Source organism: bacterium (genome assembly GCA_035703895.1).
Classification (GTDB): Bacteria; Sysuimicrobiota; Sysuimicrobiia; order Sysuimicrobiales; family Segetimicrobiaceae; genus Segetimicrobium.
This window is the reverse complement of the sequence record DASSXJ010000104.1, coordinates 1-52,476: the sequence shown is the minus strand read 5'-3', so window position 1 is coordinate 52,476 and position 52,476 is coordinate 1. Positions and strand designations below refer to the sequence as shown.

43 protein-coding genes and 1 tRNA gene are annotated in these 52,476 nt (G+C 64.3%); 23 read left to right on the top strand and 21 right to left on the bottom strand.

The genetic code is table 11. The features are described from left to right. The coding region (locus tag VFP86_07165) for a hypothetical protein (GenBank protein ID HET8999408.1) at positions 1–321 on the top strand (321 nt) is incomplete at its 5' end. Positions 322–363: 42 nt separating this feature from the next. Here the strand turns inward: VFP86_07165 and VFP86_07160 are convergent. Genes VFP86_07160 through VFP86_07145 form a run of 4 tightly spaced genes read right to left on the bottom strand, consistent with a single transcriptional unit; the run spans position 364 to position 6,175 of the window. Continuing rightward, the gene (locus VFP86_07160) at positions 364–1,059 is read right to left on the bottom strand and encodes a 5'-methylthioadenosine/S-adenosylhomocysteine nucleosidase (protein ID HET8999407.1); all 696 of its coding nucleotides are present in this window, start codon (positions 1,057–1,059) and stop codon (positions 364–366) included. Next, complete coding sequence (locus VFP86_07155; protein HET8999406.1) at positions 1,056–1,901, bottom strand: methyltransferase domain-containing protein; 846 nt, start codon at positions 1,899–1,901, stop codon at positions 1,056–1,058. The genes VFP86_07160 and VFP86_07155 overlap by 4 nt, the downstream gene beginning before the upstream one ends. A 21-nt stretch (positions 1,902–1,922) precedes the next feature. Then, positions 1,923–4,262 (bottom strand): penicillin acylase family protein, encoded by a 2,340-nt coding sequence (locus VFP86_07150; GenBank protein ID HET8999405.1) that lies wholly within the window; start codon positions 4,260–4,262, stop codon positions 1,923–1,925. Positions 4,263–4,300: 38 nt separating this feature from the next. Next, positions 4,301–6,175, bottom strand: coding sequence for a S9 family peptidase (locus VFP86_07145; GenBank protein ID HET8999404.1), 1,875 nt, complete (start codon positions 6,173–6,175; stop codon positions 4,301–4,303). A 130-nt stretch (positions 6,176–6,305) separates the two neighbouring features. On the opposite strand from VFP86_07145, the gene VFP86_07140 reads away from it, so the two are divergent. Continuing rightward, positions 6,306–7,352, top strand: a complete 1,047-nt coding sequence (locus VFP86_07140; GenBank protein HET8999403.1) for a 2-dehydropantoate 2-reductase — start codon at positions 6,306–6,308, stop codon at positions 7,350–7,352. 21 nt (positions 7,353–7,373) lie between these two features. Further along, positions 7,374–8,507 carry a M20 family metallopeptidase gene (locus VFP86_07135; protein ID HET8999402.1) on the top strand — a complete coding sequence of 378 codons (1,134 nt, stop codon included), beginning with the start codon at positions 7,374–7,376 and terminating at the stop codon, positions 8,505–8,507. 14 nt (positions 8,508–8,521) lie between these two features. Here VFP86_07135 and VFP86_07130 read toward each other — a convergent pair whose 3' ends face one another. Then, positions 8,522–10,960, bottom strand: a complete 2,439-nt coding sequence (locus tag VFP86_07130; protein ID HET8999401.1) for a molybdopterin-dependent oxidoreductase — start codon at positions 10,958–10,960, stop codon at positions 8,522–8,524. A gap of 80 nt (positions 10,961–11,040) precedes the next feature. Then, positions 11,041–11,928, bottom strand: coding sequence for a hypothetical protein (locus VFP86_07125; protein HET8999400.1), 888 nt, complete (start codon positions 11,926–11,928; stop codon positions 11,041–11,043). Between the two features lie 142 nt (positions 11,929–12,070). Here VFP86_07125 and VFP86_07120 point away from each other — a divergent pair, with 142 nt between their 5' ends. Together VFP86_07120 and VFP86_07115 are read left to right on the top strand one after the other, a co-directional pair. Further along, a complete protein-coding gene (locus VFP86_07120) occupies positions 12,071–12,379 on the top strand; it encodes a cupin domain-containing protein (protein HET8999399.1) in 309 nt (102 codons plus the stop codon). 9 nt (positions 12,380–12,388) lie between these two features. Beyond that, positions 12,389–12,961, top strand: a complete 573-nt coding sequence (locus VFP86_07115; protein HET8999398.1) for a peroxiredoxin — start codon at positions 12,389–12,391, stop codon at positions 12,959–12,961. 30 nt (positions 12,962–12,991) lie between these two features. Here the strand turns inward: VFP86_07115 and VFP86_07110 are convergent, their stop codons facing one another. From VFP86_07110 to VFP86_07095, 4 genes are read right to left on the bottom strand one after another with little or no spacing between them, the layout of a single operon-like run. Continuing rightward, positions 12,992–13,396 carry a PPOX class F420-dependent oxidoreductase gene (locus VFP86_07110; GenBank protein ID HET8999397.1) on the bottom strand — a complete coding sequence of 135 codons (405 nt, stop codon included), beginning with the start codon at positions 13,394–13,396 and terminating at the stop codon, positions 12,992–12,994. Between the two features lie 23 nt (positions 13,397–13,419). Continuing rightward, on the bottom strand, positions 13,420–13,629 hold the full coding sequence (locus tag VFP86_07105) for a heavy-metal-associated domain-containing protein (protein ID HET8999396.1): 210 nt from the start codon (positions 13,627–13,629) through the stop codon (positions 13,420–13,422). Continuing rightward, a complete protein-coding gene (locus tag VFP86_07100; GenBank protein ID HET8999395.1) occupies positions 13,626–15,914 on the bottom strand; it encodes a heavy metal translocating P-type ATPase in 2,289 nt (762 codons plus the stop codon). The genes VFP86_07105 and VFP86_07100 overlap by 4 nt, the downstream gene beginning before the upstream one ends. A gap of 6 nt (positions 15,915–15,920) precedes the next feature. Beyond that, positions 15,921–16,217, bottom strand: a complete 297-nt coding sequence (locus VFP86_07095; GenBank protein ID HET8999394.1) for a metal-sensitive transcriptional regulator — start codon at positions 16,215–16,217, stop codon at positions 15,921–15,923. Between the two features lie 219 nt (positions 16,218–16,436). On the opposite strand from VFP86_07095, the gene VFP86_07090 reads away from it, so the two are divergent. The 10 genes from VFP86_07090 to VFP86_07045 all read left to right on the top strand — a co-directional run bounded on the left by VFP86_07090 (position 16,437) and on the right by VFP86_07045 (position 29,373). Continuing rightward, positions 16,437–18,182, top strand: coding sequence for a Rieske (2Fe-2S) protein (locus tag VFP86_07090; protein ID HET8999393.1), 1,746 nt, complete (start codon positions 16,437–16,439; stop codon positions 18,180–18,182). A 132-nt stretch (positions 18,183–18,314) separates the two neighbouring features. Next, the gene (locus VFP86_07085) at positions 18,315–20,114 is read left to right on the top strand and encodes a peptide ABC transporter substrate-binding protein (GenBank protein HET8999392.1); all 1,800 of its coding nucleotides are present in this window, start codon (positions 18,315–18,317) and stop codon (positions 20,112–20,114) included. 33 nt (positions 20,115–20,147) lie between these two features. Then, on the top strand, positions 20,148–21,950 hold the full coding sequence (locus tag VFP86_07080) for a peptide ABC transporter substrate-binding protein (GenBank protein HET8999391.1): 1,803 nt from the start codon (positions 20,148–20,150) through the stop codon (positions 21,948–21,950). 34 nt (positions 21,951–21,984) lie between these two features. Beyond that, complete coding sequence (locus VFP86_07075; GenBank protein ID HET8999390.1) at positions 21,985–22,929, top strand: ABC transporter permease; 945 nt, start codon at positions 21,985–21,987, stop codon at positions 22,927–22,929. Then, on the top strand, positions 22,922–23,878 hold the full coding sequence (locus VFP86_07070; GenBank protein HET8999389.1) for an ABC transporter permease: 957 nt from the start codon (positions 22,922–22,924) through the stop codon (positions 23,876–23,878). The genes VFP86_07075 and VFP86_07070 overlap by 8 nt, the downstream gene beginning before the upstream one ends. Positions 23,879–24,068: 190 nt before the next feature. Continuing rightward, positions 24,069–25,244, top strand: a complete 1,176-nt coding sequence (locus VFP86_07065; protein HET8999388.1) for a fructose 1,6-bisphosphatase — start codon at positions 24,069–24,071, stop codon at positions 25,242–25,244. A gap of 98 nt (positions 25,245–25,342) precedes the next feature. Further along, positions 25,343–27,145 (top strand): N-acetylmuramoyl-L-alanine amidase, encoded by a 1,803-nt coding sequence (locus tag VFP86_07060; GenBank protein ID HET8999387.1) that lies wholly within the window; start codon positions 25,343–25,345, stop codon positions 27,143–27,145. A gap of 105 nt (positions 27,146–27,250) precedes the next feature. Further along, positions 27,251–27,985 carry a ribonuclease PH gene (gene rph / locus VFP86_07055; GenBank protein HET8999386.1) on the top strand — a complete coding sequence of 245 codons (735 nt, stop codon included), beginning with the start codon at positions 27,251–27,253 and terminating at the stop codon, positions 27,983–27,985. Beyond that, positions 27,982–28,632, top strand: coding sequence for an RdgB/HAM1 family non-canonical purine NTP pyrophosphatase (rdgB, locus tag VFP86_07050; protein ID HET8999385.1), 651 nt, complete (start codon positions 27,982–27,984; stop codon positions 28,630–28,632). Before rph ends, rdgB begins: the two co-directional genes overlap by 4 nt. A 42-nt stretch (positions 28,633–28,674) precedes the next feature. Next, the gene (locus VFP86_07045; protein HET8999384.1) at positions 28,675–29,373 is read left to right on the top strand and encodes a hypothetical protein; all 699 of its coding nucleotides are present in this window, start codon (positions 28,675–28,677) and stop codon (positions 29,371–29,373) included. 7 nt (positions 29,374–29,380) lie between these two features. Here VFP86_07045 and VFP86_07040 read toward each other — a convergent pair whose 3' ends face one another. Beyond that, positions 29,381–31,045: a DUF885 domain-containing protein gene (locus VFP86_07040; GenBank protein HET8999383.1), complete on the bottom strand. Its 1,665-nt coding sequence runs from the start codon at positions 31,043–31,045 to the stop codon at positions 29,381–29,383. Positions 31,046–31,163: 118 nt separating this feature from the next. On the opposite strand from VFP86_07040, the gene VFP86_07035 reads away from it, so the two are divergent. Then, positions 31,164–31,240, top strand: a tRNA-Pro gene (locus VFP86_07035). Positions 31,241–31,696: 456 nt separating this feature from the next. On the opposite strand, the gene VFP86_07030 is transcribed toward VFP86_07035, so the two are convergent. Together VFP86_07030 and VFP86_07025 are read right to left on the bottom strand one after the other, a co-directional pair. Continuing rightward, positions 31,697–33,058: a hypothetical protein gene (locus tag VFP86_07030; GenBank protein ID HET8999382.1), complete on the bottom strand. Its 1,362-nt coding sequence runs from the start codon at positions 33,056–33,058 to the stop codon at positions 31,697–31,699. A gap of 746 nt (positions 33,059–33,804) precedes the next feature. After that, positions 33,805–34,122, bottom strand: coding sequence for a hypothetical protein (locus VFP86_07025; protein HET8999381.1), 318 nt, complete (start codon positions 34,120–34,122; stop codon positions 33,805–33,807). 201 nt (positions 34,123–34,323) lie between these two features. Here VFP86_07025 and VFP86_07020 point away from each other — a divergent pair, with 201 nt between their 5' ends. The 6 genes from VFP86_07020 to VFP86_06995 all read left to right on the top strand — a co-directional run bounded on the left by VFP86_07020 (position 34,324) and on the right by VFP86_06995 (position 41,674). Continuing rightward, positions 34,324–35,997 carry a stalk domain-containing protein gene (locus VFP86_07020; protein ID HET8999380.1) on the top strand — a complete coding sequence of 558 codons (1,674 nt, stop codon included), beginning with the start codon at positions 34,324–34,326 and terminating at the stop codon, positions 35,995–35,997. A gap of 118 nt (positions 35,998–36,115) precedes the next feature. Then, positions 36,116–37,672: a PIG-L family deacetylase gene (locus VFP86_07015; GenBank protein ID HET8999379.1), complete on the top strand. Its 1,557-nt coding sequence runs from the start codon at positions 36,116–36,118 to the stop codon at positions 37,670–37,672. 82 nt (positions 37,673–37,754) lie between these two features. After that, a complete protein-coding gene (locus tag VFP86_07010; protein HET8999378.1) occupies positions 37,755–38,798 on the top strand; it encodes an AAA family ATPase in 1,044 nt (347 codons plus the stop codon). Beyond that, on the top strand, positions 38,758–39,657 hold the full coding sequence (locus VFP86_07005; GenBank protein ID HET8999377.1) for a DUF58 domain-containing protein: 900 nt from the start codon (positions 38,758–38,760) through the stop codon (positions 39,655–39,657). The genes VFP86_07010 and VFP86_07005 overlap by 41 nt, the downstream gene beginning before the upstream one ends. Then, on the top strand, positions 39,636–40,682 hold the full coding sequence (locus tag VFP86_07000) for a VWA domain-containing protein (protein ID HET8999376.1): 1,047 nt from the start codon (positions 39,636–39,638) through the stop codon (positions 40,680–40,682). The genes VFP86_07005 and VFP86_07000 overlap by 22 nt, the downstream gene beginning before the upstream one ends. Continuing rightward, positions 40,661–41,674: a VWA domain-containing protein gene (locus VFP86_06995; protein HET8999375.1), complete on the top strand. Its 1,014-nt coding sequence runs from the start codon at positions 40,661–40,663 to the stop codon at positions 41,672–41,674. Before VFP86_07000 ends, VFP86_06995 begins: the two co-directional genes overlap by 22 nt. A gap of 27 nt (positions 41,675–41,701) precedes the next feature. Here the strand turns inward: VFP86_06995 and VFP86_06990 are convergent, their stop codons facing one another. From VFP86_06990 to VFP86_06970, 5 genes are all read right to left on the bottom strand, one after another. Then, complete coding sequence (locus VFP86_06990) at positions 41,702–43,060, bottom strand: UDP-glucose/GDP-mannose dehydrogenase family protein (GenBank protein ID HET8999374.1); 1,359 nt, start codon at positions 43,058–43,060, stop codon at positions 41,702–41,704. Between the two features lie 195 nt (positions 43,061–43,255). Continuing rightward, positions 43,256–44,110, bottom strand: coding sequence for a hypothetical protein (locus tag VFP86_06985; protein ID HET8999373.1), 855 nt, complete (start codon positions 44,108–44,110; stop codon positions 43,256–43,258). 189 nt (positions 44,111–44,299) lie between these two features. Beyond that, positions 44,300–45,814: a glycosyltransferase family 39 protein gene (locus VFP86_06980; GenBank protein ID HET8999372.1), complete on the bottom strand. Its 1,515-nt coding sequence runs from the start codon at positions 45,812–45,814 to the stop codon at positions 44,300–44,302. 202 nt (positions 45,815–46,016) lie between these two features. Further along, on the bottom strand, positions 46,017–47,231 hold the full coding sequence (locus VFP86_06975; GenBank protein ID HET8999371.1) for a phospholipid carrier-dependent glycosyltransferase: 1,215 nt from the start codon (positions 47,229–47,231) through the stop codon (positions 46,017–46,019). A gap of 158 nt (positions 47,232–47,389) precedes the next feature. After that, complete coding sequence (locus tag VFP86_06970; protein ID HET8999370.1) at positions 47,390–47,881, bottom strand: hypothetical protein; 492 nt, start codon at positions 47,879–47,881, stop codon at positions 47,390–47,392. 583 nt (positions 47,882–48,464) lie between these two features. Here VFP86_06970 and VFP86_06965 point away from each other — a divergent pair. After that, a complete protein-coding gene (locus VFP86_06965) occupies positions 48,465–49,028 on the top strand; it encodes a methyltransferase domain-containing protein (protein ID HET8999369.1) in 564 nt (187 codons plus the stop codon). A 39-nt stretch (positions 49,029–49,067) separates the two neighbouring features. On the opposite strand, the gene VFP86_06960 is transcribed toward VFP86_06965, so the two are convergent. The 3 genes from VFP86_06960 to VFP86_06950 form a co-directional block, all read right to left on the bottom strand. Beyond that, a complete protein-coding gene (locus VFP86_06960) occupies positions 49,068–50,378 on the bottom strand; it encodes a glycosyltransferase family 2 protein (GenBank protein HET8999368.1) in 1,311 nt (436 codons plus the stop codon). A 110-nt stretch (positions 50,379–50,488) separates the two neighbouring features. Then, positions 50,489–51,532 (bottom strand): Gfo/Idh/MocA family oxidoreductase, encoded by a 1,044-nt coding sequence (locus VFP86_06955; protein HET8999367.1) that lies wholly within the window; start codon positions 51,530–51,532, stop codon positions 50,489–50,491. Then, on the bottom strand, positions 51,532–52,476 hold a 945-nt coding region (locus VFP86_06950), incomplete at its 5' end, for a DegT/DnrJ/EryC1/StrS family aminotransferase (GenBank protein HET8999366.1). The genes VFP86_06955 and VFP86_06950, both read right to left, overlap by 1 nt.

Here is a 52,476-nt window from a genome sequence, read left to right as displayed (position 1 = left end):
GCGCTCCTCTTCTGGAGCGGCCGTCCCGACCCCGATTTCAACATCTATCCCTTTGTGACCCAGTCGGGCATGGGCGGGCTGAACTTCACGGGGTACGCCGACTCGAAGGTCCAGTCGCTGCTGGACGCGGCGCGGCTCCTCAACGACATGACCCAGCGTCGGCGCGCGTACGCCGATGTGACGAAGATCCTCGCCGATGATGTGCCGTACGCCTTGCTGTTCTATCCCAGAGAGTACAAATTGCTCTCCACCCGCGTCCACGGGTTCACGCTCGTCCCCGACGGGATGCTGCGGCTCCGGACGGTGTGGCTCTCGCCGTAGATGGGGACCCGCCCGAGACGTATTATGTCACCAGAATCCAAGTTATCCCGTCGTTGGGCGATTGCTACTCCATCGCGCCAGAGCGATAACCACCTGTGCGACACCTTTCAGCGCCCGTTTGACATTTAGCCGAAAATCGCGTGCCGCCGTATCATCAGCGCCATCTGTCACACCGCGAATTTCGATGAACGGCACTCCGCTGAACTGGCTGGCCCGTGCCCCGCCAGCTCCTTCCCACGCGACCGCCAAGGCCTCGGTGAGTTTGTGAATGGCTGCCCGTCTTTCAACATCCATCACATCTTCATCTCCGCTTGCAATGGGGCCATAATGTACGTTCAGTGAAGGGACCGCTTGTACGGCCTGGCGGCAACATTCTAATGCTCGTTCCGAACTGCTGAAGCGTGGGAGAAGAGGCTTGCCAAATTTATTCCGAATATCATGCTCCACGGTCTCGGTGGCGATGACAACATCTCCGACAGAAAGACCACTCGCAAGTGCGCCGGCCGCACCAGCACAAATGACCACATCCCAATTGCCTGCATCGATCAGATGCTGAGTCTGAACAGCGAACTGCGCCTTGCCAAGGCCGCCGTGAGCGGCTGCCATCTCCAACACTGGAAAGTATGCGATCGAAAGCTTTCCCATGGCGAGGGGCTTGGCTTGGTAGCCTTGCTCGAAGCACGCGTGCACAAAGGAATCGAGTTCTTCCTGTGTTGGAATAACCGTCAGTATCTTCATTCGGGAGGCACACGGCCGGTGGCGAAGATCACCGCGACATCGAACCAGATGCCACGGTCCGTGGCCAATGCCGAGACTTCGCTCAGGTGCTCGGCCTTGAACCGCTCCAGGTCCGCGGCAGACAGCTGAGACAGCGGTCCCCGAAATCCGCTTCCCCAGGCGAACTCCCACCATTCGCCGGCCGAAGCGAAATGGTAGCCGAGTTGCTCCGTGGTGACTTGGATGTCGCGCAGCCCGGCGCCCTCCAATAACATCCGGCACTGTCCCGGGTCGGTCAATCGTTGCCAGCCGAACGGCCGTTTCTGCGGCGGAAGCGAAATCCCGTAGCCGCGGATGCGGGCTTCGAAGAGATCGGACTGAGGCTGGAACGCGGTCGCTCCGAACGCCGAGAACCCGACGCGCCCGCCCGGCTTGACGACTCGGGTCCATTCCCGAGGACCGGCCTGCATCTCGGGGAGAAAGAAGATGGACGAGGCGCAGATCACCGCATCGAAGGTACGGGCTTGGAAAGGTAGCGCTTCCGCATCGGCCTCTTGCAGGTCGACGTTCGAAAGGTCGGTAGCGGCGACGTTGCGTCGGGCCTGCGCCAGCATCTCCGTCGCGATGTCGACACCTGTCACGCGGCCGGTGGGCCCCACCCGGCGTGCCGCGGCCAAGGCGGCGGCTCCCGTACCCGTCGCCACATCTAAAATCTGCTGGCCGCGCTGCATGTCTACCAGCTCTACCAGACGCGAGGCGACCAGCCGGAAAAACCGCAGGGGCGACCGGTCGTAGCCGGAGGACGCCAGGTTGTAGACGCCGGCGACCCTGCGCTTGTGGTCGCTGAGTTCCTGGTCCGTCATTGGTGTCACCTCCCACGTGCACTAGGGCGTGATCGTCAACGTGCCTTCGGCTTCCTCTTCGATGCGAGGACGGGAGAAGAGCATCGGATGGTAGCCCCCCGTCGCCCACAGCGACGCGAAGTCTTTGTAGTGGCGATGAAACGGCAGACCGCTCTGTCCGGTCGTGTGGATCGCGACCGATCGGTCCCAGTCGCCCACGTCGATGACCTGCCTATAGGATGCCACGATGATCTGCGAAAACGTGTCCTCGGCGAAGCCGCCGTTATTGACCGTGAAGAGGTCGCCGCCCGTCGGTGGGGCGCCCGCGTTGAAGATCCACGACAGCGCCCACACGCGCCCGAGCGGGTGGACGAAGCGCATCGTGTGGAGCCGTCCCCACGTCCACCTCGATCGGTCGGATCCGAGCCGGCGGGTCAGGACCTCGTGGGCCTCCTTGAGGGCGTCTGCGATGACGGCGTCGTGGCCCTCCGACCCCCACCACCGCGAGGAAGGATCGCGGAGCAGGCGATCCAGGGCCACCTGCCACGCTTCCGGCCGCTCGATGTACTGCTTGTACAGGTCGTCTCCAAGGATGTCCTTGAACACCCGAGGGACGAGCGCGATGCGGAACGCCTCGTAGATGGCGGCCGGCCGGCTGTCCGAGCGTAGGACGCCGTCCCAGGACAGGAGCTCTGCGAGCATTCCGGCGGCAGGTTCCTGGGTGGTGCGGAGGCCGGCCAGCGCACGCACGATCTCCCGCCCCGGAAGCGACATTGCGTCCAGTTGGATGGCCTGCATGTCGGCGATCGTGGCCCGCCGGAGTGGGGCCAGCAGCGACTCGATGCGGGCGGCGCGAAACCCCGGGCCCCACTCCTGTGTCAGGAAGAACGGATAGGAGTCCGACACGATCCGGTTATTGGCGGTGACGATGTATCCGCGGGGTGGACGCGGCACCGACGGGAGGCGGTCGAACGGGATCTCGCCCACCCACTCGTAGTCGCCCGTCCATCCGGGGACGGGTACCAGCGCGTCGCCCTTCGCGCGGATCGGGATCCGCCCGGGGAGTTGATAGCCGATGTTGTCCTTGCGGTCCGCGTACACGAAGTTCTGGGCCGGGACCGTCCACAAGCGCAGCGCGGCTCTGAACTCGTCCCAAGTCCGCGCGCGGTCGAGCCCCAGGAGGGACGCGGTGACGGTCCCGGGTTCGAGCGCGGTCCACCGGAGCGCGAGGAACGCGCCGAGGCCCCCCACGACGTCGTTGATGATCGGGCCGTGCCGCGTGATCCGCACGGTCTCGACGACAGGATCACGCCGCCCCCTCACGCCGATCGCCTCACGGATCACCCTGGCGGGTTCCCACCGGCCGCGGTAGAGGTAGCGGGCCGGATCGGTGGGATGGAACTGCTCGATATACAGATCCTGCACGTCCGGAAAGGCGTTTGTCACCCCCCACGCGATGTCCGCGTTGTGGCCGATGACCACCCCGGGGACCCCCGGCAACGTCGCGCCCGTCACGTTATAGGGACCGCCGACGAGGTGCATCTCGTACCAGATCGCCGGCATCTGTGCTTCGAGATGGGGGTCGTTGGCGAGCAACGGGTGGCCGGTCGCCGTCCGGGAGGCTCCCAAGACCCAGTTGTTGCTGCCAATCCCCGAGGGAAGTCCGCCCGCATCCAGGAGCTGGAGGAGCGCGGTCGTGCGCCATGAGCCGTATCGCGATCCTCGGGGAATGATCACCGGGGCATCCGGGGAGTAGGGCGGGATGAGAAAGCGCATCCCCTCAACACCGAACCGGGCGATCAGTTGCGCCCGCAGCAACTGGTACCGCCAGTTACCGCCGAGCGTCCACGCCAAGAGTTTCCCGAAGGCCAGGGTGTCCGTGGGCGTCCAGAGGTCGGGCCGGTACCGCAGCAACGCAAACTCGATCGGGAGCCCCGAGCGATGTTGCGAAATCCACGCGTTGACGCCCGCGGCGTAGGCGGCGAGTACGGCGGCCGATGCCGGATCCAGGCGTGCTCGTTCCTCTTCGGCTGCGCGCCGCATCCCGATCGTGCGTAAGAAACGATCCGAGGGCAGCGTGACCTCGCCGAAGAGTTCGGACAGGCGCCCGCTCGGGACGCGCCGGTTGAAATCCATCTGCCAGAGGCGATCCTGGGCGTGGACGTATCCTTGGGCGAAAAAGAGATCGTGGACGTTCTGGGCGTAGAGATGCGGAATGCCCCACCGATCGCGGATGATCCCAACAGGAGCATCGAGGCCCGGAACCGCCAAGTGCCCGTTGATCCTGGGAAAGGTGCGCCACACCACCACGGCGCCGGTCCCGACCCCGGCCAGCACGACCAGGATCAGCAGGATCACGAAGATCGCAAGGAAGCGCCTCATAGACGGTATCTCCGGCGTGCGCTGTCGCGGGAGGTGGCCTACCCGCGCGGGCGTCGCGACTGCATGTGCGTGTCAAGAAACGCCGCAACCCGCCGGAAGGCGTCGATCTCGTTCTCCCGGCGCGCAAACCCGTGACCCTCGTGCTCGTAGATCTTCGCCTCAGCGGCGCCCCCGGCCACCCGGACCGCCTCGACGATCTGCTGGGTCTCCTCCGCCGGGCACCGGATGTCGTTCGCCCCGGCGAGGAGGAGGAGCGGGGCGCGGATCCGGTCCACAAAGAAGATCGGGGACCGGTCGCGCCAAAGATCGCCATTCTCCACGGGATCGCCCATCATCGAGCGGTCGTAGGCCTGGAGCACGGGGTCTTCGTGTTCGTACTCGGTAAACCAGTTTGCAAACGGGACGATTGCGACGCCGGCCGCCCAGAGCGCCGGAAACTTCGCGAGCGCCATGAGGGTGAGATAGCCGCCGTACGATGCTCCCATCACCGCGATGCGCTCCGGGTCCACATAGCCCGAGCCGGTGAGCCATTCGGCTGCCGCCACGACGTCGCGCAGGTCGCCGCCGCCAAGGTCCCGTTTGTTGGCCTGCCGGAATGCGCGGCCGAAGCCCGTGGATCCCCGGAAGTTCGGGGCCATCACCACAAACCCTCGGGAGGTCAGGAACTGCACCTGGGGGACCCAGCCGTTCGTGAACTGCGCGGTGGGACCGCCGTGAGGATAGACGATGGCGGGGTGAGACCGGCTGCGCTCGGCGTTGGCCGGCAGGTAGACGAACCCCGCGACCGGCGTCCCATCGAAGGAGGGATACACGACCAGGTGGGGCCGCGCGAAGTCCTCCGCGTCCATGCCCGCGACGAGGGAGTGACTGAGCCGCCGGAGCGCGCCCGTCTTGATCTCGTACGTCCAGATCTCGTTGGGGCTGCTCGAAGAGGCGTGGAGGAGGGCCAACCACATGCCATCGGGTGAGAAGCGTGCCGCCGACAGCACGCCGGCGGGCAGCGGGATCTCGGCCTCCGGACCATCCACAAGGCGGAGGAACACTCTGTGCGTCCCGCCTTCGTTTCGGACGTACACGAAGCGATCCTCAGCGGGGGAGATACCGACTGGGAGGGTCTCCCACTCTCCCGACGTGAGCCATGTTATCGCGCCGTTATCGATCTCCACCACCCCGGTGGCGGAGAGGTCCGATGGATTGGCGTTCGATCCCATGATCACCCGGCGACCGTCGCGAGTCCACCCGACCCCGCGTGAGGTCGTCGAATCGTCAATCGGGATGAGCACGCGTTCTGTACCGGTGTCGAGGTCGAGCACGCTCACGCCGTGGTTCAGATAGTTCCGCGTTCTGGTCAGCAGCAGGCGTCGGCCGTCAGGGCTCCAGCGGAGCCTGGCGCATTCTCCACGCTCGTTGCCGGCGATCCGGGTGACTTCGGTCGTTTCAGGATCCAGCACGTACACCTCATATGCGCCGGGTGACGCACGCTCCGCGGCGAACGCCAGGCGCCTGCCGTCAGGAGACCACCCAAAGCTCTCGTAGCCCACACCGTTCGTGTTCGTGATGTTTCGCGGGAAGCCGCCCGCCGGCGTCATGAGGAAGAGGTTCGGTTTCTCATCTCCGCCCCGGTCCTGGGTGTAGAGGAGCCACCGGCCGTCCGGGGACGGTTCCTCAAGCGCCGTACGTTCGTCCGATACCGTGATTTGGACCGGCCACCCCCCATCGGCCGGGACGCGCCAGATGTTGAACCGGCCGCTGGCGTTGGTCTCGAAGTAGAGATGCCGCCCGTCCGCCGACCACTCGACCGCGGCGATGCGCTTCGTATGATACAGACTCTCCAGGTCGAGTGGATGCGCGCCGGGGCGGCGAACGCTGTGGAGCGGCGCACTCGTCAAGTGCGATGCCGGGGTCGGAATCACGGCCAGGATCCTCGATGGATCAGATTGGCCACCGGCGGGAGGGCTCCTTCACGGAGGCGATGCCGACGCGCGCGCCGTATTACACTGCCGGATGATCGGTGACAAGCCACTGCCTAGGGGAGGATGCGCGATGCACTTCACGGTCATTGGCGCGGGCGCCATCGGGGGAACGATAGGGGCGCACCTCGCCCGTGCCGGGCACGGCGTCCTGATGGTGGACACCGTCGAAGAGCACGTGAACGCGATCGAACGGTCGGGGCTGACGATCGAGGGGAACCGCACGTTCCAAGTCCGTGTCCCGGCCGTCACGGTCGCGGGGCTGGCAGATGCGCTCGGCGGCCGTCCGCCCGAGGCGGTATTGCTGGCGGTCAAAGCGATGCACACCATAGGCGCCCTCGAGCCCATCGTCCCCCTCCTCGGGACCGACAGCTTCGTTGTGTCGATGCAGAATGGGCTCAACGAGACGGTGATCGCCAAGCGGATCGGTGCGGAGAAGACGGTAGGGGCGTTCGTGAATTTCGGGGCGGACTACCTCGGGCCGGGCCGCATCATGTACGGCGGGGCGGGAGCGCTCTACCTGGGTGAACTGGATGGGCGCCTGAGCCCGCGGCTCCAGCAGTTGGGGGTGATCCTCAAGGACGCGTTTCTCGAGCACACCACGCTGACACAAAACATCTGGGGCTACCTCTGGGGAAAGCTGGGATACGCATCGATGCTGTTCGCGACGGCCGTCGTGGACGAGACGATGGCGGAGGTGCTCGCCGATCCTCGCTGCCGGTCCCTGCTGGCCAACCTGGCCGCTGAGGTGGTCGAGGTCGCCGACGGGGAAGGGGTCCAGAGCGAAGGATTCGATGGATACGATCCTAATGCCATGCGGTTCGCCACGCCTCGGGACTGGGATGGGATCCAGCGCAGCCTCGATCGCCTCGTAGCATTCAACCGTCACTCGCTCAAGCAGAAGAGCGGCATCTGGCGCGATCTGGCCGTCCGGCGCCGGCGGACGGAGGTCGACGTGCAGCTCGGCGCCGTGGTCGATGTGGGCCGCCGGGCCGGAGTCCGCGCGCCGCTGAACGAGCAGCTGGTGGCGGTGATCCACGACCTCGAGGACGGGCGCCGTGAGATGCGCCGCGGGAACCTCGACGAACTGCGCCGGCTCGACGAGGAATTGTACCACTGAATTCGCACGGGAGGGAGTACCTTGCCCAGCTTTCGCTCCTCGGTTGACCGGCATCTGGAGGCGTTCCTGTCCGACCTGCGGACTTTTGTCGAGCTCGAATCGCCCACCGTGGACAAGGCCGCGTGCGACCGCGCGGGCCGGCATCTCGCGGAATGGTACCGTGAGTACGCGCGAGCGGAGATCACGTGGCACCGCCAGGAGCGATGGGGGGATCACTTTGAGGCCAGGATCGGGGAGGGCGCCCGCAAGATCCTGCTGCTGGGTCACTTCGACACGGTCTGGCCGGTCGGGACGGTCCAGCGGCTGCCGTGCCGGATCGATGGCGACCGGTTGACCGGCCCCGGATCGTTCGACATGAAGTACGGGGACCTCCAGGCGCTCTGGGGACTGCGGCTCGCCCTCGAGGCGGGCGTCGCCAAGGATAAGACGTTCACGTTTTTCGGCAACTCCGAAGAGGAGGTGGGAAGCCCCACGTCCCGTCCAATCATCGAGCGGCTGGCGCGCGCGTCGGAGTGCGTCTTCGTGCTCGAGCCATCCGTGGGCGCCGAAGGCGCGATCAAACTCTGGCGGAAAGGGGTGGGGATGTATCACCTCGATGTGGAGGGGGTCGCGAGCCACGCCGGAGCCGATCCGGAGAAAGGGCGAAGCGCCGTCCTCGAGCTGGCCCGCCAGGTCGTCGACCTGCACACGCTGAACGATCCGGCCCGCGGAACGACGGTGAACGTCGGCGTGGTCCGCGGGGGCACGCGCTCGAACGTCGTCGCGGCCCACGCTGAGGCGGAGATCGATCTCCGGGTCCGCACCGCGGAGGAGGCACGCCGGGCCGACGAGGGGATCCGCAACCGCCCCACCTTCATCCGCGGGACCTCGACCCGGATTACCGGGGGCCTGAACCGGCCGCCCATGGAGGAGACCGAGGCGTCACGCCGACTCTACATTCTGGCCAAGCGTATCGCGGCGGACGAGGGGTTCGATCTCCCTGCGAGCGGAACCGGCGGCGGCAGCGATGGCAACTTTACCGCGGCGCTCGGGGTACCCACGCTCGACGGGCTCGGCGCGGTCGGGGACGGCGGCCACGCCGAGCACGAACACGTCGTGGTCTCCACGATCGCCCCCCGCCTGGCCTGGTTTACGCGGTTGCTGGCGGAGGTGTGACGTCGCGGTGGGGATTACGGGCTTGGGGGTCCCGGCACCGTTCCTTGCGCGACGGGTCGAATCTGGCACAGGTAGGAGCGATGCGGCGCGGTGCCGCTGACTGGGTCGAGCGCGTCTGTGCCGATGAGCAGGTTGAAGTTGGCGCCCATCGGGCTGAAGGGATCGTAGCCGGGCGCGCCGAGTTCGGCACAGCCCTGCCACCAGCCATGCTCGCCGACCACCACACGGGGATCGAGGTCCGCGTTGAGCCGGGCGCGGGCGCGTACGCTGCCCTCCGGCGTCTCGATCGACACCCAGTCCCCGTTGGCGATCCCGCGTACCTGCGCCGCCGCGGGATGCAGCTCCACCTCGGGATGCCGGGCGCGCCTCCGCAGACTCGACAGCGCGCGGTGCTGGGTCTGGCAGAATAGCGACGGTTTCGCGCTCGTCAGGATCAGCGGAAAACGCGCAGCCAGATCGGGCCGCGCCACGGGGCCGACAGGCGGCTCAGAAAAATCCGGCAGCGGCGTGTAGCCGTGATCGAGAAAAGTTTGCGAGTAGAGTTCGATCTTGCGCGAAGGTGTTGCGAAGCCGCGGGGCACGCCGTTCGCGTCCGGCTCGGCATATTTGGCGTGGCGGGGTTGTAGCGGCACCCGCACGCCGCGGGGGGCGGCGCGCAGCTGCTCCAACGTCACGCCGGTCGGGGCCAGCTGATGGCGGTACGCGGCATCGATGTCGCCATTCCAGAACTGCGCCGCAAGTCCAAGCCGGCCCGCGAGATCGAAGATGATGTCGGTATCCGCGCGCGCTTCGCCGGGCGGCGGCACGACCGCCGGACGGAGCTGAATCAGTGACTGCGCCTCCTGGCTGACATCGAAGCCGATCTTCAACGCCTCGCGCTCAAAAGCCGAGGCGACCGGCAGCACCACATCGGCCAGCTCGGCAGTCGGGTTCATGAACAGATCGGCATGCGCGTAGAATGGCAACGCCTTGAGGGCCTCGCGCCCTTGCCTGCCGCCGGCATGGGCCAGCACCATGTTGGCGCCGAAGCCGATCACGACGCGGACCGGGTAGGGGTTCCCCTCCAGAATGGCCCGGTAGAGATCGCGGGTGGTCACGTAGCCCCACCGCGCCGGCCCGAGCGGGCGCTCGGCGAGGCCCACTGTCGGGGCCATATGGCGCGCCGACGGCAGCTCCTGGCCGTCGATCGGCGCGGCCGGCGGCGCCGCGAACAGCACATTGCCGCCGGGCCGGTCGAAAGAGCCGGTGAGGGCATACAGCAGCGACATGGCGCGCGCCGTCTGCGTGACGTTGGCGTGCTGCTCGTGGCCGCTCCACGCGTAATAGGACACCGGGCGCGCGTGCCAGATCAGCCGTGCGGCTTCCTCGACCTGGGCGCGCGGAATCCAGCAGATCGCTTCGACGGTCTCCGGCGTGTAGCGCCTGCAGAGCCGTCTATACAGCTCGAAGGCGGGGTGGCAGAGGACCTCGCCCCGCGGCGTGACGACACCGTATTCGCCGTCCAGCGCGAGATTGGTGCCGTCGCCCTCGTACCGCCCCGCGGTGGTGTCATACGGCACCGGCCGCGCCGCCACGCTGTCCCAGGAGAGGACGCGGCCCCCATCACCGCTCGGATTGAGGTCGCGCTCGGTCAGCACGCGGCCTGTGTCGGCGCGTACCAGGTGCGACCCGTTGCTCCAACTGCGGATGAAGTCGCGGTCGTACCAGCCGCGCTCGAGCATCACATTGGCGAGGCCGAGCGCCAGCGCGCCGTCGGTGCCGGGCCGCACCCTGAGCCAAAGATCGGCTTTGCCGGCAAGGCCGACATGGCGCGGGTCGATGACGATCAGCCGCATGCCGCGCCGGAGCGCTGCGACAACGGCGGTCGCGTGGGTGAGGCGGGTGAAGCTGGGGTTGTAGCCCCACAGGATCAGCACGCCGCTGTTCTCGATATCCGGCATGGCGCCCCCGGAGGAGGCGCCGACGCTGGCGACGCCATATGTGTAGCGCGTGGCGAAGGCGCGCCCCCACCCGCAGATGTCGAGGGTGATGTTCGCGTTTGGGGTGCCGAAGGCGTTCGCCAGCCGCCGGATGTAGCCGCTGGAATCCGCGATCGCGGTCGTGGAGGGGGAAGAGACGGTAAAGGCGACCGCGTGCGGTCCATGCCGTTCGGCGACCTCGCGCATCGCGGCGGCGGTCAGGTTCAGCGCCTGGTCCCAGCCGATCCGTTCCCAGCCGGGGTCGGGGTCGCCCTTCGGGCGGGTCCGGCGGAGCGGGTAGGTGAGTCTCTCCCGGTGGTACACGATTTCCGGAGCCGCCCGCCCCTTGGCGCAGATCGCCTGGCCGGTCGGGTGCGATGGGTCGGGGTCCAGCCGCGTGAAGCGACCATCTTCCACCGTCGCCACGGTGCCGCAGCGGGCGATGCAGAAGCCGCAATAGCCGTGGATGCGCTCAATAGCGGCGTGATCCGCCATGACCGGAATTTCCAGTTTGGTCCCCGAACTCCTTCGCAGCCCCGAAGTCCACCGTGCATAGTCAGATCGGAAATCGGGGCTCACACCACGTACCAGCGATCAACTTCGTCCTGTAGGCCGCTCAAGTCGGGGTACTGCTGCTCGATTTTTTCGATGAAGCGATCGGTCTCGTCTGCGGAAGGCACGACGTCGTGTGCGGGGATGTGGAACTCATAGACCGAGCGGCCTTCGTTGGAGAGGACCCTATCCACGATGAGGCTTGCCACATGACGATGTCGAAGCACGAGCCGGTAGACGCGTTCGTAAAGGCCGGGGTCATACGGCGGGGCCGCGGCGGGCTCGCCGTTGCGGTCGACTCCCAAAGCGCGCCCCGCATCGACCAGTTCGCCCCACAGAGCGCGAAGGACGTGCGGGGGCGCGTCTTCCCGCTCGCGGTCATGTACCGGCCGGTGGATGCGCCGGTCCCGTTCGGCTTCGAGGAACCGGCGAACCTCGAGCGAGGGGACTGGAATCACGAAGCGACACGAGCCTGCCGCGAGAAGTGGCTCGGCGGCGTCGTCCTCGCGGCGGGCCAGTTCGATGAAGCGATGGCCCACGAGCGGCGTCTCGCCGATCAGCAGGTGCCTGGATTCGGGGTGGTGGTGGTGCCATGCGACCATCGCGTGGCGCACCCAGACGCCGACCGCCTTTCGGATGACGCTGTGGGTTACCCCCTGCTCGGTTGGGTGCCGCACGCCCGCACGGCCGGCCTCGAACCGGGGACGAACCACGTCCCACTGCAAGAGGTGGATTTCGCGGCCGGCGGCGTGCGCGAGATGCGCCATTTGATGAATGAGCAGGCTCTTGCCCGTGCCCGGCAGTCCGGCGAAGAACACCAGGCGGCTGCCGGCGGCCAGCTGGTCGAGTTGGGCAGCCAGCCGTGGATCCTCGTGAACGACCAGGTGTCCCTTCGCATCGGGAGACGCCATTTGGGGCGGAGTATTCAGGGTATCTGAGCGCGAATTCCTCCGTGGCCCAAGCAGCCGGCAGGCTCCCCGGCTGGGTGACACGAAAGAGGAGAGGGATCGCCGCCGGCTGGAACCGTTCAGTCCGCGCGAGCGTAGACGAATCATGAAACGCGTTCAGACCGGCGGGATGCGGTCGTTCTTCCGGATCGTGGCCGGGACCGAGCGATCGCAGGCGGCGGTGATGGTGCTAGAGGCGGGCCAGTCGACCGGCGGAGATGACAACGTCCATCCCGATTCGGACCAATGGCTGTATGTCGTGTCCGGCTCGGGGGCCGCGGTGGTCGAGGGTCGTCGCGTCGAGCTGGACGCCGGTGCGCTGCTCTTGATCGAGGCCGGCGAGGCCCACGAAATCGTAAACAGCGGGGCGGAGTCGCTCGTGACGGTGAACGTCTACGCCCCGTCGGTCTACTGAGGGACGCAGATGGCGAGAACAGACAACCTGTACGAACTTCCACCGGACCTGCCTATGCCGATCGACGATGGAGCCTGCGATCATCTGCCGGGCGCACGCCTGCCCGCGGTGTCCTTGGCGTCCACGTCCGGCCGAGCGGTGAACCTCGGGGCGCTCCCCGAGCTGACGGTCATCTACTGCTACCCGCGCACCGGCCGGCCCGACGTCGAGATCCCAACAGGCTGGAATGAGATCCCCGGGGCGCGAGGCTGCACCCCCCAGGCGTGTGCCTTCCGAGATCATTATCAGGAACTGCGGCACCTGGGCGCGCAGGTGTTTGGCCTCAGCACGCAGACCACCGATGACCAGCGCGAGGCGGTCGAACGCCTTCACCTGCCCATGGAGCTGCTCAGCGACACTGAGTTGCGGTTTGCGCGTGCGCTCCGGTTGCCCACCTTTGAAGTGGAGTCGATGGTCCTCATCAAGCGGCTCACGTTGGTGGCTCTGCACGGGCGGATCATCAAACTCTTCTATCCGGTGTTCCCCCCTGATAAGAACGCCGAGGACGTGATTGCCTGGATCCAGCAGCAGCCACCGCGTTAGGCGACCACGCCGGCCGGTCGCCTCAGGTCGCTAGAGGTTGTGTGCGTCGACCCGTTCGGGGGCGATGTGGATGCTGACCCGATTCTTCGGGTTATCGCCGCCCGAATACGCATAGGGCTTCCCCATGTATCGCTGCGAGAGCCGGTCGATGCCTTTCGCGCCGTTATCCTTATCGAACTTCACAACCCGACCCTGGATCTGAACGTACTGGTACGGGTTCTCGCGATCGACAATCGCCAGGGTGACCTGGGGGTTGGCTTCCATGTTCCGCAGCTTTGTCCGGCCGGCGCTGGTGTTGATCAGGATCTCGCCGCCGGCACGCACGAACCACACGGGCGTCGCCTGCACGCGACCCGAACGAGATTGGGTGGCGAGGACAGCGAAATTTGGCTTCTCGAGAAACGTCTTGACGGGCTCCGGGATCGTCGCAGCCATCGATCTCTCCTCCCCCGTTTTGGTCAAGATGCGACCGGGTACCCTTCCTGCCGGAGAATCTCCTTCATCTTCTCGGTCGCGACCTGGGTTTCGTCGTAGGTGACGCGCACCTGCTTCGCCGTGATGTTCACGTCGAGGCGCTGGATCCCCTTGACCGGGGTCAGGGCCTCGCGGATGGTCCGCTCGCAGTGCTCGCATGAGATGCCGGGCACCGTCAGAACAACGGTGGTCATGGTCTCCCCTCCGTTCCAGAGTCGGGCCTCAATGATAGCGGTGGGCGGAAGCCCCGGAGCCGAAGGGCATTGGTCACCACGCTCACGCTGCTCATCGCCATCGCCGCCGCGGCGAGCACCGGGCTGAGCAGCACGTGGATCCAGGGATACAGCACGCCCATGGCGACAGGGATGAGCAGCACGTTGTACGCGAATGCCCAGATCAGCCCCTGGATGATGACCCCGACCGTCCTGCGCGAGAGGGCGATCGCCGTGGCGATCGTGCGGAGATCCCCGCCGATCAGCGTAATGTCAGAGGCGGCGATCGCGACGTCGGTCCCGGTCCCGATGGCGATCCCGAGATTGGCCTGCGCCAGCGCCGGCGCATCGTTGATGCCGTCGCCCACCATCGCCACGATCTTCCCCTCCGCCTGTAGCCGCTTTACCACGTCCGCTTTCTGATCCGGACGCACCTCGACGAGCACATGTGCCTGGTCGATCCCGGCCTCGCGCGCAATGGCGAGCGCGGTGCCGCGATGATCGCCCGTCACCATCCAGACCTCCAGTCCCAGGGCCCGCAGCAGTGTCATGGCGTCGCGCGACTCCGGTTTCAGCGTGTCGGCGACAGCGATCACGCCGGCCCCGCGGCCATCCACCGCGATGTAGAGCGGCGAGGCGCCGTCTTGGGCGCACGCCTCCGCTCGCTCCACGAGTCCATCGAGCGCCACGCGGTGCTGCTGCATCAACGACCGGTTGCCCAGCAACACTTCGCGACCGCCCACCCGGGCCCGGACGCCTTGACCCGCCAGCGCGTGAAAGTCTTCCGCTGCGGGGAGCGTCAGATCCAGGTGGCGGGCGCGGTCGACGATGGCCGTCCCAAGCGGGTGCTCAGAGCCGACCTCCGCCGCGGCACCCAGCTGGAGCAGCTCGCCTTCCGTCACACCGTCCACGGGGAGCACCTGTGTGACCCGAAGCGTGCCCCGCGTGAGGGTCCCGGTCTTGTCGAACACGATGGCCGTGATCCTCCGCGCCTGCTCCAGCGCCTCCCCGCCACGGATAAGGACGCCGAACTCTGCAGCCTTCCCGGTCCCGACCATAATTGCCGTGGGGGTGGCCAGCCCAAGCGCGCAGGGACAAGCGATGATGAGGACCGCGATCGCGGCGGTCAGGGCGAGCGTCAGGCGCGGTTCAGGTCCAAACGCGAGCCAGCCGGCAAATGTGAGGACGGCAATGATCAGGACGGCGGGGACGAAGTATGCGGAGACGGTGTCGGCGAGGCGCTGGATGGGGGCTTTCGATCCTTGTGCCGCCTCCACCAGCCGCACGATCTGGGCTAGCGTCGTGTCCCGCCCTATCTTCGTGGCGCGAAACAGAAACGATCCCGTCGCGTTGAGGGTGGCCCCGATGACGGTATCGCCCGGCCCCTTCACGACCGGGAGGCTCTCGCCGGTCAGCATGCTCTCGTCGACCGCCGACGTCCCCTCAACGAGGATCCCATCGACAGGGACCTTCTCGCCGGGCCGGACGCGGATGAGATCGCCGACCTGAACGGTCCCCACCGGGATTTCCTGTTCCGCGCCGCCGCGGATCACACGCGCCGTCTTCGGCCTGAGCTTCACGAGCGCTCCGATCGCCGCACCCGCCCGCGTCCGGGCCCGCGCCTCCATCCAGCGTCCGAGCAGGACGAGGGCGATGATGATCACGGCCGACTCGTAGTAGAGGTGGAACGGGAAACCCCAGCGCTGCGCCAGCGTTGGCCAGAGCGTCACGAACGCACTGTAGCCGTACGCCACGCTGGTGCCCATCGCGACCAATGTGTCCATGGTCGCGCCACCGTGGCGGCCCGCGGCCCATGCCGCTGCATAGAACACGCCGCCCGCCCAGAACTGCACGACCGTGGCGGCGATCAGGAACAATGGGTTCACGAGGTCCATCTCGAACCGCAGGGGCAGGTACATCGACGCCATCATCGCGAGCCCGACCGCCAGGCTCGTGATCCACTTTCGCCGAAGCTCGGTGAGCCCCCGTTCCGCCTCCGGCGCGCGCCCGTCCTCAGCGTTCCATGAGAAGGCGTCCTCCGGGGCGGGGGTGCGCGATCCGACCCGGTACCCGGCCTTCTCAACCGCGGCATCGAGTTGATCGCGGGTCGTCACCGATGTATCGACCGCGACGCGGGCCCTCCCGGTGGCCAGGTTCACGCTGGCCTCGCCGACCCCGTCGAGGCGCCCCAGCGCCCGCTCGATGCGGCGGACGCACGAGGCGCACGTCATGCCTTCGACCGGGAGGTCGATCACCGTATGCGCCATCGCCCCCTATCCTTGGCCGTTCTCGAAGACGTCCAGCAACTCCGAGACGACCCGTTCCCGCTCGCGCGCATCATCCGACTTGATCGCCGCGCTGACGCAGTGATTGAGGTGACGCTCCAGCAACAAGGCGTTGACCCGGTCGATGGCGCTCTGGACGGCCTTGGTCTGCTTGATCACGTCGACGCAGTACTGATCTTCCTCCACCATGCGCGTGATTCCGCGGAGGTGGCCCTCTACGCTCCGCAGGCGCGCGAGGATTTTCTCTTTTGCCCGAGGGTCGAACCCCACGACCGTTCTCGCCATCGCGTTGCCTCCCTTCCCCCCTGGGGGGGGTACATTCAGTGTACCCGCGGCCGCACAGGGAGTCAATCGTCCCCCTGTACGAAGGACCAGCCTGTGATCCGTCCCTGAGCCGGTGGCGGGGGGGTGAGCGGCGCGCTATCGTACTATAAAAGAGAGGGGCGCGAAGTCAGAGGAGCGCGACGTTCCATCCACCCACCGTCGATCTGAAAGGAGCACGAGATGAGTCGAGTTCGCACGGGGCTCGTGCACGCGGCCGGTCTGGCGGATGTTTACTCCCGGGGGTGCCTCGCCGTCCATCTCGACGGCCACGCGCTTGCACTGTTTGCACACGGGGACCGCATCTATGCCGTCGACAATCGCTGTCCGCACATGGGGTTTCCGCTCGACCGGGGGACGGTCAAGGACGGGATCCTGACCTGCCACTGGCACCATGCGAGATTCGACCTGGCGAGCGGCGGGACGTTCGACCAGTTTGCCGGTGACGTGCGGGCGTTCCCGGTCGAGATCCGAGGCGGCGAAGTCTGGGTGGATCTAGGGGCGGACCCCGATCCTCGCCCGTACCAGCAGGCGCGTCTGCGGATCGGGCTGGAACGGAACATCCCGCTCGTCCTCGCCAAGGGCGTCATCGCGCTGCTCGACGCGGGGGACGATCCCGTCGTGCCCTTCCGGGCCGGGGTAGAGTTCGGGACCCAGTACCGACGGGCCGGGTGGGGGCAGGGGTTGACGATCCTCGCGTGCATGATGAACCTCGTGCCGATCCTCTCGGCGAGCGACCGCCCCCGGGCCCTGTACCACGGGCTGTCGGCGGTATCGCGGGACAGCGACGGCCAGGCGCCACGGTTTGGCATCCGTCCGCTTCCAACACTCCACGCGGAGCCCCCTGCGCTCAAGCGTTGGTTCAGGCAATTCGTCGAGGTGCGGGACGCCGAGGGCGCGGAGCGCTGCGTCGTCTCCGCCGTGCGCGCCGGATGGGATCACCGCCAGATGGCCGATATGCTCTTCGCTGCGGCGACCGACCACCGGTACATCCAGATCGGCCACGTCCTCGACTTTACCAACAAGGCATTCGAGACCTTGGACGTTGCGGGATGGGAATACGCCGAGCCCGTACTGGCCAGCCTCGTCGGAGGGTACGCCGCCGCCGATCGCATGGAGGAGGACAACTCCTGGCGGCACCCCGTCGACCTGGTGCGCATTCTCGAAGGGGCGTTCGAGGAGCTCCCGGCCGCGCACCGCGGGGGGCGAGGGGATCACCCCCGGGAATGGGCGGGCCGGAACGCGCTGATCCCGGTCCTCCTGGGGACCGATCCGCAGGCGATCGCGAACGCCCTGCTGGATGGGCTTCGCGAGGGAGCCACAGAAGAAGAGCTGGCCGCGTCGGTTTCGTACGCGGCGGCCCTCCGGATCGCGCAGTTCCACACCGCCAACGAGTTTGGCGACTGGGATACCGCGCTCCACACCTTTACGTTCGCCAATGCGGTCCACCAGGGGCTGCATCGGGTCCGGTCGGACGAATTGCTGCGAGGCGTGTTCGACGCCGCGATGAGCGTCTATCTCGACCGGTTTCTCAATATCCCCCCGGCGCATCTGCCCGAGCCTCGGGCCGTGGAGGACCCCGAGGCGATCCTTCACGACCTCCCGGGACTGCTGGACCGCCAGCAACAGGTGAACGAGGCCGGCGGGCTCGCCGCACAGTATCTCCACAGCGGGGGTGCCCCCGAGAAGCTGCAGGCGGTGCTGGGCTTCGTGCTCCTGCGAGAGGACCGCGACTTCCACACGATCCAAACGGTGGAGGGGGCGTTCCGCCTCTTCGCCCGGCTTCGGGAAACCCCCGAGGCCCCAACGGCCCTGATCGCCGCGGCCCGCTACCTGGCCGCGCACGCGCCGACGGTGCGCGCGCAGGGGCAAACCTACCAGATCGCCTACCGTCTCCACCGGGGAGAACATCTCTTCGAGGAAGCCTAACCCACCGCGAACACCCCCAGTTCTTCGCGCGTATGATAAAGAAATCGTGAAGCCGGCGGCAGGCAGCGCAGCCGGAGGAGTTCTTAGGTACATCACGAATCCTGCCGAAGCCAATCACGGGGGGGGTAGCACATGCGAAAGGATGACGTGCATCAAATTGTCACACTGGGAAAGACCGGACGCCTCTCCCGGCGTGAGGTCATCGCCCACCTGGCGATGCTGGGGCTTTCCACAAGTGCGATCCTGTCGGCGCTCGCCGGGGCTGGGCTCCAACCCGCCCGCGCCGCCATGGGGAGGCGAGGAGAGAGCGGAGTGCTGAAACTGCTCTACTGGCAAGCGCCAACGATCGTGAACCCGCACCTCGCCATCGGGAGCAAAGATTTCCACGCCTCGCGGTTGTGCCTCGAGCCGCTGCTGACGGTGAACGCGGCCGGCGTATTCACGCCTGTGCTGGCCGCCGAGGTCCCCTCTCGGGCCAACGGGGGGCTGTCGCCTGATGGGAAGTCGGTGACCTACAAACTAAAGCCGGGGGTCAAATGGGCCGACGGCCAGCCGTTTACCTCCGTCGACGTGGCCTTCACACATCAGTTCGTCATCAACAAGGAGACAGGATCGACCACCTACGCGAGCTATGACAACATCGAAAAGGTGGAAGCGGTCAACCCCACCACCGTCAAGATCACGTTCAAAGCGCCAACCCCGGCTTGGTTCCTTCCGTTTGTCGGCGAGAACGGGATGGTGCTGCCCAAGCACGCGCTGGAAACCTTCGTCGGCGCCAACGCGCGGAACGCCCCCTTCAACCTGAAGTCGTTCGGCACGGGCCCCTATAAGGTTGACACGTTCCGGCCCGGCGATCTTGTCGTCTACTCGATCAACGAGAACTACCGAGAGCCCAGCAAACCGGCGTTCCAGCAGGTGCAGCTGAAAGGCGGCGGGGATGCGGTCTCCGCCGCGCGCGCCGTGCTGGAGACGGGGGAGTACGACTACGCGTGGAACCTGCAGGTGGAATGGCCGGTGCTGGAGGCGATGGCCCGGGCCGGCAAGGGCGTGGTCATCACCGAGGGCGGCGGCGGTGTCGAACAAGTCTTCTGCAACATGACCGATCCCAACAAGGAGATCGACGGCCAGCGCTCCTCCGTGAAGGCACCGCATCCCTTCCTCAGCGACCTCAAGGTCCGGCAGGCGTTTGGCCTGGGGCTCGACCGCGAGACCGTGGCGAAGCAGCTCTACGGCTTGGAGGGGGATCCTACGGTAAACGTGCTGACCACTCCGACCCGGTTCCGTTCCAAGAATCTCAAGCTGGTCTTCGACGTGGCCAAGGCCAACCAGCTGCTCGACGAAGCCGGCTGGCAGCGGGGTCCGGATGGCATCAGGCAAAAGGGCGGCGTGAAGCTGCAGGTCACCTATCAGACCAGCGTGAACACGCTCCGGCAAAAAGAGCAGGAGATCGTCAAGGCGGGGTGGGCGAAGATCGGCGTCGCGACCACGCTGAAGTCCGTGGACGCCGGGGTGTTCTTCAGCAGTTCGCCCGGGAACAACGATACCCTCGCCCACTTCTATACCGACGTGCAGATGTATACCGGGACGTTTGGCTCGCCGTTCCCCAGTTCGTACATGAACCGGTTCTACAGCGGTGATCCGGCAAAGGATCTGGCGCAGAAAGAAAATAACTGGTCCGGCCGGAATGTCAATCGCTGGGTGAACAAGGAGTTCAATCAGATGTTCGACCAGGCCCAGGTGGAGCTGGACCAGCAGAAGAACGACGCGCTCTGGGTCAAGATGAATGATCTGGTCGTCACCCAAGGGGCGTCGCTGCCGCTGATCGATCGACGCATCGTTTCAGCGCGGGCGAAGAGCTTGGACGTCGGCGAGAACATGAGCCCGTTCGACGACGAACCACGGAATATCGCGGACTGGCGGCGCAAGACCTAGACTGACCCAGAATCGTCTCAGGGGAGGCGACCCGTGAGCAACGACGAGGTGCGCGAGATCGTGACGCTCGGGACCACCGGGCGGCTTTCCCGGCGCGAGGTGATCGCCCGCCTGGCGATGCTCGGACTCTCCACGAGCGCGATGGCGTCGGCGCTCGCCGGGGCGGGGCTCCAGCCGGTCCGGGCCGCCATGAGTGGGAGGCGGGGAGACAACGGGGTCCTCAAACTGCTCTACTGGCAGGCGCCCACCATCGTGAACCCCCATCTCTCGCAGGGCGTCAAGGACTACCACGCCTCGCGCGTGTGCCTCGAGCCCCTCCTGACCGTGAATGCGGCGGGTGTCTTCACACCGGTGCTGGCGTCCGAGGTCCCGTCGCGGTCCAACGGCGGGCTCTCGGCCGATGGGAAGTCCGTGACCTACAAACTGAAGCCGGGGATCAAGTGGGGCGATGGGCGTCCGTTCACGGCCGCCGACGTGGTCTTCACGTACCAGTTCGTGATCAACAAGGAGTCTGGGGCGACGACCTACGCGGCGTTCGCCACCATCGATAAAGTCGAGGCCCCGGACCCCTCCACCGTCAAGATCACCTTCAAGGCCCCCACACCCGCGTGGTATCTGCCGTTTGTCGGCTCGAACGGGATGATTCTGCCGAAGCATGCCCTGGAATCCTACGTGGGCAGCAACGCCCGCAACGCTCCGTTCAACCTCAAGTCGTTCGGGACCGGACCGTACAAGGTGGAGTCGTTCCGCCCCGGCGACCTCGTCGTCTACTCGATCAACGAGTTCTACCGGGATCCCAACAAGCCCGCCTTCCAGCAGGTGCAGATCAAGGGAGGCGGTGACGCGACGTCGGCCGCGCGCGCGGTGCTCGAGACCGGCGAGTACGATTACGCCTGGAACCTTCAGGTGGAGTGGCCGGTGCTCGAGGCCATGACGAAGGCGGGCAAGGGTGTGGTCATCACGGAAGGGGGCGGCGGGGTCGAGCAGATCTACATAAACCAGACCGACCCCAACAAGGAGGTCGACGGGCAGCGCGCATCGATCAAGACGCCCCACTCGTTCCTGACGGACCTGAAAGTACGGCAGGCGTTCGGCCTGGCGGTCGACCGGGAGACGATAGCAAAGCAGCTGTACGGCCTGGAGGGGGACGCCACGCCGAACGTCCTCACGACGCCCTCGAAGCTCAACTCGAAGAATACGAAGAGCGTCTTCGACATCGCGAAAGCCAATCAGCTGCTCGACGAGGCCGGGTGGCAGAAGGGCCCCGACGGGATCCGCCAGAAGGGCGGCGTCAAGCTGCAGGTGACCTACGTCACCAGCGTCAACACGCTGCGGCAAAAAGAGCAGCAGATCGTCAAAGACGGCTGGGGGAAAGTCGGCATTGCCGTGACCCTGCAGTCCGTGGACGCGGGGGTGTTCTTCAGCAGCTCCCCAGGCAACAACGACACCGCCGCGCACTTCTACCGCGATGTGCAGATGTTCACCAACACGTTCACCTCCCCGTTCCCAGCGAACTACATGCGCCAGTACTATAGCGGCGATCCGGCCAAGGACATCGCGCAGAAAGAGAATAACTGGTCCGGCGACAACTACATTCGGTGGGTCAACAAGGAGTACAACCAGATGTATGACCAAGCGCTCGTCGAGCTGGATCCTACGAAGAACGATGCGCTCTGGATCAAGATGAACGATCTTGTGGTGTCGCAGGCGGTCTCGCTCCCGCTGATCTCTCGCAGGATCGTCTCGACGCGCGCCAAGAGCCTCAACGTCGCAGAGAACCTAAGCCCGTTCGACAGCGAGACGCGCAACATCGCCGACTGGAGGCGCACCGGGTAGGCCCGAAGCCGGGGTCCTCTCGGAGGCCGCGCCGATGACCGCGTATATCGCCCGCCGGCTGCTGGCTTCCGTTCCCACGCTGGTCCTGATCAGCATGGTCGTGTTTGGGATCCTGGCCCTGGCGCCGGGCGATCCCCTGGGACAGCTTGCCGCCAACCCCGACGTGCCGCCGGAGGTCCGGCTGAACATCCGCCATCAGCTGGGGCTGGACGAGCCGATCCCGATCCGGTACATGAAATGGGCGTCGGCGTTCGCGCGGGGGAACTGGGGGTATTCGTTCGGAAGCCACATGGAAGCGAGCCGGCTGATCCTGCAGCGGCTCCCTACCGACCTCTGGGTGGTGGGCGCCGCCTACCTCGTGGCGGTGTTCCTCGCGATTCCGATCGGCGTGCTCTCAGCCGTGAAGCAGTACTCGGTGTTCGATCAGATCTCGACGACGCTGGCGTTCATCGGCTTCTCGCTCCCCACGTTCTTCACCGGAGTGCTCTTGATCATCATTTTCAGCGTGCGATTGCACTGGCTTCCCTTCATCTTCAACGTCCAGGTCACCGATCCGGTGGGAATGCTCAAGCAGGCGGTCATGCCCGTGGCGGTGCTCGCGCTGTTCCAGTCCGCGGGGCTGATGCGGTTCGTGCGCTCGTCCATGCTGGACAACGTCAGCCAGGATTACGTCCGGACCGCCCGGGCCAAGGGGCTACGCGAGGGGGTGGTAATCATCCGCCACGTCCTGCGCAACGGGCTCATTCCGGTGGTGACGCTGCTGGCCCTGGGGCTTCCCGCGGTCTTCACGGGCGCCGTGGTCACAGAGCAGATCTTCCGGGTGCCGGGGATCGGCTCGCTCTTGATTGCCGGCATCCAGAACAACGACACGCCCGTGGTGATGGCGATCACGTTCCTCTACGCCATCCTCGTGGTATTCTTCAACCTCATCGCCGACGTCATCTACGGCGTGCTCGACCCCAGGATCAAGTATGGTTAGCGCGCAGCCGGACCGCGTCACCGAGCTGCCGGGCCGCACTCGCCTGGAGGTCGCCGCCGCGCGGCAGCGGTACACCCGCTCGCTGTGGGGCGACGCGTGGCGCCGGTTCCGGCGTCACCGCCTGGCGATGTTGGGGGCCCTGGCGTTCCTCTTCTTCGTCGCGGCCACGCTCGTCGGGCCGCTCATCTACCGCGCGGCTATCAACGCGATCGACTTCGGGGCGTCCATGGCAGCGCCGTCTCGGGCGCATCCGTTCGGGACGAACGATCTGGGCCAGGACATGCTGGCCCGCGTCCTGAACGGCGGCCGCATCTCGATCGCCGTGGGGATCGCGGCGATGCTGATGTCGGTGACCCTGGGCACGGTGGTAGGCGCGATCTCGGGATACTTCGGCCGGACAGCCGATCTCGTGCTGATGCGGATCACCGATGTGTTCATCTCGCTGCCGCAGCTACCGCTCCTCTTGCTCGTCATCTACCTCTTCCGCGACAGCCTGGCCCGGACATTCGGCCCGCAGCTGGGGATCTTCTGGCTGATCGTCGGCGTGATCGGGGGCCTCAACTGGATGCACACGGCCCGGCTGATCCGGGCGGGGTTCCTCGCGGTCAAGGAGCGGGAATTCATCGAAGCGGCACGGTGCATTGGGGTCGGCACGAGCCGGCAGATCTTCCGGCACATCCTGCCCAACGTGCTCAGCCCGGTGATCGTCTCGGCGACCTTATCCGTCGGGACGGCGATCATCGCCGAATCCACCCTCTCGTTTCTCGGGCTCGGGTTCCCCCCCGATGAGCCGACCTGGGGCCGGCTCCTCTACGACTCGCAGAATTACCTCTCACTTGCCCCCCACATGGCGCTCTTTCCGGGATTGATGATCTGCCTCACCGTGCTGTCGGTCAACTACGTCGGCGACGGGCTCCGGGACGCGCTCGACCCCACGCGCACCCTCTGATCCTCCCCCCGCAGTCATCTCTTTGATCTAACCCATGCGGATAGTTCTGCGGGTCCGCCCGCAGGAGCCGCCCCGCCCAACGAGAAGTGGGCCAACAAAACGCCCAAAGGATATAATAGAGCCTAGACGATTTCCTCAACACTCAGATTGCGCTCGCGAGGCTTTTGAGGCATCCCTTGGAGGTGCGGGAATGGCAGGGTCCACGGGTCGATCCCCAATCACGATCACGGCGATCAAAGCGGACGTAGGGAGTATCGGCGGGCACACCCAGCCCAGCGCCGAGATGCTCAGCGTGGCCTCCGAGATGGTGGGGGCCCAGCGCGGGAAGCTGCTGATCGATTTCCGCGTGACCCACACGGGGGACGACATCTGCCTGACGATGACCCACCGCCACGGCGTCGAAGCCGAGGCCGTGCACCGGCTCGCCTATGACGTCTTCCTCGCGGCCGGGTCCGTGGCGGAGCGCCAGGGGCTGTATGGGGCGAAGCAGGATATCCTCAAGAGCGAGTTCTCGGGCAACATCCAGGGGATGGGGCCCGGGGTGGCGGAGATGGAGATCGTGGAGCGAGCGGCCGAGCCCTTCATGGTGCTCACCGCCGACAAGACCGAGCCCGGCGCGTTCAACCTCCTGCTCTACCTGACGTTCTGCGACCCCATGTACTGCGGGGGGCTCCTGCTGAGCCCCGACGTCGGGAAGGGCTTTACGTTCACCGTCGTCGATGTCAACCATACCGAGGCGGAGCGGGAGATCACACTGAATGCTCCCGAAGATCTGTACGATCTCGCGGCGCTGCTGCGGGACACTGGGCGATTTGTCGTGAAGAGCATCACCTCTCGCGCGTACCCGGACGAGCAGGCGGCATCGCTGAGCACCACCCGGCTCAAGCACATCGCCGGCCGGTACGTGGGGAAGGACGACCCGGTGGCGATCGTGCGCACGCAGAAGATCTTCCCCGCGACCGAGGAGTTTGGGTTGGCGTTCAGCAAGATCCCCTTCGTCGCCGGGGACTGTCGCGGAAGCCACAACATGCCGCTCGCCCCGGTGCCCCTCAACACCGATTCCAGCATTTTTTACTGCCTGCCCATGGTGTCGGCGGCCGGGTACTCCATGAAGGACGGCGTCCTCGCCGGCCCGATGGATCTCTTCAGGAATAAGGTGTGGGAAGTGTTCTTGGAGCAGGCGGTGCGGAAGGGCGCGGAGATCCGCTCGCAAGGCTTCTTCAACCCGGCGATGCTCGGGATGGAGGAGCTGGAGTACGGCGGCATCATGGAGCGGCTCAAGGCGCTCGACCGGCGGTTTGTGCTCAATGGCAGCGGCGACGGTCACGCCGCCCGCAAGTCGCAGACGCACAGCCGAGGGCGATAGCCCCAGGATAACAAGGGTTCGCAGCGTGACCACGGCGGCCGGAGGACTCCGGCCGCCGTGGAATCGGTCGCCCGCGCGGCGCAGCTTCGGAGGACTGGATGAAGCAGGCGTGGACCGCGCTGGCGGTCGCCTCGATCCTCGCCCTATCTGTTTCGTCGTCCGTCTTCGCGGTCCCGGCTCAGAGCGGACGGCCTCGGGTGATTGTCAACGAGACCCCGGTTTCGTTTTCCACGCCTCCGGCTCTCGATCGCGGCGTGCTGGTGGCGCCGCTCGCCCCGCTCGCCAGAGCATTTGGCGCGACCGTGGCGTGGGAGCACGATGCCCGCGCAGGGACGGTGACCTCCCGCGCCGGCACCGTGGTCCGCCTCACCGTCGGCGATCCCACAGCGCTCGTGGCCGGGAGCCAGGTGACCCTACCGGTCTCCCCCGCCCGTCGGTCTGGAGCCGTGTGGGTCCCCGTCGCAGCGTTCCTCCGGACTCTTGGAGCCTACGTGAGGGTCAGCGGGGATGCGGACATCATCGAAGCGGTTTCTCAGGTGACGGGGATGACCTGGCATCGGGGCACCGATGGGCTCGTGGTCCGCGTGCACGCCACCGGTCCGGTGCAGACCCAGGTGTCTGTGCTGACAGACCCGGATCGTCTCGTGGTCGATATCCTCAGCGCCGTCGATAGCCTGAAGGACGCACGGATGGAAGTCGGCGATCCAGACGTGGTGGCCGTCCGGGCCGCCCAGTTCAGCGTTCGGCCGGATGTCACGAGGGTCGTCCTCGATCTGATTCGTCCTGTTCCCTACGCCGTCGCCGTCGATGGCGAGGGCGTGGCCGTCACCGTGTCCGGGACAGCCACGGCAGGGAACGCGCTTCCGAGGGACACGAACCCCGCGCCGACCGGTCCTCCGGAGGCACCCAATCAGGGTCCGGCAGTACGCGAGCCGGAGCACTCCAGCGGCGCCGCCGCCCCCGAGCCCCGCGCGGCCCCATCTCTTCCCGAGTTCGTCGACACTCCGGGGGCGTTCCATATCCGGGCGGTCGACTATCGGATCGCGGAAGGGACGGGACGGCTGACCATTCTGGCCTCTCAACCGGTGGCGCCCGTCGTCCGGCAGTTCACCTACCCGGATCGATTGGCCGTCGATCTCCCGGGCGGCCTGTTTCTTCCCCGGCGTGAGGACCTTGAGATCGGGAGCGACGCGGTCCGCAACATCGTGGTCGCGCAGTTGCAGGTCCAGCCGAACCTCACTCGAGTGCTGGTCTACTTCCATCGGAGGACGAGCGTGACGACGACATCGACCGATGGAGGCCGGACGCTGACGATCGCGCTCAGCGACATCGCGCGGGCCGCAAAGCGGCCCCCCGCGGTCGTCATTGATCCGGGCCACGGCGGCCCGGACAGCGGAGCGATCGGCCCCACGGGGGTCCGGGAGGCGGATGTCACGCTCGAGATCGGACACATGGTGCGGCAGGCCCTCGAGCATCAGCATGTGCGGGTGGTCCTGACACGGACCACCAACGCCCTGGTCGGGCTCGAGGACCGGCCGGACATCGCCCGTCGAGAAGGCGGCGTCGTCTTCGTCAGCATTCACGCGAATGCCAGTCAATACTCGTCGAAGAAGGGCACCGAGACGTACTACGCGACCCCCGAGAGCGCGTCACTCGCGGCCGTGATCCAGAGCGAGGTCGTGCAGGCGCTGGGTGAGCCCGACCGGGGAGTCCGGGCCGCCGACTTCTACGTCATCGTGAACTCCCCGATGCCCGCGGTGCTCCTCGAGACGGCCTTCATAAGCAATCCGGCAGAGGAGCGGCTCCTCCGGAGTCCTGCTACCCAGCGGCGGATTGCGGAGGCGATCGCCCGCGCGATCGTCCGGTACCTCGGCGCGCGCACCGCGGCGCCGGCCCCCTGAGCGTTCGAAGGAGCGGTTTGCCGCTGCCGCGAAGATACTGCGCGCTCGCGCCGAGGACCAATGCGCGGGACCACGTGAGCGATGCCCGGGAAGGAGCCCTCACGAGTGCAACGCAGCGACGGACGACGGCCGGATGAACTCCGCTCCTTGGTATTGCGGCGCCGGTACACGAAGTACGCCGAAGGCTCGGTGCTGGTCGAGTTAGGAGATACTCGCGTCGTCTGCACCGCGACCATCGAGGACCGCGTCCCTCCGTGGCTGCGCGGCGCCGGTCATGGCTGGTTGACGGCCGAGTACGGCATGCTGCCACGCGCGACGCAGGATCGGAGTCCCCGCGATGCCTCGACCGGCAAGGTCGGCGGCCGGGTCCACGAGATCCAGCGCCTGATCGGCCGGTCCCTCAGGGCCGTCATTGATCTCGAGCGGTTGGGAGAGCGGACGATCTGGGTGGATTGCGACGTCCTCCAGGCGGATGGGGGGACTCGAACGGCCTCCATCACCGGCGCGTTTGTCGCCGTCATGGACGCCCTGGCTCTGCTCAAGCGGACGGGGACGGTCTCCAAGTTGCCCGTGCGCGAGTTCCTGGCCGCGACCAGCGTCGGCATTATCGATGGCGTCCCCTCCCTCGACCTCACCTATTCAGAGGACTCCCGAGCCCGAGTGGATATGAACATCGTCATGACGGAGTCAGGGAAGTTCGTGGAGATCCAAGGAACCGGGGAGGGTGCGGCGTTCACCAAAGCAGAAGCCAACACCCTCATCGCCCTCGCGGAACGGGGGATCGTCACCCTGATCGCAAAGCAACGAGAGGCGCTGTCCGACATCCTCACCACTTCGTGAGCGTCGGCGCGGCGCGGGTCCGCTTCGCCCTGGCGACCCGAAACCTCGGGAAGATCCGCGAAGTGACGGCCATTTACGGTCACCTCGAGATCGGCTGGGTCTCCTTGATGGATCTCCCCCAGATCGGCGAAGTGGCGGAGGAGGGGGCGACCTACGCCGAGAATGCGGCGGCAAAGGCGCGTACGGTGTCGAGTGCCTCCGGCCTCACCGCCCTCGCCGACGATTCGGGACTCGAGATCGACGCGCTGGGGGGGTCCCCCGGCGTCCATTCCGCCAGATTCCTCGGTCCGGCGGCGACCGATGCCGAACGCAACATCCGGATCCTCCAATTGCTCCAGGAGCTTCCGGATCCGAAGCGCACGGCTCGGTACGTCGCCGCCGTAGCCCTGGCGCACCCCGACGGGACGGTCCATGTTTTCGAGGGCATCTGCGAGGGATGGATCGCGACGCGCCCTAGCGGCGCCGGGGGGTTTGGATACGATCCGATCTTTGTGCCGCGGGGGGAGACCAGAACGATGGCGGAGGTCCCTGCGGAGGTCAAGAATCGGATCAGCCATCGGGCCCGGGCGCTCCGGGCGGCAGAGCCCCACCTGGTCGAAATCCTGAATATGCCGGGGAAGGATCGACCGGCCGGAAGCGCCAAGTAATCGCGGAGGGCCACGTCTCCCCGACACCCGGAAAGGAGCGGAATGACCCTGAGTAAGTTTCTGACCTACTGGTCATTGACTTTCGCGATTCTCTTTATCTGGGCGTTTTCGGTCGCGGTGGCGTTAGCGGACGTCAAAGACGATCTCCTCGCCAAAGCCCGGAAACAGTTTGCGCGGGCGCGGCTCCGGCCCGTGAATCCGCTCGCCGGCCGGTCGGTCGCGGAGACGCTCGCACCGACCGCGATGGACGAGAAAGAACGGTGGGTCTTCCACCTCGTGAGCGCAATCGCCATCTCGCTTCGGCTCCAGGTGGGGATCCTCGTCCTGCAGGACTCGATGGGGCACTATCTGGTCCACTTTACGCAGGGCAAGCGTATGACCACGTATCGGGTTGACAAGGCGTGGGTGGCGGACGCCATGGCCGGCAAAGCCGACCAGCGGGAGCGCATCAATGCGGCCGTCGAGCAGTACCTCCGCCAAGAGTTCCTCGGCCAACCGATCGCCCCGAAGGCCGTCCCGGCACCGGCTAAGCCTGCGACCCCAGCGGCGCCGGGGGCCACCGCCCCGAAGCCCGCGGGCGCTGCGACACCCGCCCCCTCCACCGGACCGGCGCAGCCCGGGGAGGAGATGAGCCGAGAGGAACGGATCGCCGCCGCCAAAGCCAAGGCGGAGGCGATCAAAGCGCAGCGGGCCGCCGGCGGACCGCCGCCATCGCCACCGCCCCAAGAGCCCAAGCCGTAGGTCCCGCTTAGAGCGGGCGGGATGTGTCCGAGAGGAACCGCCGGCGAGCGAGCGGGACCGGAGGGGCGCCTAACTCCAGCAAGCGATCGTGGAACCGCCGTAGCGAAAACTGGCCGTGTTCTTCCTGCTTGAGATCGTCGCGTAGCTTCCTCAGCATCAACTTTCCCAAAGTGTAGTTGAGATACCCGGGATCGAAGGTCCCGCGCACCGCCTCGCGGTCGGCGGGGAGGGGGTCCATGTACGCGTCGGCCACGAACATTTCGGCTGCGGCGTCCTTGGTGAGCCCGCGCGTGTGCATCTCGATGGACACGAGGAACCGCACGTTCCGGAGGAGCGCCTCGGACAACTGCGCCAGTTGGAGGTGTGGGTCTCCCCCACGATAGCCGGCCTCGAGCATCATCTCCTCACAGTAGTGCGCCCATCCTTCCACGAACGAATAACTGGTGAGGACACGCCGGAGAGGCCGCGGCACCTGCTTCATATGGAGGAAATGGACATAGTGTCCCGGATAGACTTCGTGGATGCCGACGTCGCGCAGCGTCGCGTAGTCGAACTTGCGCAGCCACTCTTCGGCTTGCTCGGCCGTCCATCCGGGGTCGGGAGGCGTGACATAATAAAATGATTCCCCTGCGGTCTCGAACGGCCCCGAGGTATCCATCATCGCAAACGCCCACCGGGCGAACGGCGGCGTCTCCTCCACGCGGCAGCGGACCTGGGACGGGATCGCGACGAGCCCCTCAGCTTCGACAAATGCCCGTAGTTCTTCGAGCAGGTCTGCGGCCTCGGGAATGAGCCGTTCGGTCGACGGGTGATCCTGCGCCTGCCGCATCAGGATGTCGCGGACCGAAGCCCCGGCATCGATTCGTTTGACTGCGTCCCGGAGCCGGGCCGAGTTGCGGGCCAGATCCTCGCGGCCGATCTCGAGCAGGCGCTCGATGGGAAGATCGACCATCTCACCCAATTGCAACATCGAGCGGAAGTGGTCCTCCCCGATCGCAAACTCCTCGACGGCGTGCGGACGAACCTCATCCTCCAGATACTGCACGAACCGGCGGAGCGCAGCCACGGCGGCGTCGTTGGCGTGTTCGAACGCCTCCAGGAGCACGTCGGGATCGGCGGATCGCACCGCGCGTCTGAGGTCCTCTTCCTGAAACTGGATGGTCCCTGCGTAGACTTCGAGCGCGGTATCGAGAAACGGCCGGGGAACCCGCTCGCGGAGCGCCGCACGGGCCCCATCCAGATACTCGGGCACCTGTTGAAGATGCTCCGTCAGCGCCTTGACGCGTTCTTGAAACGGGGCATACTCTCGTTTAATGTAGCCGCTGACATCGATGGGCCCCGAGAATGCCAGGGGATTCCGCGTAAATTCGCGCAACTGCTCGAGTTCGAACAACTCTTCATCGATGGCCAGCCCGAGAAGGGTGTGGTCGTGCGCGTCATCGGGCCCGAACTCCGTCGCGCGGATCGCGTCCAATCGAGCGCGAAGGCCCCGAAGGCCTGTGACCCGCCGGGCACGCGCCGGTTCGCGGACGTCCGGCATCCGGCCATCGTACTCGTGCAGGCCCAGCCCGGCCGCCATGGTCGGGTAAGTCTCGAATAACGCCAGCAGGTAGGCTTCGGCGAGGGAGGCGAGCGAGGCCGAAGGAGAAGCACGTTCATCAGAATCAATCACGCCGACGTCCCCTTGGGTCAGGCTGGGAAGCGCCAGCGTATTCATCGCTTGTCGCGAGAATTCCTCGCTCGGGAATCGTTTGACGCGCTGCGCGGGGGCGTGATAGCATCGAAACACTCGGGGCGTGGCGCAGCTTGGTAGCGCGTCTGCTTTGGGAGCAGAAGGTCCCCGGTTCAAGTCCGGGCGCCCCGACCACTGTTAGAAAGATCATCTTACTTCGATTTGGGCAATATGAGAGCTCTTGACGCCAGATCTCAGCAACTGCGTGACCGATCTCACATGTTGTCTCATTTTCAGGATGGAGATCACGAGGAGATTCAGCCGCCAGCACACGACTTCCGAGATCAGTTGTCCCCGCATGATGTCGATGCAATTATCTACGATATAATTGAAATAGACACGATCGGAAAAAATAATCTTCGAAGTTCCTTCTCGCCAAGTCCCCCATCACTTTGTACATATTTCTTGTCGGATAATTCATGAGCGTATCTCAGTTTTTCCTCATTCGTCGTCCAAGCGCCTTGGCCAACCTCACACGACGTAATGAAGACTTTGAGTGGGCTTGTCGAAGGCGCGGTCCACCGCAACATCATTCCCGCAACGTTCCATAACCGCGACTTCAGATCCTACCATGACACCAGACCCCACCGACTAACTTCTCGCAGAGAGTACCCGGATTACCTCTTCTCCCTTTCGCGCAATGGAAGGGAAAAACACGAAGGGAATGATCGCAAACGCCGAAAGCATTGCCGCATGCCGCAAGAGCGCCGGAAGATACGCCGGAAGATAAGTGATCGCTTCCCCCAAGGGGAACCGGGCGCACGACAGGGGAACAGTGGTGGCTCCAATGAAGTTCATAGCAATGGACGCGCCCGCAGCAATCGCAAACGCCTTAGGCCAATGTTGGACGAGCTGTAGGGCCGGCAGTGCCAGAAAAGGAAGCGTGATCACAAGGTACCTGTTTGAGAAAGTACATCCCCCAACGGCATCATCTACGACCGAACCAAGGTACAGAAGAGCGACAGCGAGACAGCCCAAGAGCAAGATCACGTGTTCTTTCCTTGAAAAAAAGAGGCCTAACAGAAGGAATGGAGAGTAGAGGAACAGACCCTGGAAGTAGTTGTCGTAATTGTGAGCTCGCGGAAATGATTGGCCAAAAAAGAACATCTGAGCCGCGTACTGAAACGTAACATGTCCCAGCTCAAACCTGTTGCTGTTCACTGGTAATGGCGATCCTGGCCAGTCGCCGGTATGGTAGTAGGGAAAATCCAGCGGATTCCCCGTAATTTGGAAATTCAAGGCCAGGACGCATACAACAAACGGCAGTGCTGCTAAGATCGCCTTACCAATCTCCATTCTTCGCTGCTGGCTGAGATAGTTGAGATGGATGGCGATCGCCAGGAAGAGTGCCGGGTATTCGAAAAAAAACGCCGTGCCGCCGGCCGCCCCCGAGAGCCAAAACCAGTTCGTATTTTCCCGAGCCCGCAGTGTGAAGTAGAAACTTATCAACAGGAAAGCCGCGGCCGATGCGTGTGAAAAGAAAACCCCGGAAAGGAAGAATATCCCGGTACCTGCACCAAGGGCGAGTGCAACCAACAACCGTACTCTCTGCTTGGGAGCATATGACTTACTGATGGCGAAGAAAAGCATAGGAACAAGAGCTGCCAGGAGAGCAAACGGAATCTTCAACAGTTCCTCTGCGATGCCTCGATGTTTGGCAAAGGAAATACCTAGGTGGTAGAGGACCCAGTAAAGAGGAACGGCGCTGAGAGATTGTCCTGGGGCTTTATCAGTGTAGTAGTGCCCGCGCACGTACGCCCTGTCCTTGGTCAGCGGTGTATAAAGGGACTGGTCGATGGAAAACGTATGCTGTTCGACAATGGCCTGGACGAGAGCAAGCCGTGACGCCCCATTATAGCCGTCATCCCCCTTCGTGACGGTGGAAACATACAGGATGGAAAATAGCACAAATAGCAGTGCGGCTATCTTCTTGTCGAGCTCAGCAGTTGTCATAACGCCAGTGGCATGCCGCCCTCAAGCATCCGCCGCCTCCTGTCTCCCATCTACCGGAGTCGCCACTCCCTATTCACGCCATGTTGGATCCCATTGCCCTGGCAAAGTCGCATCGAACAAGAAAACGGTGTCTAGCATCAGGCCGACGGCTCCCGGCTGGCCGAGTAGCAGGTGCTCGCCGAGCCGGCTCGTGTCTACCGCGAGGCTGGCGTCAAGCGAGTCTCGATGCGGGGCAGCGTCATAGCCACGCGACGCTCATGGCCCACGTCGCGAACGCCCACGTGGCTCGGACAAGCGAACATCCGCAAGACCCACGACCTCTACGCGCACGCGATGCCGGGCGACGATGCTCCTGCGGCCGAGCCCCTCGATCAGTTCCTCCGGGGACGAGGAACGTTAGCTGGAATTCGCGTTTTGGCCTTTCGACTCATCTTCAGTACACCTGCACGGCTTTGCATTAAAGGATTCCACCCCAGTTTCCTCCAACGCGGGGTCCAGAAAGAACCGTTTTGCCCTTACTGAGAACGCTGACCCCGGAATGGCCGCACCGGCGGGCGATTTCTCGACGCCTCTCCGGCCTCGGCTGCTGTGCCGCCTGACCTGTCTGCAACGACAACGTCAGCCCACCCTGCGGGCCCAGGCAGGGCAATAAGGACATTCGACTCATCCCTGAGGTTCTCAGTGCGCGGTCAAATCGGAAATCCTGGTCTAGGGGAGGTGGGACGGTGGGAATGCGCTTTCCGCGGTCAGATGCGGCACCCAAACTCCGACAGCACTTTCATGAGCCACCGCTCTCCGATCTTGAACGCAATGAGGGGTCTGGGATCCTGGGTCATTCGCGAGAGCGCTGTGGCGCGGAGGGCGATCCTTGTTGCAATCGCTTCGTTGAGCGCCCTCTTCCTGCCGTGCTCGAGGAGCGCAAGCATCGTTTGATCGAGCCAGTTGACAACGAGCTTGCCAAAAGGCAGCTCGTCGAGATTGAACTCCTCGGTTGGCGATTTCTCAATGGCCCGCGCCCAGCTGCGCAGTTCCTCGTCCGATACGTCTAGGTCATCGAGCCTCATGATCGTGCCCCCGGTCGCTTCGGCTTGATCATTCGAGCGTAGGGGTTATGCCCAAATGGTGAGGCTCCGCGGACACGCGGCAATAGACAAGATCCGCTCGTCGCACATGTGGTTGGCATGCCGTCTACAGGATGGGAAATCAGGGCAGATTCCTTAAGGGATACGGCTTTACTCCGTCTTTAGACAACGTGAGGTGGTACCATGCGTTCCTCATACCGGACACGATTCGTCGGTCTTCTGCTGACCCTTGGGCTTGTGGCCAACGGGATCGGCGCCGTCGTAGCGCAAACCGTGGCGCCTGCCCCCTATGTCAAGGTGTTCATTGATGGACAACTGGTGTCGCTCGACGTCCCACCGGCGATCGCGGCAGGACGCGTGCTGGTTCCGCTGCGAGGGGTGTTCAACCGGCTCGGCGCCGTCGTGACCTGGGATCCCGCGACCCAGATGGTGCTGGCGGCCCGCGGGGATACGAGCATCTCCCTCCGCATCGGCGATACCCAAGCCTCCATCAACGGCCAACCGACGCTGATGGACGTGCCCGCGCTCCTGGTGGACGGGAGGACGATGGTGCCGTTGCGTTTCATCAGCCAGGCCCTTGGCGCACAAGTTTCCTGGGACGCCACCAGTACCACCGTGCAAATCGCCAGCGCGCCGGCGTCCGGCCCAACGGCGCCCGTCTTACCGCCGTCCCAAACCTATCCGCCCACGGTGGCGCAGCCGCCGACGCCCACCGTACCGCCGCCTCAGACGTATCCGCCCACGACGGCGCAGCCGCCGGTACCTTCCTCGAACGCCGTAACCGGAACCGTCGTCGGCGTCAGGGCAGAGGCTTCCGCGGGCCAAATTGGCCAGATCCAGGTGCTCGTCGACAAAGCGGTTCAGAGCTACAGGGTCGTCACCACAACGGCGATCAGCCGGGTCAACGTTGCGGACAACACGGGCGGCTCCGAAGCGTTGTCGGCGATTCTCCCTGGCGACCGGGTACAGATGACGGTGGATCGGGACGGAATCGCCCAATCCATCCGGGCCACGTACCGAGGAGTCTCGGGGCGGATCATCGCCATCACCGATGCTGGGGTCGTCGTGCTCGAGAATGGGGACACGTATCGACTGAACCCCTCGGCGCGGGTGATGCGGGATGGCAAGGCGGTGGAGGCCGGCGCCCTCCGGCCTGGAGATGTCGTGCAGCTGCGGTTGAATCCCGAGACCAACGAGATCTGGGCCGCGGTGATTCGGCAAGAGGCCGCCGCAAGCAACCCCGGTCTGGCCTCGGTGGCAGTCACGCCATCGGGCCGTGAGCTCCGGGCCGGAGACGTCGTCGAGGTGGTCGCCACCGGAGCCCCGGGGGGCCGCGCCACGTTCTCGATCGGCGGGCTTCGGACGGGGGTGCCCATGGTGGAGTCCACGGCCGAGCGCGGCACCTACTATGGCAGCTACACTGTACAACCCGGCGATGTCGTCCGTGACGCCGAAGTGACCGTGCGTCTGGTGGCCTCCAATAGCGAAGTGTTTACCGCGACCGCTACGACGCACCTGCAGATCAGGGCCGGTGTCCCCGCTCCCCCGATTGCCCCGACGATTATCAGCCCCGCCGAAGGGGCCACGATCGGTACCCCGTTCAGAGTTACGGGTCGTGCTCGACCGGGAGCGCGGGTGAAGGTCACGGCGGACTACGATGGCTCCGTGCTGCTGTTCCAGCTCACTGGAACCCTTGGGACCCAGGTCGTGACCGCCGATCAGAGCGGAAATTGGTCGGCGACGTTCTCCGAGTCACCGCCGGTGTACGGCATCAAAGTCATCATCACCGCCGTCGAGGTGGGTGTGGACGGCCAGGCCGTCACGCCCGCGGCCAAGGTCACGACGACGATTCGGTGAAGGACTCCCGCGGGGCGCGGGAGGGGGGGTGGCCTCCGGCTGCGAACCTCCTAAAGCATCAGCGTTCATCGAGCCCGCCGTCCTGAGGGCGGGTCGCAAGGGGGCCCTCGCGGCACAGGTGCCGAGACGAAGAGGCATGTGGGGTGTAGCGGCCGGGCTGCTCGTGGTTGCGGTCGCCACCTGGTACGCGCCAGGGCGGGGGAGCGGATGGGCACCCCATCCCGACGCCGCGCTGGGTTCTCCTGTTGTCGCCACTTCCGAGACGCGCGAGCGCGTAACCGCAGGTGATTCCGTGGTGGTATTCGCCGCCCACCCGGATGACGAAGCCCTGGGGGCAGGCGGGTTGATTCATGCCGCGGTCCTGGCCGGTGCGCGCGTACATATCGTGTTCTTCACCAACGGGGACGGGTACCTCGAGGGTGTCGACGTTGGGTTCCACACGCTCCTGAGCACGCCGGACCGGTTCATCCAGTACGGCCAGCGGCGGCAGCGCGAAGGTGTCGCCGCGGCGGCTCGCATTGGACTCTCGGTCGACCGGCTCACGTTTCTCGGGTACCCGGATCGGGGACTCGCAGTGCTGTGGGGGCCGGGTTGGACCTGCGATCACCTCTATACGTCACCGTATACCCGGCACAATCGCTCTCCGTATTCGCCGGCCGGCCGCCCCGGAGTTGGATATTGCGGCCAACACGTGCTCGAGGACGTGGAGCGTGTGCTCCGCCGCGAGCGTCCCACGATTATCGTGAGCCATCACGCCGAGGACACGCATCGCGATCACTGGGCGGCCGGCGCGTTCGTCATGGCCGCCCTCGAGCATCTCCGCGCCGAGGACGTCGCCTGGGCCAAGACCGTGCGGGTGTGGCCGTACCTCGTTCACCACGCCCGGTGGCCGGTGCCCCAGGCGTACGCGCCCGATCTGCCCCTCGTCCCACCGGGCGGCCTCCTGGCCGCAGGAGCGGCATGGACGGAATACCCTCTCGATCAGACCGATCAGGATGCCAAACGGATGGCGATCCTCGAATACCATACCCAGACGCAGCTCTTGCGTGCCTATATGCTGAGTTTTATTCGCCGAAACGAGCTGTTCGACATGCATTCCTCGAGTGTTCCGTTGGCGATCGAAGGCGACAGCCTGCCCGTCGCGACGCCGGAGTTCTGGGATCGCCTGCCGCCCGCGATCAAGGGGATGTCCGGGGGCTCATTGATCCGCGCCACCGAGGGAAGCGTCAAGCTGGACACCGTCGGCTTCGCTCAGGACTCGACCCGGCTCTACGTCGCGGTTCGCCTCCTCCGCGCGGCGATCCGCGAAGCGCAATACCGGGTGGTAGCGACGCTCTTCTACCGGGATGGGCACATGGCACGGCTCAGGCTGCAGTTCCAGGCCCCGCGGGCGCTGACCGCGCTGCAGTCCCAGCCGCGGGATCTCCCTCTCCCGCCCGGGGCCGTCGGTCGCAGCTTTGGCCGCCGCATCAATATCGTCGTGCCTCTGGCCGGCGTGGGAAACCCCACGAGCCTTCTCGTACATGTGGAGACCATGGGACCGTTGAGGACGCCGGTGGAACGCAGCCCGTGGGCGCTCGTGTACCTCGAACGCTCGCATGGCGGACAGGCCCGGTGGGCGCCCGGAGAGGATTCAGCGGAATCGGCGCGAGCCCCAAGAAGTTTGACACACTAGATCTCGAGTTGCGACATTGATAGAAATCGTAGGATACTATAGCCAGGAGGAGTCTGTGGTGAACGAGCCGCCCAACACGCGAATGCGGGTCCTGCGGTACCCCACCGAGACCTTTGCGCAGGCCGCCAGCACGATGCGCACGGTCCTCTATGAGGTCAAGAAGATCATCGTCGGGCAGGACTTGATGCTCGAGCGGATGCTGGTGGCCCTGCTCTCGCGCGGGCACATCCTGATCGAGGGGGTGCCGGGTCTGGCCAAGACCCTCGCGATCAAAACGACCGCGCAGGTGCTGGACTGTCAGTTCCGGCGCATTCAGTTTACGCCGGACCTGGTCCCCGCCGACCTGATCGGGACCCGGATCTACAACCAGCAGCGCTCGACGTTCGAGGTAGAGTTGGGGCCGGTGGTCGCCAACCTCGTGCTCGCCGACGAGATCAACCGCGCGCCGGCCAAGGTGCAATCTGCCCTCCTCGAGGCGATGCAGGAGCGGCAGGTCACGATTGGCAAGGAGACGTTCCCTCTGCCGGATCCGTTCCTCGTCCTGGCCACGCAGAACCCCATCGAAAGCGAGGGCACGTATCCGCTTCCCGAGGCGCAGGTCGACCGCTTCATGTTCAAGGTCGTCATCTCCTATCCGTCGTTCCACGAGGAGATGACGGTCGTGGATCGGATCACCGAACAATCCCCGACCGTGTCCAAGGTCATTGGGACCTCGGAATTGCTCCACCTTCAGAAGATCGCGGAAGCGGTGTACGTGGATCAGAAGCTGCATGAGTACGCCGTGAGCCTCGTGACGGCCACTCGCCGCCCGCAGGAGTTTGGACTGGGCGATCTGACCAAGTTCATCTCGTACGGGAGTAGCCCGCGGGGTTCGCTAAACCTCATCATCGGCGCGAAGGCCCTCGCGTTGCTCCGTGGGCGGGAGTATGCTATGCCCGAGGACGTCCGAGACCTCGCCCCGGAGGTGCTCCGGCACCGGTTCTTGCTGTCCTACGAAGCGTTGGCTCAGGAGGTCACGCCGGAAATCCTTCTGCGGCGTGTGGTTGAAGCGGTTCCGGTTCCGAAAGTCCACATTGGAGACCCCTATGGAGACGCCCGAGCGAATCTTGAGGCGCCTCGAGTTTAAGATCGTCCGTCGCCTGGACGGCTTCTTGTTCGGGGATTACTCGGGGGTGTTTTATGGCCCGAGCCTGGACTTGGCCGAGGTCCGGGCGTACCAACCTGGGGACGAAGTCCGCCGCATCGATTGGAATGTCACGGCGCGGATGAACGAAATCTACGTGCGCCAGTATCGTGAGGAGAAGGAACTCACTGCGTGGCTGCTTGTGGATCTCTCGCCCTCGATGGATTTCGGCACGGTGCAGCGGTTCAAGCGGCAGCTCGCCATCGATTTTGCGGGGGTGGCCGCGTACATCATCACCCGCCATGGCGACAAGGTTGGGGCGATTGGATTCCCGACCCAGGCGGGCCGGGTGTTCATCCCCCCGCGGACCGGCCGCGAGCAAGCCCTGCGGGTTGTTCACACCCTGGCCTCGCAACCCTCGGTGGTCGGGGGCGGACGCACGGACCTCGGCGACGTGTTGCATCAGCTTCACCGCGTGCTGCGCCGGCGATCGCTCGTGTTTCTGGTCTCCGACTTCCACTCCCCAGGCGGGTGGGAGGCGAAATTGGCCGAACTCGGCAGGCGACACGACGTCATCGCCGTTCGGGTCGAAGATCCCCGTGAGCGGGAGTTGCCGGACGTGGGCGGGGTCTACTTTCAAGATCCGGAGACCGGACAGCAAGTCTGGGTCGACACCTCGGATCGCAAGGTGCGCGGACGGTATCGCGAGTTGGTGGCCGCGCGTGACGACGAGCTCGCCCAGATGACCCGCAGGGCGACGGTCGACCTGCTGCAGCTCTCGACTGCGGGGTCGCTCGTCGATCCGCTCGTGAAGTTCGTGACGTTTCGGAGGCGCCGCCGGTGGAATTTACCTGGCCACTAATGCTTTGGGGGCTCGCCTTGCTGCCCGCGCTGGTGGCGTGGTACGTTTTCGGCGTGCGCCGAGCCCGGCGTCGAGCGGTCGATCGGTTCGCCGAGCGGTCCCTGTATGAGCGGTTGGCGACATCGCTCCCAGGGTTGCGGAGGCACGTCAGCATGGCGCTGTACTTCGTCGCGCTTGCCTTGCTGCTGGGCGCGGTCGGCCGGCCGGTGATGAGCATCCCGCTGCCCGTCAACAAAGCCGTCGTCGTGCTCCTCATCGACACCAGCGGGAGCATGATGGCGCCGGATCTCGATCCGACCCGTCTCGAAGCGGCCAAAGTCGCCGCCCGCACGTTCGTGGACTCGTTTCCGCAAGGGCCCAAGATCGGGTTGGTGTCGTTCAGCACCTACGCGACCCTCAATATTCCGCCGACTCCCGACCACGAAGCCGTGAAGCAGGCGGTGGGCACCCTCAAGCCTCAGGAAGCCACGGCGATCGGGGACGGGATTCTGGTGGCGCTCAAGGCCCTCCCTGGGCGCGCGGTTGATCTTCCCGAGGCCCGGCCCGGGCCATTCGGCCCACCCCCATTTGGGACCCCGCCGGCCCCTGGGTCTCCCGCGCCGCCGCCCACGCCCCCTCAAGGGGAGGATCTCTCGCCTGCGGCGATCATATTGCTCAGTGACGGCGGGCAGAACGCCGGTACCGCGGATCCGGTGAAGATGGCGCTGCTCGCAAAGCAGCTCAAGGTGAAGATCTACACGGTGGGCTTGGGGGCGCCGGGGGGGAGCGTCTTTAACTATCAAGGGCAGATGGTGTTCGTCCCGTTTGATCCCACGCTGCTGCAACAAATCGCTGCTGTGACGGATGGCAAGTTCTTCATGGCCTCGGCGTCGCAGGGGCTCAAGCAGGTCTACCGCGACCTGGGGCGCGTACTGGGGTGGGAGAAGCGAAAGACTGAGGTCTCCTCGCTGTTCGTGGGTGCGGCGGGGGCCCTGCTCCTCATCGGTGGGGTGGTATCACTCGTATGGACGGGCAGGCTCCCGTGACGTTCCTCTGGCCGGCGGTCCTGGCCCTCTACGTGATCGTGCCGGTGCTGATTGCCGCCTATGTCTGGATCCTGCGCCGCCCCTCCCGAGTCCGCATCCAGTACTCGAGCGTGGATCTGATCGCCCAGGCGGCCGCCGCTGGTAAGCCATGGCGGAGGCATGTGCCGGCCGTCTTGTATCTGCTGACGTTGTGCGCGGTGATTCTGACCGCGGCGCGTCCCATGGCGCCGGTGCCGGTCCCTGACGACCGGACCGTGGTGATGCTCAGCATGGACGTGAGCCGGAGCATGATGGCCCATGACGTTGTCCCGAACCGGATCGACGCCGCTAAGAAAGCAGCGGTCCAGTTTGTGCGGGCGCTGCCGCAGAGGGCCAAGATCGGCCTGGTGTCGTTCAGCTCGTATGCCACGCTCGTGACGCCGCCCACCGACGACCATGATCGCGTGATTCAGGCCATCAACAGCCTGTCGCTCGAGTTTGCCACGGCGATCGGTGACGGCCTGCTGGAAGCCGTGTATGCACTCCCCGGCCGTGCGCGGCCGGAAAATTCGCCCGGGCCGGGCATGCCGCCCCTGGGTCCGCCCCCCGCGAGCGATCGCTTGTCACCCGCCACGGTGGTCCTCTTGAGCGACGGGCAGAGCAACCGCGGGACACCTCCCGAGGATGCCGCGGTCGTCGCCCGTCAGCAACGCGTCAAGGTGTATACTGTGGGCCTGGGATCGCCGGAAGGGACGTTCCTCGAGCTCGGGGGACGGAGCATCTTCGTCCGGCTGGACGAGGAGACCCTCAAGGAAATCGCCCAGGTCACAGGGGGGACGTACCAGCGCGTCTCGTCCACCGCGGACCTCAGCCGGGTCTACACACGCCTCGGCCGCTCGATCGGGTGGGAACGAAAGCCGACCGAGGTGAGCGGGCTCACCTCGGTGATCGTTGCCGCGCTGTTCATGACGACGGTCGCCGTGTCGCTGTTCTGGATGCACCGGCTAGGGTGAAGACCCGCCGGAGCGCCACCTGTCTCGTTAGGCCTGCATCCCGGAGTTCTTTACCCGCCCATCAGGTTCGGAGATAGTGACATCGCCGCGTCCAAGGCTATAGTACTCAAACCCTCGTTCGCGCATCTCCACCGGGTTGAAGAGATTCCGCCCATCGACGATGATGGGACTGCGCATGAGCGAGCGAATACGCGCAAGATCCAGTGACGCGACCTCCTCCCACTCGGTGAGGATCACAAGGGCGTGGGCATTCTCTGCGGCTTCGTACGGTGACGCCGCGTAATGGAGAGAGGCGTTGGGTGGATGTATCTGCTCCAGGTTGGAGGCGGCTTTAGGATCATACACATTGAGGATGGCTCCGGCGTCCTTCAACCGGGAAAGCACCTGCAGACTCGGCGCCTGCCGAATGTCGCTCGTATTCGGTTTGAACGCGACGCCTAAGATCCCGACCGTCTTGCCGCCGACGACCCACAAGGCCCGCTCAAGCTTCTTGAGCAACCGTCCCACTCGTCCCTCGTTTATTCGCTCCACTTCGCGCAGCAGCGAAAAGTCCACGCCAAAGTCCTCTGCGATCCGCACGAATGCCTGAAGGTCCTTAGGGAGGCATGACCCTCCGAACCCCAGGCCTGCGTTGAAGAAATGGGCGCCGATGCGATGATCGAGACCAACCCCTCGAGCGACGACGCTCACGTCAACTCCGAGTTCCTCGCACAGATTGGAAATCATGTTGATGAACGAGATCTTCGACGCGAGAAACGCATTGGAAGCGTGCTTGATCAGCTCTGCGGTTTTCACATCTGTGATCAGTTTCGGGCAGTCGAAGGCATCGCCGTACAGTTCGAGCATCAACGAGCGGGCACGGTCCGAATCAGCCCCGATCACGATCCTGTCCGGGTGAAGGAAATCGTGAATCGCGGACCCTTCGCGCAGAAATTCCGGGTTGCTGGCCACCTCATAGTCACATCCCGGCGGGGCCCACCAGCGAAGTGTCCGATCGAGCAGGCGTGCCGTGTTCACGGGCACCGTGCTCTTCTCGACAATGAGCTTGTGCCCGTCGAGCAGCGGGGCAAGGCTTCGTGCGACCTCTTCCACTTGGACGGGGTCACTACTTCCGTCGGAACGGGGTGGGGTGCCGACACACAGGAACAGCACCTCGCTACGCCTCACCGCTTCCTCGGCACGTGTCGTGAATACTAACCGAGACGCCTCAAGATTCCGCGTCAGAATTTCCTTCAGACCCGGTTCATAGAGTGTGGGCTCGCCGGCTGTGAGCTTCGCTACGACTTGGTGATCCTTATCGACCGCAACCACAGAATGGCCGAGATCGGCAAAACACACGGCTGTGACGAGGCCGACATACCCTGTGCCGAAGATACCGATGTTCACGAATACTACCCCTTCCGCCTGCCCGCGGGCCGCCTGAATCGTTTGGTGATCGCTAGCTGGAGTCTCCGCGGCAAAAGGTCGACGAAGTTATGTTCGGGTTGCGTGACCTTCACCCTTCTATCCTATAAACGACTCAGTGGAGGCCGTAAACGTAACCCATCGAAGGTGAACGTACGTTCGCCCACGGCCCGTTCCTCAGGTTTGCCTGGCGACTACGCGCGCGACACGCCTCAGAGCGCTCTTCCAGGCCGGCGTGCGAAATGCTCGCCATGTAAGGTACCGGAACGCCCCCACGCCCAAGTCCATTCCAGAGAGGCGGGTCCATTTCTCGTCCCCCGAACGCAGACAGCAACTCCCTTCAATCCCGTGATCGTCGTCAATCGGGCGCAGTATCTCGAATGATGGGAGTAGCAGCCGCAGCGACGCTCCTTCCGGGGGGTCGTACAGTTCGAAGGGGTGCGGCCGTTTGCCAGGAATCGGACGCATCCAATATGCGAGGGCAAACTGCCGACTAAAGAGCCAATTGTTGCCGACGAAATAAGCCCGTGGCCGGCCCGGCGGAATATGCTGAAGCATGCGCGAGAAATTATCCTGATCCCAGCGGAAAAGCCGCCCCGAGGAATCGGTGGCTTCCGGTGTGAGCACGGCGAAGCGCGCCTGGCGTAGCCGATATAAGGAGAGGGGCACGAGATCGGCAGCAGCGCTACGCGCGAAGTCGAGCAGGCGGGTCATCGGTGCCGTCTCTTTGAGAACGCAGAAGTGGTCCTCCTCAAAGTGCATGATGTAGTCCGCGCTCGTGCGCTGAAGCATGGCAACGTATGCTGAGCCGAAGGACGCTGCCGGGCGCGCAGAGATGTCGGCCTGTCGGAATCCAGTTGCGCGCACGAGTTTGCGCAAAGGACCGACGAGCCCCTGACCGTTCTCGATGTTTAACAGAAAACGTCCGGTGAGCGGCGCCAGCTCCGCGATGCTCCTGATGGCGCTGACGAGGTAGGCAAGCCGCCGTCCGCTCGCTAGCCAGATATTTCCCACAATATCAAACGCTGCCAACGATGTTATCTCACCTCCTCATATCAGAGCGACAGCAATAGAGGCGCGAGTTCCCGGATCTACCGCGAGAATGGGGCGCTACAACGCGGTGGACAAGCCGATCGGGCACGTCTTCCTGGCCCGTCGACTCTCGAACGATCTCGATCGACTACCGTTTTCCCGGAGAGGCGCGGGAAATGCAGGGACTAGCTATCGGCAGCCGCCGCTGCGGGGCGTGTCATAAAGCAGGACCCGCACGTCAGTGAACCGTTCTTCGGCGACCGAGCAGTACTTGCGGGCCCAAGAGGCCTGAATCGATCGGCTGACGGTTAACACACCGGGCTCCCTGTCCCAATCGTGGCTCAGCATGAGCCAGACCCGATGATAGTGCGACGGAGGCTCCGTCCCGCTGGGCAGCGGATCAGCCGGCTCGTCGCGCGCGGCGTCCCTGAGCCGTTGCCAGAGTTGTAGGACCCGCGTGTCCATCGAAAGGATCGTGAACGGCGGGAGCTTCGAAGCGCCTTCGAACCGCTCACGATAGTACTCGAACGATTTCTGGATATATGGCGCAAAGATTACCACAGCGTCCTCGGCCCTCACGTGGGAGAGGATGTAGCGGGTCGCGCCCCTGAAGTCCTCATGTCCATTATAGTCCACATAATACTTGTAGATCTGATGTGATGATAATAGCGTCACAATGACCAAGCCTCCGATCAGAGCCCGCTTCGGCATCGCGTCGAGACCCACCGCCGCGAGAAGCATGAGGGGAGGCAGGCAAATGATCATATAGTGTGCGAAGAAGATGGATTTTACCTGGGATACGGCAAACGCCGCAAGCACCGGAAGAAAGAGCCAGGTAAGCAGGAAGCCATACCGCCAGAGTGGCCGGAGAGTCCCGGAAAAAGCGCGTGCTCGACGCGCACCCAGGAGCGCGATCACGCAGGCTATACAATAGAAAAGCACGAGCAGGATGCCGGTCCGCCCTCCCCGTTCGCCGGTCAGCACAAAATACACATAGGGAATGTCGCGAAACTTGGGAACGGGGACCCAGGTCCCCCATGTGGGTGTCCGCGGCATTGCGATGATCCCCAAAGGCAGGAGCAGAAGGACCATGCACAGTGCGCTTATCAGCCATCCACGCCACGGGACATCGCGTAGGCGCAGGAACACGAGAGAGACCCACTGCGCCAATAGCACGAATGCAGCAAACAGGTGACTGTACACGCCCAGGACGCCGACCACGAGATAGCCGAGCCAGTTTCCCCAGCACGGCCGCTCGAGGCAGTTCACAAACAGCAGCGAGGAGAGGGTGGCCAGGAATGCAAGGAGGCTGTAGGATCGGGCATATTGCGAAAACTCGATATGGTACGAGTTGATGCTGATGAGGAAAGCTGCCACGAGACCCACGCGTGGTCCGAACAGGCGCCGTCCGAGAAGATAGAGTACGGGGATGGTGGCCACCCCAGCAGCGACCGACAGCGATCGGATAACGACCTCGTTCTCCCCGGCAAGACGCCAGACTCGCAGGAGGACGTAATAAAAGGTCATGTTCACTTCTCGAGGCGCGAAGACCTTAAAGAACGACCCCCAATCGAGCCGCGTGGAGAAAATGCTGGAAATCTCTTCTAGACTAAGACTCTTGTCGCCCAAAAGCGCGACCCGAAGCAGCGTCGCGATGGCGAGAATGCCGACCAGGAAAGACGCGGTGGAAATCGAGCGAACCAAAGGAGTCCCGTGCCCTTCACGGGACGGTAGTCCCTGTGTGGCCTCTCCCGATCTCCAGTCTTGCGCGCCGCTCTCCACGTCGCTCCCATCGCGATGAAACGCGGCCCCGGGCGTCGACGACCGTCCGCAGGGCCCTCGTTCTCATACTGGATTTGCGAATCCTTCATCCGCTAGAACGATCCGAATGATCCTCCGCGCCGGGTTACCGCTCGACCGCTATCGGCGCGCTCGCGGGCCGCATCTTCAGCCTTCGGGCCCCGAACAGTTCGAGCGCAACAACGCGACTAAGCCAGATAAAGAGAAAGGGATAGAGCGGCAGGATCTGGCGTAACCCAAGATCAGCGGTATCGAAACAGGCCAGGATCATCATGCCGATGATGGGGAATACGATCATGTATTCCCCATCAACCATGGGAATCGCAGCGAGAAGGACGAGCCGAATGATCACGAGGAGCAAAATCGGGAGGGGAGTCTTGATCAGGAACGCGATTGGGTAGTAGTACCACCATCCATGCAACGCGTGGTGCCCCATCAGGAATGACGCGTGCCCTTGGATGAGGTGCCTCCGTTGGTCGAGTAGTCCTTCGATGTACTTGTCGAGGTCCGGGACCCATATGCGCTGACCCAGGGCGACGACCTGTGTTTGCACCGCACCCCTGAGACCTGGTATCCGGGCCAGGACCTTGTCCACGGTCCGATGCTCACCGCCGATATGGAGTAGGGGGTGCCAATGGAACACCACCGCGTAGACCATACTCACAACGACCGCGGCGCCAGCGAGGACTTGAAAGAAGCCCTTGAAGGGATGCACATGCCGAGGAAGGCTGTTTCGCGAGGCCGCAACGTCGTCGACGATAAATTGTCCGAGGAAGATCGGCAGGAACGCGAGAGCGGCTTCCTTGGACAGGAGCGAGAATCCGAGAGCCACGCTTGCGAGAATCGCATAGATTACCCGGCCGGTCCTGAGCCACTTCCATACGTAAAACATCGAGATGAACGTGAAAGCGGTCAGCCCGAGATCCAGGGTTGCGAGCCTAGCATGAGCGAGCGTATTGGGCTCGAACACAAACAACAGCAGCGCGGCCAGACCGGCTTCTGCACCCCAAAGTTCTGCGGCCCACTTCCGGACAAAAAGCGCCAGTAGGAAGCCAATGAAAACGATGGAGAGCCTTGATCGGAATACGATGCGTTCCACATTGACCCCCTGCCTGGACAAAAAAGCCCGAGAGAAGGGGCCTTGTCCCCCTTCCCGCCAGGACGGGTCATCTGTGGGAACCGTGAGGCCCAGGGAGAGGAGGGGAAGCGCGATCAGCATTTTGAGGATAGGCGGATGCTCGCCGTTCATGCGGTCATCGCGAGTTTCCCAGTAGGAGTAGCCTGCGGCGATGTACACGGGCTCGTCGTACGTCATAGACATGTATCTCATGCTCAAAAGTGCCTGTAGCAGAAACGCGCCGATGAGTGCGGCCGTGATTACAGGGTACAGCCATCGCGGCCCGAGGCCTCTGGCTGACTGAACTGACGCGCTACACTGGCCGTGCCGACGAGAAAAACTTGCCAATAGGGGAAAGCGTGTTATCTGCATTCTTGGAGCGGTACGGCCGGTGGAAGGCTAGCGGTCGCCGGAATATGGTATACGAAAATCGAATAGCCAATCTTCGCACTCGGCTCATACCCCCGTAACCACTCAAACGCTCTTTCGCAGCCGGTGTGCGTACCAACGAGCGATGTCACGCTTACTGCCAGATCTCCGGTCGTCGGTTGACCGGGGAGCAGTTGCTCATAGCTGATCGCGTACCTGCGTGGATCGTCCGTTCCGAAATACGCAAGCTTCACCCTCGCGATGCCGTTTCGGTGGAGATAGGTGCTGAGACCCTTCAAGTCTTGTCCCCAGTCCAGATTCGAAGCGCTCAGGTATTTGTACCCGTTCCCCGGTCCACCAACGAGTTCATTGAAGTAGGCGAGGTAGGAAGGATACATCTTCACAGTCCCCACCACCAACCACACGAGTAGACCTACGACGAATGCCCGCCGGATGCCAGTCACTTTCGCCGCCAATAGTTCCATGTCACGTCGCAAACCTCGCGGAGAAACCTATTCTGATCCGCCCACAGCCTACCAAGTACGGATACCGCCGCTCAAGGAGAGACACTCTGCGCTCCACCGTATCACACATTCAACTCGGAGGGCGGCGGAGCTATGGACTTTCGGAAATATTCGATCGAATGAAGGAGCCGCCCGATGCTGATAGAAATCGGGTCCGACGTCGGAGAATCGGAACTACATGACATTCTGGAGGAGGAACATCAAAACGAGCGATGCAGACCCGAGTCCATCCGTACGGAGGCCTGGGCAAGTGATGCGACGCCGCTGGTTACCGGCGGCGCGTGGTCTGCGCCGAAGAATTGAGTCCCTTCTGCCGCCGCTGGCGGCGAACACCGCGCGGTATGCCTTATCGCGAACCCGCTACGAGCCCCGCGGATGGACTGCAAACGGTCTGGGCGGGGGCGGGTGGAACCTCGAAAGCGTAGCCACCGTCCAAGAGACACACTGGCCTGTGCTCGTACGGAATCTCGAAGGTCCGGGGCCTCTCGGCGTTTCACATCTGCCGGACCGGATGACACGGGAAGATACCGGGGATCAGAACGTGATGATGTCTTACGGGTACGTCCTGACACGGGCGGCTCGGAACAAACAAAGTGTGAGCATCCTGGACTGGGGTGGCGGCCTCGGTCACTATTATCTGTATAGCCGGGCCCTTCTGCCCGAGATCGCCATTGAGTATCATTGCTATGATGTACCGGCGTTGTGCCGGGTGGGAAGACGCCTTCAGCCGGGCGTTCAATTCCACCAGGAAACAGACGATCTCGCTGGAGCCCGCTTTGACTTGGTCGTCAGTAGCAGTTCTTTGCACTATTTTCAGGACTGGCAGCACGTGGCCGGCACACTTGCCCAACGCACCAGCGGGTTCCTGTACATCGCCAGGCTGATGACTGTGACCCGGGGGCCGTCATTTGTGGTCAGGCAGCGCAGCCGGCAGGGCTACCGCACGGAATTCCTGGTCTGGTTTCTCAATCGCGAAGAAGTACTCGAGTGCGTCCAACGGCATGGAATGAACCTCGTCCGCGAGTTCGTGTTCGAGGAGGACTGGGTTGTGAAGAACGCCCCCGAGCAGGGTAGGTGCCGGGGGTTCCTCTTCCACCGCCAGGAATGAGCGACTGGGCGCCACGGCGCTCCGCTGACTCTGAGCGTATCATCGAAGGCCCGGAGCTTTCGCAGATCGCTCTGCCGCTCCCAGCATGTTCCGCATCCGCATATACCATCCCGCACAGATGGTATCAGCACGGCGCCCGAGCACACCCCGGACAATAAGTCGCAGCAGGCCCGGGCGACGGAGAAACGAAGGCATGGTCGCTATGGCAATGGCGGCTGCGTAGGCGGAATCCCGGTCACGTGCGGGATCACTAGAAGCCAGAACCCTGGCTGTGTCGGCCCAAATCGCGCCGAAGGTGCATCGAGCGTACCATCGGTTCCAAAGCGTGCGACTGGGGATTGCGGATCTAATCTCAGCGCAGAGCTCGCGAGCGGTCGATACCGGCGATGTCGTCGAGAGGGCAAATGTGCTTACCGCCTGACCTAGCGTATCCCGCGCCCACTCATGACGAATGATCCACGGATGAGCCCGTAGCGTTGTCACAGCCGTCTCCCGCACTTGAGCAAGATCGCCGGCAAGGAGTAGCGGGTACACCGCGCCGAGCATTACCCGCGCCCTGGCCTCCCGCTTTATCTCCTCGTACTGCGGCGAGTTGGGCAGCAGCTGGAGCGCTTTTTCGATGACACGTGCCGCATCCGCCCGTCCCATTCCACTCGCGGCTCGCTTAAGCCACAATCCCTGTGGCGACAGGTTGTAGACGTCGACAGCGCCGGGCGAGAACAGGAACGGAACGTGAAACGCGAGCCGCAGCGACATATCCCAGTCTACGTGGGACCTCAGAGTTTCGTCGAAATAACCGGCTGTTTCGAACGCGGTACGACGGGCGAGGAGAGATGCATGATGTCCGCAAAAATTGTCCATCAGCATCCCCGTAAAGACCCACCCGGAAAGCGCCTTGCTCGCCTCCGGATACAACCACTCTTCCTTCCCCTCGCTGCGTACTAAGGATTGACTGTACACGACCCCGATATCGGGGTGCGCCGTGAGCAGCGGGACCTGAACACGAAGCTTATGTGGGAGCCAGACGTCATCGTCATCGAGAAATGTGATGTAGCATCCCCGGCTGACCTGCAGGGCTGCGTTCGTGGCGGCCGACACACCACGCCGCTCAGGGAGCCGAATATACCGTATCTCCGGGTACGCGCGGATCACGCTTGGAGTTGCATCCGAGGATGCATCGTCGACCACGACTATCTCGAGATCAAAATGATCACCTCGCCCCTCCTGTCCATATGCGGAATCCAAAGCGCGAGGCAGGGTGTCGGCGCGGTTATGGGTCGGAATGATCACGCTCACGAGCGGTTTTACGACCCTCTCGCTCGCAACTAGACTCGACTCAGCGTCTCCCATCGCGTCGGCTCCCCCCCACGCCGCTCACGCCAGAGCATTTCATGAACCTATAATATCTCGCCCCGATACCCCCGACAGGTATGGTTCCTCGCCAAGACCTCAGGACCTGATCAGCGCTCTATCGCCGCGGCTCTGAGCTCAACGGGGACCCCGCCCCCCCTCAACGATTGCTCAGCGGCCTCCAACACCCGCACCACCTTGAGGCCAGTCACCCCATCGGTGAGCGGACGCTGGCCGCTTTGAATGCAGTCGATGAAGTGCCGGCACCCAGTTTGGAGCGGCTCCGGAAATTCGAGTGCCGGAATCAATACGTCTCCAACGCGGATCTGGAGTTGAAACTCAGCAAAAGACTCCGGCGCCTCCAGGTGGTCGTGCAACTGCACGATCCCCTTGTCGTATATCTGGATCTTGGCATCCATGCTCACGTCGTCGTAGACGAGCATCTTCTTGCTGCCCACAAGGGTCATGAGACGGACCTTTCGCGGGTCGAGCCAGCCGAGGTGGAGGTGCGCGCCGACACCACCCGGGTATTCCATGGATACGAACACGACGTCCTCGATACCGTGGCTGAGGTACGAAAACCCTCGAGCCGTCACCCACAGCGGTTCTTGCCCCAGCCAATAGTTCATGATTGACACATCATGAGGAGCAAGGCTCCATAACGCGTTGATGTCACGCTGGATGCGGCCGAGGTTCACCCGCTGCGAATACATGTAGAAGAGTCTGCCGAGATCTCCTTGGTCAAGGTATTTCTTGATCCGTTGGACGGCCGCGTTGTACTCGAAGACGTGGTCGACCATGAGGACACGGTGATGTCGCTCAGCCAAATCAATCAACGTGCGGCATTCCTGCACTGTTTGAGCAAGGGGTTTCTCGACAAACACGTGTTTGCCGGCCATAAGGAAGGCGCTGGCAAGCTCAAAGTGCGTCCGAATCGGTGTGGCCAGAATGACAGCATCGACCTCTCTATCGTTCGTCAAATCCCACCAATCTTTGACGATCCTAGCCCGCGGGCAAAAATGCTGCGCAACCTTCTCGGCTCTGTTGACTTCCAAATCACACAATGCAGAGAGGTTCACATCGCGCAGAGACGCGAGAGCCCGGACGAGATTCGGCCCCCAATGGCCCAATCCCACCACTGCGACACTGGGCATTAACCAACCAGCTCCTTCACTGCTCGCGCCACGTACATGATCTGCTCATGGCTGAGTTCAGGGTACATCGGCAGCGACACGACCTCGTTCGCGGCTTTCTCCGTGTGCGGCAATGACACGTCGTGATATCCGCGTTTCAAGTATGCGGGCTGCCGGTGCAAGGGTATCGGGTAGTGTATGCCGGCGCCAATGCCCCGACTCCTAAGATGGGGCAGTAGCATATTGCGCTGGAGCACGCGGATCACATACAAGTGATAGACGTGACGGACATTGGGCGACTCGTAAGGTATCGTCACGCCACTATCAGCCAATACCTGATTGTACAGACTCGCATGAGCCCGTCGGGCCTCCGTCCAGGCTTCCAGCCGCGAAAGTTTGGCGGCCAGAATGGCCGCCTGCAGAGCGTCCAGACGTTCACCGAAGCCGATCTCATCGTGCTCGTATTTGTCTGTCCGGCCATGATCGCGCAACTTGCGTACCTTGTCCAGCAGCAGTCTGTCATTGCTCGTCACCGCGCCGGCGTCGCCGTACGCACCCAGGTTCTTGCCGGGATAGAAGCTGAAACAGGCCAAGTGGCCGATGCTACCGCAGCGTTGGCCCAGGTATTCCGCGCCATGGGCCTGAGCCGCGTCTTCGATCAACCAGACTTCGTGGCGTCGTGCGATCTCCAGGAGCGGCCCCAGCTCCGCTGGCTGGCCGTACAAGTGGATCGGAAGAATTGCCTTCGTGCGAGGGGTGATGGCCTCCTCAACCCGCCCTGGATCGATCGTGTATGTGCGTGGATCGATATCCACGAAGACTGGGCGCGCACCGGTGTGTGAGATCGCTTCAGCCCCCGCGATGAACGTGTGCGCGGAGGTGATTACTTCGTCACCGGGCCCCACGCCACACGCCAGGAGAGCGAGGTGCAATGCCGCCGTACCAGAGCCTACACCAACAGCGCC

What these genes read in the sequence shown, in the direction of transcription:
- VFP86_07160 (HET8999407.1), bottom strand. Translation starts at nt 1,059, where the DNA reads ATGAAGATACTGACGGTTATTCCAACACAGGAAGAACTCGATTCCTTT.
- VFP86_07070 (HET8999389.1), top strand. Translation starts at nt 22,922, where the DNA reads ATGGTTAGCGCGCAGCCGGACCGCGTCACCGAGCTGCCGGGCCGCACT.
- VFP86_07110 (HET8999397.1), bottom strand. Translation starts at nt 13,396, where the DNA reads ATGGCTGCGACGATCCCGGAGCCCGTCAAGACGTTTCTCGAGAAGCCA.
- VFP86_07140 (HET8999403.1), top strand. Translation starts at nt 6,306, where the DNA reads ATGCACTTCACGGTCATTGGCGCGGGCGCCATCGGGGGAACGATAGGG.
- VFP86_06975 (HET8999371.1), bottom strand. Translation starts at nt 47,231, where the DNA reads ATGTCTATGACGTACGACGAGCCCGTGTACATCGCCGCAGGCTACTCC.
- VFP86_07115 (HET8999398.1), top strand. Translation starts at nt 12,389, where the DNA reads ATGGCGAGAACAGACAACCTGTACGAACTTCCACCGGACCTGCCTATG.
- VFP86_07100 (HET8999395.1), bottom strand. Translation starts at nt 15,914, where the DNA reads ATGGCGCATACGGTGATCGACCTCCCGGTCGAAGGCATGACGTGCGCC.
- VFP86_06995 (HET8999375.1), top strand. Translation starts at nt 40,661, where the DNA reads ATGGACGGGCAGGCTCCCGTGACGTTCCTCTGGCCGGCGGTCCTGGCC.
- VFP86_07150 (HET8999405.1), bottom strand. Translation starts at nt 4,262, where the DNA reads ATGAGGCGCTTCCTTGCGATCTTCGTGATCCTGCTGATCCTGGTCGTG.
- VFP86_07095 (HET8999394.1), bottom strand. Translation starts at nt 16,217, where the DNA reads ATGGCGAGAACGGTCGTGGGGTTCGACCCTCGGGCAAAAGAGAAAATC.
- VFP86_07090 (HET8999393.1), top strand. Translation starts at nt 16,437, where the DNA reads ATGAGTCGAGTTCGCACGGGGCTCGTGCACGCGGCCGGTCTGGCGGAT.
- VFP86_06955 (HET8999367.1), bottom strand. Translation starts at nt 51,532, where the DNA reads ATGCCCAGTGTCGCAGTGGTGGGATTGGGCCATTGGGGGCCGAATCTC.
- VFP86_06970 (HET8999370.1), bottom strand. Translation starts at nt 47,881, where the DNA reads ATGGAACTATTGGCGGCGAAAGTGACTGGCATCCGGCGGGCATTCGTC.
- VFP86_07130 (HET8999401.1), bottom strand. Translation starts at nt 10,960, where the DNA reads ATGGCGGATCACGCCGCTATTGAGCGCATCCACGGCTATTGCGGCTTC.
- VFP86_07085 (HET8999392.1), top strand. Translation starts at nt 18,315, where the DNA reads ATGCGAAAGGATGACGTGCATCAAATTGTCACACTGGGAAAGACCGGA.
- VFP86_07065 (HET8999388.1), top strand. Translation starts at nt 24,069, where the DNA reads ATGGCAGGGTCCACGGGTCGATCCCCAATCACGATCACGGCGATCAAA.
- VFP86_07125 (HET8999400.1), bottom strand. Translation starts at nt 11,928, where the DNA reads ATGGCGTCTCCCGATGCGAAGGGACACCTGGTCGTTCACGAGGATCCA.
- VFP86_06960 (HET8999368.1), bottom strand. Translation starts at nt 50,378, where the DNA reads ATGGGAGACGCTGAGTCGAGTCTAGTTGCGAGCGAGAGGGTCGTAAAA.
- VFP86_07025 (HET8999381.1), bottom strand. Translation starts at nt 34,122, where the DNA reads ATGAGGCTCGATGACCTAGACGTATCGGACGAGGAACTGCGCAGCTGG.
- VFP86_07060 (HET8999387.1), top strand. Translation starts at nt 25,343, where the DNA reads ATGAAGCAGGCGTGGACCGCGCTGGCGGTCGCCTCGATCCTCGCCCTA.
- VFP86_07105 (HET8999396.1), bottom strand. Translation starts at nt 13,629, where the DNA reads ATGACCACCGTTGTTCTGACGGTGCCCGGCATCTCATGCGAGCACTGC.
- VFP86_07010 (HET8999378.1), top strand. Translation starts at nt 37,755, where the DNA reads ATGCGGGTCCTGCGGTACCCCACCGAGACCTTTGCGCAGGCCGCCAGC.
- VFP86_07075 (HET8999390.1), top strand. Translation starts at nt 21,985, where the DNA reads ATGACCGCGTATATCGCCCGCCGGCTGCTGGCTTCCGTTCCCACGCTG.
- VFP86_07155 (HET8999406.1), bottom strand. Translation starts at nt 1,901, where the DNA reads ATGACGGACCAGGAACTCAGCGACCACAAGCGCAGGGTCGCCGGCGTC.
- VFP86_07045 (HET8999384.1), top strand. Translation starts at nt 28,675, where the DNA reads ATGACCCTGAGTAAGTTTCTGACCTACTGGTCATTGACTTTCGCGATT.
- VFP86_07005 (HET8999377.1), top strand. Translation starts at nt 38,758, where the DNA reads ATGGAGACGCCCGAGCGAATCTTGAGGCGCCTCGAGTTTAAGATCGTC.
- VFP86_06965 (HET8999369.1), top strand. Translation starts at nt 48,465, where the DNA reads ATGATGTCTTACGGGTACGTCCTGACACGGGCGGCTCGGAACAAACAA.
- VFP86_07120 (HET8999399.1), top strand. Translation starts at nt 12,071, where the DNA reads ATGAAACGCGTTCAGACCGGCGGGATGCGGTCGTTCTTCCGGATCGTG.
- VFP86_07030 (HET8999382.1), bottom strand. Translation starts at nt 33,058, where the DNA reads ATGACAACTGCTGAGCTCGACAAGAAGATAGCCGCACTGCTATTTGTG.
- VFP86_07020 (HET8999380.1), top strand. Translation starts at nt 34,324, where the DNA reads ATGCGTTCCTCATACCGGACACGATTCGTCGGTCTTCTGCTGACCCTT.